Here is a 56843-nt window from a genome sequence, read left to right as displayed (position 1 = left end):
TCGGCACGTTCATGAAGAAGTTGATGTTCGGCACCACGTCGCGCTTGCTCATGCCATGCTTGGAAACCTCGATGACGAAATTGTCCCGGCAGGCATGCAGGTACTTGGTATAGTGGCCGAAGCGGACCGTGTTGCTCTCGCAGGAGCAGGCGCCGGCAGAGGTATCGTGCCGGCCGCAGCTGTCAGCGGTGACCGTCAGCATCACCCGGCCTTCGTTGGAGATCACCTTGGTGCCGGTCGAGATATAGGCAGCCCCCTGCTCGCGCATGGTGTCCTGGCTCGAATAACGCTCGGAGAAATCATCGGCGTTGTAGAAGAGCGTATCGACGGCCTGCTGGCCATAGGTGTCCTCGATGCGCACCACCTGACCCTTTTTGATGAAGGTCGAGAAGGGCGCTTCGGCAGCGATATAGTAATCCTGCGCGGTGTTCGAGAGCGTGCGGGCGGGAGAGGTCTGGATGAAAGTGGTCATGGTCGCCTCTCCTCTCACAGCGCCGCAAAAGCGTTGTTTTCAAAGCCACGGATGGCTTCTGCAGTCGCGGTCCGGCACAGATCATCCGCCGCCGGCTCGGTGGCGGCGATCCTGAGGATGCTGACGGGATTGGGGGCATAGACCGGGTTTGGATCGAGCGGATGCGGGCAGTTGGAGAAGCCGACGATCATGTCCATCTCGGCCCGCAGATCGACATAGTCGCCCTCGGAAACGAGATCCGGTTTCCATTCGAATTTGCCATCGGCATCGACACGGACGGGTGCGAAAAGGGCAAGCGCTGCCGGAATGTCGCGCTTGTCGAGGCCTGATTTGGTGGCGATCAGCACGAAGTTGTCGCGGGTGTTGCGCAGCGCCGGACCGTTCTGGCCGGCATATTTCTTCGCGTTCGAGGAAGCTGTCGAGCCTCCCATCAGAACGTCGTGGGCGCCGGAGCTATCCTCGGTGATCGAGAACATCACCTTGCCCATGTCGGAGAAGATGACACGCCCCTTTCCAAGCCCGGTGGTCCACTGCACCTTGACGGTATCAGGCAGGTTCATGCGCTCGGTCGGGTCCTCGGCATTCCAGGCGACGACCGAAACGGTCGACAAACCTTCGTCGAGCGCGATGCGCAGCGTCTCGTCGGCCTTGACGCGGGTCCACCAGTACCAGCCGCCGGGCAGCTTTTCCTGGTGCACGATCTTGTCGGCAGCGATTGCGGGTGCAGGTTTTGCGCTCTTGCCCGGAAGCGCCTTCGGCGCGAATTCCAGCCCCTTCTTCTGATGCTCCTCGTAACGCGCCCGGTTGGCGGCGATCTCTTCGGGGGAACGTCGGATATGCATTGTCATCTCCAGTGGTTTCGTTGGCCGGGTCGTCCCGGCTATTGACCCTTTGAAGAGACCGGGCCGTCCCGGTCGGGGCGAATGAGGGAGGCCTCGCCCGCCTTGCGGGGCGGCCAGATGGCGATGTCACGGGTGATCGTCGCACCGTAGCGCAGCTTTTCCTCCGGGCGGTCGCGCGGACGTTCGAAGGCAACGACGCGGGTCGCAAGCGTGAAGGCCTCGCGCATGTCATGGGTAACCATGACCACGGTCATCGGCGCCTCGTGCCAGAGCGTCTTCATCAGCGTATGGATCTCCGCGCGGATCCCAGGATCGAGCGCGCCGAAGGGTTCGTCGAGCAGCAGCACCTTTGGCCGCATGATCAGCGCCTGGGCGAGCGCCAGCCGCTGCTGCATGCCGCCGGATAGCTGGGCCGGATACTTGTCCTCGGAGCCGGCAAGCCCGACCGCCGCGATCATGGCGCGGGCCTCGTCCTCAACCTGTCTCTTCGCGGCGCCGAACAGGCGGATGGCGAAGCGGGAGGCCTTCAGCTCCTTGCCGAGCATGACATTGCCCAGCACGGTCAGATGCGGGAAGACCGAGTAGCGCTGGAAGACGACGCCGCGGTCCGGGCCCGGCTCCTTCGGTAGGGCCAGACCGTCGAGCAGGATCTCACCCTTGGTCTGGCGCTCCTGACCGAGCAGCAGGCGCAGGAAGGTGGACTTGCCGCAACCGGAAGGGCCGACCAACGCGACGAAGGCTCTGGATTCGATCTCGATCGAGACATTCTCCAGCACGATCTGGTCGCCATATTCCTTCCAGAGGTTTTTGATCGACAGCGCGCTCATTTGCCCTTCTCCAGTTCGGACCAGGGGAAGACCGCGATTCGCAGGCGATCGAGCAGGATGTCGGTGAGGATCGCGAGAAGCGTGATCCAGAGCACATAGGGGAAGATGACGTCCATCGAGAGATAGCGGCGGACGAGGAAGATGCGGTAGCCGAGGCCGCTGTCGGAGGAGATCGCTTCGGCGGCGATCAGAAAGAGCCAGGCGGGGCCAAGTTGCAGCCGAAGCGTGGTGATCAGGCGGGGCAGGATCTGCGGCAGCACCACACGCAATGCGATCTGCCACGAGGAGGCCGACAGGGTCTCCGCCTTCACAATCATCTCGCGCGGCAGGGATGTCGCCGTCAGGGCCAGATCGCGGATCATGATTGGTGCAACACCGATGACGATCAGCGCAATCTTCGACGCCTCACCGAGGCCCATGACGATGAAAAGAATCGGCAGGAGCGCCAGCGGCGGTACCATGGAGATGGCGCCGACGAAGGGAGACAGAGTTGCCCGCGCATAGGGCAGGATGCCGATGACGAGGCCGAGCAGAAGTGCGATCGCTGTGGCAATCCCCAGCCCGACGGAGAGCCGCCAGAGGCTCGCCCAGGTGTCGGACCAGAGAAGATATTCGCCAGTTCGCACATCCGGCGTGAACGCCATCCGATTGATCCCGTCCCACAGGGCCGCGAAACCGGGCAGCAGCTTGTCGTTCGGGTTGTCAGCCAGCCGTTCGGCCGAGCCGATCATGTAGGCGCCGAGCACCAGCACGAAGGGCAAGAGCACGAGCGTCAGGCGCGCGCCATTTCCGGGATGAGCATTGATCCAGCGCATCGACCACTCCAGGAGTTCAGGGAGGCAGGCGCCGCCCGGAGGACATCATCCTCCGGGCAGCGATCATGGCCTCAGAGCGCACCCTTGGCGGCAGCGTCCATGTAGGTGGTGGTGAAGCGGAACTTGACGTTCTCCTTGTCACCGAGAACAGACCCATCCGGCATCTCGATACCGATGACGTCTGCAGAGGGAGCGCCACTCCCGAGAAGGCCCTTTTCGAAAAGGAAGTTGCGAACGAGGTCCGTGGTCTTCGGAAGTTCCGGGGACGCTGTGAAGGCCACGGCATCGGCCGGCTTATCGAAGAGCTTGGTGGCGGCCATCTGTGCCTCGAAGCCGGCGAGGTCTGTTCCCGATGCCGCACCCATCGCGGTGCGGGCTGCCTTGCCCTCTTCGGTATCGGCGGTCATGACGGCCATGGTGTCGTACCAGATGCCAGCCAGCGCCTTGCCGAAGTCCGGATTGTCCTTCAGCACATCGGTATTGGCGACCATCAGGTCGATGATCTCGCCCGGGATCTGCGAGCTGTCGAAGACCTTTTTCGCGGAGGCGTCTCCCAGGATCGTTGAGACCAGCGGGTTCCAGGTCACGACAGCGGTCACGTCAGGCGTCTGATAGGCTGCGACCATGTCAGCATCCGAGGTGTTGACCACCTTCACATCCCGCTCGGAGGAACCGATGCTCTCGAGCGCGCGGGCCAGCAGATAGTGGGAGACCGAGAACTCGACGAGGTTGACGTTCTGGCCCTTCACATCCTCCAGCTTGTCCTTACCCTTAAGGATGAGGGCGTCGTTGCCATTCGAGAAGTCGCCGACGATGACGGCGGTCGTGTCGACGCCACCAGCGGCCGGGATCGAGAGGCCATCCATGTTGGTGAGGGTCACCGCGTCGAAGGCTCCGGCGGTATACTGGTTCATCGATTCCACGTAGTCGTTGAACTGCGTGACCTCGATGTTGATGCCGTATTTGTCGGCCCACTTCTTCACGATGCCAGTGTCATTGGCATAGCCCCAGGGCATCCAGCCGACATAGATCGACCAGGCGACCTTGAAGTCCTTCTTCGGCGCCGCTTCGGCCGGTGTCATCTGGCTGAGGGCGAGCGCGCCGGCGAGTGCGGTGATGGACAGGAGTGTCTTGACAGTCTGCATGTAGAAATTCCCCTTTTGCATCTTCAAAAAGGGATCGGCATGGACCATCGCTCCGCCAATCCCTTGGCTTACGAGGTCTCCCGGGCTTTTGTCCCGCCGTGCACCCGATGGGATGTCTCTCCATCGGGAGCCGCTCTCGGACCAGCCACGCCTGATGGCGCCGGAACCCTAGCGGCTAACTCGACTGGGAAAATGCAAATGGCGTGCCAAATGTAAAAAACGGACAAATGGGCAGCGCTGCCGCCAGCATGCGCGTATTGGTGCATACATTTGGAGCAAAACTGCCCGGAAAATGGGCGTCGGCATTACCTAAAGGGTTTGTGCTGACCGCCGGCACGGTCATGACCTTATCTTTGCGCTGCGACCATAGGCGAGCAGCATGCCGATGATCACTGCGCCGTAGATGATCTGTCGGCCGGCCTCGGGCATCTGCATGATGGACAGCACCGAGTTCAATAGGACAATCAACACCACGCCAACAAGCGTGCCGGTGTAGCGACCCTGTCCGCCGAGAATGCGCGTCCCGCCCAAGACGACCGCTGCGATCGCCGGCAGGAGATAAGGCATCCCCATGCCCTGATAGGCCTTGGCCGAATACCCGGCCAGAAGCACGCCGGCGACCGCTGCGCAGAGGCCGGAGATCATGAAGGCACCGACGATGATACGGCGGGTGCGAATGCCGGACAGATAGGCCGCGCCTTCCCGGTTGCCTGTTGCATAGATCGAGCGTCCGAAGCTCGTGCGGGTCAGGATACCGGCGATGCAAATCGAAACGGAGGCCCAGACGAAAATTGCCACCGGAATGCCCAGAATGTGGTCGGCCGCGAGAAAGCGCATCAACGGCGTCGCCTGATCCTGGGGCGCGAATCCGCCCGTATGGGCAACCATGAGGCCACGCAGGACCGAATCGACGCCGAGTGTGAAGATCATCGAGGGAATGCGCAGATAGGCCACCCCCAACCCGTTGACGAGACCGACCATCAGCCCGACTGCGAGGCCGGTTGGCAGGGCCATATCTCCCCCGACGCTTGCCGCCATCATGGCAGAGGCGGTCAACGTCCAGGGAACAGAAAGGTCGATATGCCCGAGCAGAATGACCATCATCATCCCTGCGGCGACGATGCCGAGGAACGACCCGGTCTGCAATTGCTGCAACAGGTAATTGGGCGACAGAAGCGGCGCCGTGCCCTGCACACTCAGCGTGTAGCCCGTACCGATCAGCAGGATCACCAGAATAAAGAGCGACGAGATGACGATCGGTCTGTTTTCGGGGCGAATGTTGAAAAAGAAATTGGTCATCCCATCACCTAACGAAAGAGGTCCAGGTTGTTCTTGACCCGCAGCGTGCGGAGCGCCCCCAGACTGACGGCAGCAAGAAGCACGACCCCTTCGATCAGCGGCTGCAGGAGCGGATCAATGGAAACGATGCGGAAATAGAAGGAAATGACACGCAGGATGCAGGCACCGACCAGCGAGGCTATGGCACCGCCGACGCCCCCCAGCAGCGATGTACCGCCAAGCACGACGGCGGCGATGGAATTGAGCGTGTAAGCACCGGCCTGCATAACATCAGCATTGCCGGATGAGGTTTGGACTGCGAGATAAAGCCCACCGCAAGCGGCAAAGAAGCCTGCGAGAGCAAAGGCAGCAATCTTGGCCCGGTTGATCGGCAGGCCGGACATGTAGGCCGCCCCCTCCGCCGAGCCGATGGCATAGACAGTCCGCCCGGTGACGGACTTGCGAAACGGTATCCACACGAGGCAGGCCATCGAAATCAGCAAGACGAATGGCGTTGGTATCCATCCGAAGGGGACAAACCATGCAGCGTCCGGATCAAACAGCTGATAGGTGTCGACCAGGTCCCAGAGACTGTTGGTGACTGCCCAGTTCAAGTCGGGATCGATCTCGCCGCCGGGTTTGGGACGGATGAAAAGGGCGAGCCCGATGGCAACGGCGCCGGTCGCCAGCGTCACGATGATCGGCTGCAGCCGACCATAGACGACGATGACACCGTTCATCAAACCGAAGGCCGTGCCGGCGAGCAGCGTGGTGGCCACGCCGAAGAGGATTTCGGCGGGCGACCCGTTGACCAGTTCGGATGCAATGCAGGCGGTCAGCGTCATCACCGCACCGACGCTCAGATCCAAACCGCCAAGAAGGACGGGCACGGTCTGCGCCATGGCGAGAAACGCAATGGCGACGGTTTCGTTGGCATTCTGAACCAGCACGGCCGATGAAAATCCGCGCGGATGAAGACCATGATAGATCAGATAAATGACCAGCAGCAACGCAAGCGCGCCGTAGAAGGCACGGTTTTGGCGGAAGCTGACAGCAAGGGTCCTTGCGACATTTCCCATGGCTTGCCTCATGCCGCCACGTGCGTGCTGATATTGAGCGACGCCGCAATGATCGCTTCTTCGTTGATGGCCTCGCCGCTGAGTTCTGTCGTGATTGCGCCGTCATACATGATGGCGATACGATCGCAGCAACCGATCAATTCGGCATAATCCGTTGAATAGAACAAGATCGCCCTGCCCTCATCGGCCAGTTCGCGCATCAGTTTGTAGATCTCTTGTTTTGTCCCGACATCGATGCCTCGGGTTGGGTCGTTCAAAAGAATGACGTCCGGTTCGGTCATCAGCCATTTGGCGATGACGACCTTCTGCTGATTGCCGCCCGAGAGCGTCGCTACGGCGTCGGCTGGCGTGTTGATCTTGATTTGAAGCTTGCGGATGCCATCTGCGACGGCCGCCTGTTCTTTGCCGTGGTCGATGAAAGGACCCCGGCAAACCTTGTCGAATGAAGCCGCAAGCAAATTGTCGGCTATGGACATCGGCAGCATCAGTCCCTCCGTCTTACGGTCTTCAGGGACGAGGGCTATTCGAGTTTTTCCGGTTTTGGCATCATGCGGCGAAGAGGGTGAGATGGTCGCGCCATCGGCCTTCACATGCCCGCCGACACCTCTCAAAACACCAAAGAGCGCCAGCAGCAGTTCCTTCTGCCCCTGTCCGTCCAGGCCACCAAGCCCAACGATTTCCCCCTTGCCTATCCTCAGCGTGACGCCCTTCAGCCGGTTTTCCCATGACAGGTTGTCGATCTCGAAAAAGGGGGCCGCCCGGCGCGCTTCCGGCTTTGGCGGGAAATGCGCCTCAACGTCACGCCCGATCATCATCCGCACGATCTCGGCGGAGGAGCGCTCTCCCTTTGCGAAGGTATCGACGTGACTGCCATTCCTGAAAACAGAGAGCTTGTCACAGAGCCTATCGACCTCATGCATGCGGTGAGAGATGAACAGCGATGCGACGTTTTCGGTCTTCAAGTCACCGAGCAATCCGTAAACGGTCTCCACATCGCGGCTCGTCAGCGCCGACGTGGCTTCGTCCAGGATCAGCACCTTGGGTTTCATGCCCAGTGCCTTGGCGATTTCCACCATCTGGCGCCGTGAAAGAGAAAGCTCGCGCACGAGCGCGTCCGGGTCGACATCCTCGCATCTGATGCGCGCAAGAAGCGCTTCGGCACGGCGCCTTTGCTCGCGTCCGTCGATCAGGCCAAACCGGCGCGGCGGAGCGGAGATTGAGATATTGTCCGCTACGGTCAGGTCCGGCATCAGGGAAAGCTCCTGAAAGATGCAGACAATCCCGGACTCTGCCGCCTGTGCGGGCGAGCGAAACCGGACCTCCTGGCCGTTCAGATAGATTGCGCCTCTGTCGGGCTGGAGCACCCCGGACATGATCTTGATCAATGTCGACTTGCCGGCACCGTTCTCGCCGAGGATGGCATGGGTGCTTCCGCTGCGGCAGGAAAAATCGACATTGTCGAGAGCTCTGGCGCCCGAGAAGGACTTTGATATGCCGCGCAGCTCGATAATCGGGCCGCCGCTACGGGTCGTGTCATTCACGATTTCTGCTCCTCCCGGTCCGCCTTGCGATAAATCGATCCTCCGGCGATCCCGCGGGTCGACGAGAAATCCGGATCAAACCATGCCGGGCGGTGCCGGCATGGTTCATATCGTTTCGGGAATTATTTCGTGTCGGACTCGTCCTGCGCCATGATCGCGGGACCCGAGATGTTCACGCCGCAGGGCGGGAACTCGTTGACGGTAAAGAAATTGTCCGGGAGATTGGACCAGTAGTTCTCGCCGTCCTTCAGTTCCTTGTAGGTCGCGACCGGCAGCGGCACCGAGATCAGCTGCGGCATGACGTTACCCTCAAGCGCCGAAATCGCCGCCTTCATGGCGATTGCCACGAGGCCAGGAGACTGGCCGATGGAAATGCCCTTCAGGCCATCTGCGGAGTGCTCGGCAATCGCTTTGCGGAAACCATTCTCGGATTCGCCGGCAACAGGCACCCAGGGATGCCCAGCATCCTTGAGCGCCTGGATGACGCCGTTGGACCCGCCTTGACCGACGACCGCGTCAAACTGGCCGTGAACGGCAATCGCATCTGCGACAACCTTCTGGGTTGTGCCGTCGTCCCAGTTGCCGACAACGGAGACCATTTCCCACTTGCCACCGTCCTTCGTGAAGACCTCGTTGATACCGATCGAACGGTCACGATCCACCGAGTTTCCCGGCAAACCACGGACCTCGAGAATCTTGCCTTCCTTCACGCCCTTGGCGTGAAGCTCATCGAGGGCGAACTGTCCCCACATCTGGCCCATCTTGAGCTGGTCTTCGTTGACCTGCATGACCTTGTCGGTATCGAGAACATTGTCGAAGGGAACCAGCACGACATTGTTCTTGTCGGCAAGCCGAATCACACGGTCAAAACCGTCGGGTGCAACCGCGATGGTGACGATGGCATCGTAGCCCTGGTTGATGAAGTCCTCGATGGCGCCCAACTGGGCCGGCGCGTCCGTTCCGGTGGACACGACCTTGAACTCGGCAATCTTGTCCTTCACTGCCGGATCCTCGGCATAGGCCTTGGCCGTCTTGATCATCTGGATACGCCATGTGTTGCCGACGAATCCGTTGACGATGGCGACCTTGTAGGGGCCATCCTTCTTTGGCCACTGCATGTATTTTGTGTCCGCACTCCAAGGTGCAAAACACCCTGGTTCAGCGCCTGGACCCGACACGACTTCGGGGCCGGCGAACGACATGGTCGCGCTCAGCAGCATGGACGCTGTCGTTGCAAAAAATAACGCCTTTGGTTGCATGTTCCTCCTCCTCCTCGGCGCCTTCCCGGCACCTGTTTTGGCAGACGCCACCCAATGTGCGTCTCACGTCACCGCCGCCGGGCCTCCTCCCTTTGGCAGCACCCCGGTCCGCGACGCCTCAAACTGCGGGAAACCCGCCTGAAGGTGGGGCCAAGATCAGGTTCGAGCCGACCAGGCCGTCGGTCTCGAAGATAGAAAGTCGTCCAGCGGCACCGCGAAGACCGGTGCTCTCCCGCATCGCCGGTCCAGCAGGCGGCGACGACGGCGACCGGTTTCGAGCTTCCTTCACGAATCGGCATGGCGACAGGATTTCTCGACCGATGGCCGCGAGGCCCCGCGTGAATTTTGGTCTCTTCGCCGGATACCGGGTTGCCCAATAAGGCTTGGACTTCATTTTCCGCCATTAACAACGGAGGCCTTCTGCGAGTCAATAATAATATTACTAATGAATAGAAAATATTATTATCAGCACGCCATACGCCCCTTAGGTACTCCACAAGTGAAGCCGCTCGCGGGCCGACATATCCCCGCACACAATCAACATCACAGCGCGCGGCGCCCCTCCTCGGGCACGCTGATGACCAGCGCGGGTTTCCAAGACTCATCGAGAGATCCGCACAAGTAAGCCGCCCATGAGTTGACAATCAGAGGAACGGCTGATTGATATGATGTCAGACCAATTTGAGACGACGATGAAATCTACCCTCGCCCCCCTTCCCCCCGCCGATCGCGGTCGCCAGGTGACCGAGTCGCTTGCGGCCTACATCCAGCAGTCGGCCCTGGTGGCAGGTGATCGGCTGCCCGCAGAACGGGAGCTGATGGCGGCGCTCGGCGTCGGGCGCTCGACGATCCGTGAAGTGATCCGACAATTCCAGGCTCTCGGCGTGATGGAAACCCGCAAGGGCAGCGGCACCTATCTTTTGAAGCCGATCACCTCGGCCACGATCCACATGCCGCTTTCGGTCAATATGGGCAGCCTGCGCGACGCGCTGCTACAGACCCTGGAAGTTCGCCGCGGCATCGAATGCGAGGCCTGCATGGCCGCCGCCCGCCGTCGCACGAAAGAGGACCTTCGTCGCATCAGCGAAGCCCTGGTCGAGATGGAGCGGGTGCATCTGGAAAAAGGCACCGCCGGCAAGGAAGACCTTGTCTTTCACCTCGCCATCTACGATGCCACGCACAATCCACTCTTCCGCCAGCTGCTCGAGCAGATGCGCGAGGCTTTCGAGAGTTTCTGGGACACGCCCTTTGACCGGCCGGACTTCGCCCGCCGGTCCTTCCCCTATCACCGTACGCTGTTCAACGCGATCGTCGCCCAGGACACCGAGGCGGCACGGCGCGAGACCATCAAGATCCTCGACATCGTCGAGGAAGACATCAAGGAAATGTCCAAATGATCAACGGTTCCGATCCGTTTGAGCTTGCCTCCCTTATCGTCGCCCATGACGAGACAAACGCCTTCGAGGCGGTCGTTCCTCCGATCGTTCAGACCTCGCTCTTCACGTTTGAGACTTATGACGAGATGGTCGCCACCTATCGCGGCGAGCGCCATCGCCCGGTTTACTCCCGTGGCCTCAACCCGACGGTACGTCACTTCGAGGAGATGCTGGCCAAGCTCGAAGGCGGCGAGGATGCGCTCGGTTTCGGCAGCGGCATGGCCGCGATCTCGTCCGCCGTCATCACCTTCGTCGAGCCTGGCGATCGCATCGTCGCGGTCCGCCATCTCTATCCCGATGCTTTCCGTTTGTTCGGCACGCTTTTGAAGCGGATGAAGGTGGAGGTGACCTATGTCGACGGGACCGATCTCGATGCGGTGGACGCGGCCATGGCCGGCGCCAAGCTGCTCTATCTCGAGAGCCCGACAAGCTGGATCATGGAGCCGCATGACGTGGCGGCCCTTGCGGCCATTGCCAGGAAACACGGCGCCGTCAGCGTGATCGACAACAGCTGGGCAAGCCCGATTTTCCAGCGTCCGCTATCCCTCGGCGTCGATATCGTCCTGCATTCTGCCTCGAAATATCTCGGCGGCCACAGCGATGTCGTGGCCGGCGTTGTTACCGGCTCAAAGACCTTGATCGACCGCATCCGCGGCGAGGCCCTGCCCTATCTCGGCGGCAAGATGTCGCCCTTCGATGCCTGGCTGCTGATCCGGGGTTTGCGCACCCTGCCGATCCGGATGAAGGCGCATGAGGCCTCGGCGCTCGACATTGCCCGGCGGCTGAAGGCGCTCGACGTAGTCGAGCAAGTCAACCATCCGGGTCTCGCGAACCAATTGCCGCCGGGCCTTTCCGGCACGTCCGGCCTCTTCTCCTTCGTCTTCCGCGAAGGCGTCGATATCAGGGGCTTCTGTGACCAGCTGCAACTCTTCAAGCTCGGTGTGAGCTGGGGCGGTCACGAAAGTCTCGTGGTGCCAGGCGAAGTGGTGCTGCAGCAGAAAGCCCAACCGAATTCCGCGCATGCCTTCGGCATGAACCCGCGGTCCGTGCGCCTCCATGTCGGCCTCGAGGGAACCGAGGTCTTGTGGAGGGATCTGGAGACGGCCATCGCCGCCGCCAAACAGCCCTGAGCCCTGTCGAACCAACCCAAAAAGCAGTGGAGGAACTGTATAATGAAAACCCTTTTGACAGCAGCCTTAATGAGCGCCCTGATGGCGGGGACGGCCCTGGCCGACACAACGCTCAAGCTCGTGGAAGTCATCACGAGCCCGGAACGCACTGAAACCCTGAAATCGATCGTCTCCAAGTTCGAAACGGAAAATCCGGGAACCAAGGTGGAGATCATCTCGCTGCCCTGGGGCGAAGCTTTCCAGAAATTCGCCACCATGGTCTCGGCTGGCGAAATTCCTGACGTCATGGAAATGCCCGATACCTGGCTGTCGCTCTACGCCAACAATGGCATTGTCGAGAGCCTCGAGCCCTATCTGAAGACCTGGGACCAGACGGCTGATCTCTCTGACCGCGCGCTCGAGCTCGGCCGCGACGTCAAGGACACAGCCTATATGCTGCCTTACGGCTTCTATCTCCGGGCGATGTTCTACAACAAGAAACTGCTCGCTGAAGCCGGCGTTTCCGAACCACCGAAGACCATGGAAGACTTTGCCGAGGCCTCCAAGAAGGTTTCGGCCCTGCCCGGCAAATATGGCTACTGCCTGCGTGGCGGACCGGGTGGGTTGAACGGCTGGGTGATGTTCGGCGCCTCGATGGCCGGTTCGAACGCCTTCTTCACCGAAGACGGCACCTCGACCTTCAATTCCGAAGGCTGGGTAAAGGGCCTCACCTGGCTGATCGACCTTTACAAGAATGGCTACGCGCCGAAGGACTCGGTCAACTGGGGCTTCAACGAGATCGTTGCCGGCTTCTACAGCGGCACCTGCGCCTTCCTCGACCAGGATCCGGATGCCCTGATCGCGATTGCCGAACACATGGGCGAAGACGACTACGGCGTCATGACCATGCCGAAGGGCCCTGATGGCAAGACCTTCCCGACCATCGGTTATGCCGGCTGGTCGATGATGTCGGCAAGCGCCAACAAGGATCTCGCCTGGAAGCTGATCGCCACGCTCGAAGGCAAGGAAGGCAATATCGCCTGGAACAAGCGGACCGGTGCGCTTCCGGCGCTGAAGTCCGCCGAAAACGACCCCTTCTATGCGAGCCCACAGTTCAAGGGCTGGTTTGAAGAGCTTTCCGACAAGGATGCCGTTCCGACCGTGATGCCGACGCATCTCGAGGAGTTTGCCTTCTTCAAGGATTCGCTTGTCATCAAGACCTCGCAGCAGGCGCTACTCGGCGACATCACGCCTCAGGAACTGGCCGACCAGTGGGCCGACTATCTGACCAAGGCCCAGCAGAAGCACCTGGCCAAGAAGTAAGCCGTCGACCACCGGGCGGAGGCCAGTGCCTTCGCCCGATCGGTTGCAGCCTAACCGCAGGAAAACCTGAACGATGACATCGACCCTAGCGCGGGGCGATCGGCGGCCGCTACTCAAGCGGATGGCCGATGCGTCGGATCCCTATCTCTACAGTGCCCCGGCGCTGATCCTGATCATCGCGGTCATGCTGGTGCCGCTGGTGCTCGGCATCTCCTATGCCTTCCGCGACATCCAACTGCTGAACCCCTTTTCCGGTGGCTTCATCGGCCTCGACCATTTTCGAGCGCTGGGCCAAGACGCGGATTTCTATCGGGCGCTGAAGAACACGCTTTGGTGGACGGGGGCATCGGTTGCGCTGCAATTCACCTTCGGGCTCATCCTCGCCCTTCTGCTCGACAAGCCCTTCTATGGCCGGGGTCTCGCCCAGGCTCTCGTCTTCCTGCCTTGGGCCGTGCCGAGTTTCCTCGCCGGCCTCAACTGGGCATGGCTCTTCAACCCCGTCATCGGCCCCTTGCCCCACTGGCTCTTTGCCATGGGCATCCTGTCCGAACCCAACAACATCCTGTCAGATCCGGACCTTGCCATGTGGGGGCCGATCGTCGCCAATGTCTGGTGGGGCATCCCCTTCTTCGCCATCACGCTGCTCGCAGCGCTCCAGGCCATTCCGCGCGATCTCTATGAAGCAGCCGCGATCGATGGCGCAGGCCCCGTACAGCGTTTCTGGTCGATCACCCTTCCCTTTCTAGCCCCGACCATCGCCATCACCGTTCTGCTGCGCACCGTTTGGATCTCGAACTTCGCTGATTTGATTATTGTCATGACCAATGGCGGTCCGGCCGACCGGACACAGATCGTCGCCTCCTACATCTTCACCCAGGCCTTCAAGCGGCTCGATTTCGGCTATGCATCGGCGATTGCGCTGGTGCTGCTCGTCCTGCTGCTCGCCTATTCCATGCTGATCGTGCTGCTCCGGCAGTCGCTGTTGAACAAGGACTGAGCGCATGAGGCACTCCCGCATCGCCCTGACCGCCGCGCACCGACTGGCGATCCTCGCCTATATCGTCGTCGCCCTCTTCCCGCTCTACTGGCTGCTGAAAGTCGCCGTCACGCCCAACGATCTGCTCTATAGCGAAGGTGTCCGGATGTGGCCGTCGCGCACGACGTTCGAGCATTTCACTTACGTGATTTCCCACAGCGCGTTCCCGACCTTTTTCAAGAACAGCCTCATCGTCGCCGGCTCGACCGCCTTCGTCGTCACGATCATCGCCTCGCTCTCGGGTTATGCCCTGTCACGCTTCAATTTCCGCGCCAAATACTGGATCGTGGCGCTGATGCTCCTGACCCAGATGTTTCCGCTGGTCATGCTGGTGGCCCCGATCTTCAAGATCCTCTCGCCGCTTGGCCTGACCAACAGCCTGACGGGTCTGGTCGTCGTCTATTCCGCCTTCAACGTGCCCTTCGCCACCTTCCTGATGCAGTCCTTCTTTGATGGTATTCCGAAGGATCTCGAAGAAGCGGCGATGATCGATGGCGCCACGCAGTTCGTCGCCTTCCGCCAGATCATCCTGCCGCTAACCCTGCCGGGGATCGCCGCCACGCTCGGCTTCGTGTTTACCGCCGCGTGGTCGGAACTGCTCTTCGCCCTGATGCTGATATCGGGCAATGACGCGGCCACCTTCCCGGTCGGGCTCTTGTCTTTCGTGTCGAAATTCTCGGTCAATTTCGGGCAGATGATGGCAGCCGGCGTGCTGGCCCTCATCCCGGCCTGCCTCTTCTTCCTCCTCATCCAGCGCTATCTCGTGCAGGGCCTGACGGCCGGCGCGGTCAAAGGCTGAAAGGTCTTACCCTATGGCTTCCATCGATATCTCCGCCATCCGCAAGAGCTACGGCCATTTCCCGGTGCTGCATGGCGTCGACCTCACCATTCGCGACGGCGAGTTCATTGTCCTGGTTGGCCCCTCCGGCTGCGGCAAGTCCACGCTCCTGCGCATGATCGCCGGCCTCGAAGACGTGACATCGGGCGAAATTTCGATTGAGGGTCGGCGGGTCAATGACCTGCCACCGAAGGATCGCGACATCGCCATGGTGTTCCAGTCCTACGCGCTCTATCCGCATATGACGGTGGCCGACAACATGAGCTACAGCCTGCGGCTCCGGAAAACGAAGAAGGAGATGATTACCGACATCGTCGCCGGCGCCTCCTCGAAACTCGGGCTCGACGCCCTCTTGCAGCGCCGCCCCAAGGCCCTTTCCGGCGGTCAGCGCCAGCGCGTCGCCATGGGCCGCGCGATCGTCCGCCAGCCGAAGGCCTTCCTTTTCGACGAGCCGTTGTCCAACCTGGACGCGCGCCTGCGCGAACAGATGCGGGCCGAGATCAAGAAGCTGCACAAGGAACTTGGTGCGACTTCGATCTATGTGACGCACGACCAGATCGAGGCGATGACACTCGCCGACCGGATCGTCGCCATGCATGGCGGCGTGGTCCAGCAGGTCGGCGCACCGCTCGACCTCTACGACCGGCCCGCCAACCTCTTCGTCGCCGGCTTCATCGGCTCGCCCGGCATGAATTTTCTCGAGGGCCATTATGTCGTTGAGAACGATGCCGCGGCCGTACGTTTTGCCAATGGGACGTCCGTCGCAGTTCAAACCCGGGCGAATCTGGCAGCAGGCACCAAGGTCACCCTCGGCATTCGCCCGGAACATGTGACGATCTCCCCGACAGGTGCAATCGAAGCAGGCGTCGATCTGGTCGAACCCACGGGCTTCGGGATCATCATGCACCTCTCGGTCCATGGTCTACCGTTCAAGATCTTCACCCTCGACCGCGGCGTACTCGATGCCCAAAAGGCTATCCGGGTCGATTTCCCGATCAATCGGCTCCATCTCTTCGACAGTGAAGGGCGAAGGGTGGACTGACCCCTCCATAGCGGCCAGGTCATTTTCCTGCGGTCTGCAAGGCATGCGCCTTCATTGCATGCGTGCGGATCGTTCCCAGCACGCTTTCCGCATGCGATTTCAGCGCACCGGCTTCGCCGTCCTTGGCGTAGGCATCGATCAGCGCGATTGCGTTTTCGTGAGCCGTGATCTGCGTAGAAAAATAGGCTTGATCGAAGTTCGCTTCGTCCGCCGTCTGCAGGGCTTCCAGCTGCTTACGATGTTCATCGCTCATCTTGGGAACGAGTTCGATCTTGTCGACCTTTGCCGCCTCGGCAAGGCCAGCGGATGCCTTCTCGTGATCCCTCACCATCTGTCGCGCAAAATCGAGAGCCTTCGGATCTTTGCCCCGCGCGACGACCAGACGAGCCGCCTCGATTTCGAACAGGTCGGAACTCGCCATCTCCTCAGCGAACTGCGTCGCAGACGGCGCCTGCCGTGAAAGCGATTGCTGTTGGGCAAATGCAGGCGTGGGGCTGACCATAGGTATCTGGATCAGCACGGCCAGCAAGACGGTTGTCAACGGTTTGCGCATGTCGGTCACTCCTTGCGATGTTTCCTGCCCGTCCAACAAGAGCGGATCGCCAAGGTTCCCGCGCCACTAGCCCCCGACGGCTGCGGTGAGCGGGGCAAGTCGCAGCTCAACGCCCGCGCTTTGGAGTGCATCGGCGACATCGTTGGGCGGGAGGCGGTCGGTCACGAGTTCCGTCACGGCATCGAAACCACACACACGCACCAGACCGTCGCGGCCAAATTTCGATCCGTCGGTGACCACCAGCGCGCGCGCGCCGCGGCTGAGAACCACGCGGGCGAATTCCGCCTCTTCGAGATCGTAGTCCATCACCCCTTCCGCATTGAGGGCCCCCGCAGAGATGACCGCATGGGTGACGGAGAAGCGACTGACGAAATCGATCGCCGTCGAGCCGAAGGCGGCCCCATTGTCGCTGCGCAGTTCACCGCCGGCCATGTAGACCTTGTTGTCGTTGATGGTCGCGAGTGTGCGGGCGATGTCCGAGGAATTCGTAACCACCGTCAGGCGGCGATGCTTCAGAAGCTCGCGCGCGAGAAAACTTGTTGTCGTGCCGGTATCCAGCATGACCGAATCCCCGTCACGGATCGTGGACGCCACCATGGCTGCAATCGCACGCTTGGCATCGGCATTCGCCCGCATGCGCTTCTCAAACGGCGCCTCGCCCATGATCGAGGGCAGGCTGACCGCGCCGTGCATCTTGATCAACGCACCTTCACGGTCGAGTGGCTTCAGATCACGCCTGATTGTTTCAAGGGAAACGCCGAGTGCCGCCGCAAGATCGGCAATGGTGATCGTGCCCTCGCGCTCGACGAGACGCAGGATGTCGCGATGTCGTTTTGATGGCGCCATATCCTCGACTCCCCGTTTCACAACCCCACCTGTCAAAGCGGCATATTCGGTCATAAAAACACAAAACACCACAAACGAACATTGACAATTCGCTGCACCGCGTCTGAAATTGCAACGTGCACCGGCGGTACAAGATGGGAAAACCACAGGGAACGTCGCCGCGGCCGAAACCGCGCCTGAAAAGGCGAACACAGGTTCACTGGGAGACGTCGCATGCGTGAGGCAGAACCGCCTGTTGGAACTGCGCAGCTCAGGGTCACCGGAGACGTGGAGCGCTCGAGGTTTGCGCCATGACCTCAATCGACAGCCACACCGAGGACCGTATTCATCGCCTCCCCTGCTGGAATGGGTCGATCTCGATAGAACCCCTGCATGGGGGCCTGAGCAATGCAAGTTATCTGATCGGCGACGCGTCCGGTCGCCACGTGGTGCGGATCGGGATCGATTATCCCTTCCATCACGTTTCGCGAGACCGCGAAACGATGACCGCAAGAGCGGCACATGCCGCAGGCTTCGCGCCGAGGGTGGAGCATGCCGAACCCGGAATCATGGTGACGCAGTTCTTGACGGCGAAGACATTGGCCGGCACCGATGTCGGCACGCGCAGCGATCAGATCGCCGGGCTTCTCAAGCGCTTCCACGAGGAGATGCCGCATCACGTCGCCGGCCCCGGATTCATGTTCTGGCCATTCCATGTCATCCGCGACTATGCCCGCACCCTTAGTGCCGGCAACAGCCGGATGCGCGCCGAACTGCCCCGCTATCTGTCGCTTGCCGTTGATCTGGAATCAGCCCAGGTGCCGCTTCCCATCGTCTTCGGTCACAACGATCTTCTGCCGTCGAACATCCTCGATGACGGAGAGCGCCTCTGGTTGATCGATTTCGAATATGCCGGTTTTTCGACCGCCATGTTCGATCTCGCCGGAGCGACCTCCAATGCAGGCCTGTCGCCAGAACAATCGGAGACGTTTTTCAGAGCGTATTTGGGGACGGAGCCATCGGCCGACCTCCGTCGCTCCATGGCCGCCATGCAATGCGCCTCGCTCTTGCGCGAGGCCATGTGGAGCATGGTGTCCGAGCTTTATCTCGACGCACCCGGAGCCGATTATGTCGGCTACACGGCCGACAATCTGACGCGTCTCGACGAGGCGCTTGATCGCTATCATTCCATTTACGGGAAACAAACATCATGACGCTGCCCACCCACGCCCAGATCGTCGTCATCGGCGGCGGCATCATCGGCTGCTCGACGGCCTATCACCTCGCCCGCGATCACAAGGCCGATGTGATCCTGCTGGAACAGGGAAGCCTCACCTCCGGCTCCACCTGGCACGCCGCCGGTCTTGTCGGACAGCTACGCTCGTCGGCTTCGATCACCCGCGTTCTCAAATATTCGGTCGACCTCTACAAGGGGCTGGAAGCGGAGACAGGGCTCGCAACCGGCTGGAAGATGACGGGGTGCCTGAGGCTTGCCACCAACCAGGATCGCTGGACGGAATTCAAGCGGCTTGCAACGACCGCCGGCAGCTTCGGCATGGAGATGCACCTTGTCTCGCCGGAGGAAGTCAAACGCATGTGGCCGTTGATGAATGTCGACGATCTCGTCGGCGCCAGCTGGCTGCCGACGGATGGCCAGGCGAGCCCCTCCGACATCACCCAGTCGCTGGCAAAGGGCGCCCGGATGCATGGCGCGAAGATTGTCGAGAATGTCCGGGTCACCGGCTTCGACATGAAGGACGGGCGGATCCTCAAGGTGAAGACCACCCTCGGCGACATCGCCTGCGAGAAAGTGGTCAATTGCGGGGGCCAGTGGGCTCGCCAGATCGGCGCGATGGCGGGCATCAACGTGCCGCTGCAGCCGGTCAAACATCAGTACATCATCACCGAGAAGATCGAGGGCCTGTCGACGGATGCCCCGACCATCCGCGACCCCGATCGTCGGACCTATTTCAAGGAAGAGGTCGGCGGCCTCGTCATGGGCGGTTACGAGCCCAACCCACAAGCCTGGACCACCGGCGACGTTCCTGACGAATGGGGCTTCCGGCTGTTCGACGACGACTTCGACCATTTCGAACAGCACATGATGCAGGCGATCGAGCGCATTCCGGCGCTGGAAAAGGCCGGCGTCAAGCAGATGATCAACGGACCGGAGAGCTTCACGCCTGACGGCAACTTCATCCTGGGCGCCGCCCCCGAATGCAAGAACATGTTCGTGGGGGCCGGCTTCAACGCCTTCGGCATCGCCTCGGGCGGCGGTGCCGGCTGGGTGCTGGCGCAATGGGTGGTCGATGGGGAAGCCCCGCTTGACCTCTGGGTGGTCGATATCAGACGCTTTGCCGACATGCATCGTGACCGGCAATGGGTGCTCGACCGAACACTCGAGGCCTATGGCAAACACTACACCATCGCCTTCCCGCATGAGGAATATGAAAGCGGCAGGCCGCGTCTGGTGTCGCCGCTCTACGACCGGCTCAAAAGTCACGGCGCCGTCTTCGGCTCGAAACTCGGTTGGGAGCGACCCAACTGGTTTGCCCCTGCCGGTGTCGAGCCGAAGGATGTCTATTCCATGGGCCGGCAAAACTGGTTCGCACCCGTGGGCGACGAGCATGTCCATGTGCGGGAAGCCGTGGGGATCTTCGACCAGTCCTCCTTCGCAAAATTCGAGCTGTCGGGACCTGATGCGCAAAAGGCGCTCGACTGGATCTGTGCCAACGACGTGTCAAAACCGGTCGGGCGGCTCACCTATACCCAGCTTCTCAACACGCGCGGTGGCATCGAGGCTGATCTCACCGTCGCGCGCCTCGCCGAAGACCGCTTCTACATCGTCACCGGCACCGGCTTCCGCACCCATGATTTCGGATGGATCACCGATCACATCCCGACCGGCCTGGATTGCCGCTTGACGGATATCACGGAAGACTGGGGGACGTTGTCGCTGATGGGGCCGAAGGCACGCGCCGTGCTTGAAGCCGTGACAGAAAACGATGTCTCGAATGCGGCCTTTCCCTTTGGACATGTGAGCGAGATCCGCATCGCCGGCGTTGTGCTGAGGGCCCTGCGCGTCACCTATGTCGGCGAACTCGGCTGGGAACTGCATGTGCCGATCACCGCCCTCGGCGACGTCTTTGACGCTCTGATGCGAGCCGGAAAGGCGCATGATATTCGGCCGATCGGCTACCGTGCGCTGGAATCGCTGCGACTCGAAAAGGGTTATCGCGCCTGGGGTTCCGATATCGCGCCGAACGACACACCCTTTGAGGCGGGACTCGGCTGGGCGGTGAAGCTGGCCAAGGACACCGATTTTCTTGGCAAGGCAGCTCTTCAAAAGCAGAAAGGCGCGCCGCTGAAGAAGAGGCTGATGGGTTTCACCGTGGCCGACAAGGATATCGTGCTGGTCGGTCGCGAAACGATCCTGCGCGACGGCGTGCCTGTCGGATATCTCACCAGCGGGGGTTATGGCTACACGATCGGCCAGAATGTCGGGTACGGCTATGTTCGAAATGCCGACGGTGTTTCAGACGACTTCCTGCGAAGTGGCCGCTATGAACTGGTGGTCGCATCAGACCGAACTCCGGCCGAAATCGCGTTCGGCCCGCTGATCGATCCTGCCATGACCCGAATTAAGGCCTGATCTTCGCGATTCGATGCGCGCCTCAGGCCGCATCCCTTTGAAGCCGGCGCCGAGATTTGGAAAATTTCGGTCGCACAGCCAGTAAATATTTTCTTGAGATTTCCTCGTCAGGCTTCCATAAGCTGATGGCGAGGAGATGTCGTGCCATGGTCACAATCAAGGAAATCGCCAAGGCGGTGGGCGTGTCGTCGGGCACTGTGTCGCGCGTGTTGAACTACGACCAGACGCTGTCGATCTCCGAGCCCAAGCGGCAAGCCATCATCGAAACCGCGGAAGCGTTGAACTATGCAACGCCAAGGGCCCGCCGCAGTGCCCAGCTGCAGCCCCTGCAGATTGCCATGGCGAGCCATGCGGACGTGACGGCCCGGATCGCGGTCATTCACTTCCTTGCCCCGAACGAGGAGTTGGTCGATCCCTATTATGTCGGCGTTCGACTGGCGATCGAAGCGCGATGCCGGGAGTACAAGATCGAAATCGCCAAGGTGTTCAATCCCGATGTGCCGGTCGATCTCTCGCTGCTGGCGGGACTGTCGGCTGCGATCATCGTCGGCCATCACCCGCGCGCAGAAATCGAAGCGATGGCAAGGATCTGTCCGCACCTGATCATGGCCGACTACAATCCACGCATGCCGCAATTCGACTGTGTCCGAGCCGATCTTGGCGAAGCGACCGTCAATATCCTCGATAGTCTCGACCAGGCAGGCTACCGCCGGATCGGTTTCGTCGGCGGTTACGAGCTGATGGACAATGACGCGCTGATGCACGGCGAGCAGCGCTGCAAAGCCTTCATCGAATGGCACGAGGCGCGCGGCCGCTATCGGCCGGAACTGCTGGCGCTGGGGCAGAGCGAGCGTTTCGGGCAGAACCTTCGGCTGGAAACGGGGTATCAGCAGGCACGCACGCTCTTGTCGCTCGCGGAGCGCCCCGATGCCATCGTTGCAGCGAATGACAACATGGCCATCGGCACCTATCGTGCCATCCAGGAAGCGGGACTCGCGATCCCGAACGACATCGCAGTCATTGCCTTTAACGACATTCCGGTTGCGCAATTCCTGGTACCGCCGCTCTCCACCATGCGCATTCCCGGGGAACTGATCGGCGAGGTCGCGGTGGATCTGATGGTGGAGCGTCTGAACGGACGTGACTATTCCAAACATGTCACCATCCCGACCCAAATGGTTTGGCGCGGAAGTACACGCAAACCGTGATCTGCGTCTCTGATCGAAATTTCAGAGGCTTACCGCAGCGCACAAAATATTTAGTAAAAATTTTCTTGGCTGCGTTCCGATTTTCGGGAATAGTGCCTGTGAGGCAGGGGATGAGGCTGCCGTTCAAGTCACAATGGGAGGAACACATGGATTACTCACGCGTGCTCAAGCGCTCCGTTTCGGCGGCCATGACCGGTGCTGCACTTCTGTGCAGCACGGCGGCCTTTGCCGGTGAAGTCACCGTCTGGTGCTGGGACCCGAACTTCAATGTCGCGATCATGAAGGAGGCCGCCGCGCGCTACACCGCGAAGCACCCCGACACGACCTTCAACATCGTCGATTTCGCCAAGGCCGATGTCGAGCAGAAGCTGCAGACGGGTCTTGCCTCCGGCATGACGGATACGCTGCCGGATATCGTTTTGATCGAGGACTACGGCGCACAGAAATACCTGCAGTCCTTCCCGGGCTCCTTTGCCGCGCTGACCGACAAGATCGATTATTCCGGCTTTGCCAAATACAAGGTCGACCTGATGACGCTCGAGGGCCAGGTCTATGGCGTGCCCTTCGATTCCGGCGTCACCGGCCTCTACTATCGCACGGATTATCTCGAACAGGCCGGCTACAAGCCCTCCGACATGGAGAACCTGACCTGGGACCGGTTCATCGAGATCGGCAAGGACGTCAAGGCCAAGACCGGTCATGAAATGATGGCGCTTGATTCGAATGACGGCGGTCTGATCCGTATCATGATGCAGTCGGGCGGCAAGTGGTATTTCAACGATGACGGCAGCCTCAACATCACGGGCAATGCCGCCCTGAAAGCGGCGCTCGAAACCCAGGCCCGCATCGTCAACGAAGGCGTGGCCAAGCCGACCAGCGGTTGGAATGACGGCATCAATGCGCTGACCTCCGGCGATGTCGCCTCGGTCCTGATGGGTGTCTGGATCACCGGCACCGTCAAGTCGCAGGCTGACCAAGCGGGCAAGTGGGCGCTAACCGCCATTCCGAAGCTCAACATCGAGGGCGCGACCGCTGCCTCGAACCTTGGCGGTTCGAGCTGGTATGTTCTCGACGCCTCGGCCGAGAAGGACGAAGCGATCGATTTCCTCAATGAAGTCTACGCCAAGGATCTCGATTTCTATCAGAAGATCCTGACCGAACGTGGCGCTGTCGGCTCGCTGCTTGCGGCCCGTACCGGCGAAGCCTACCAGAAGCCGGACGACTTCTTCGGCGGCGACAAGGTCTGGCAGAAGTTCTCCGACTGGCTCGTCCAGGTGCCGGCCGTCAACTACGGCATCTTCACCAACGAACTCGATACGGCGGTGACGGCAAACTTCCCGGCGCTGCTGAAGGGAACCCCGGTCGACGACGTGCTGAAGGCCATCGAAGATCAGGCCGCCGGCCAGATCCAATAATCCGATCCCACAGGGGCTCGGCCTTCGTGCCAGGCCCCTGTCCTCCCGGAGACGTGCGGTGGAAACGCCGCGCGGCTTCCCTTCGCATAACCAGGTCCAGTGACCACTGATCGGGTTCGGGGACACCGCATGGCCACCACATCCAGATCCAGCTTGAAACGCTACTACGACGTGAACGGATGGCTGTTCGTGGCGCCCGCCGTCGTGTTGATCTCCGTCTTCATGCTCTATCCGATCGTCCGCTCGCTCATCCTGTCCTTCTATTCGGGCCGCGGGATGATGATGAAGTTTTCCGGCAGCGGAAATCTCGTACGGCTCTGGAACGATCCCGTCTTCTGGAAGGCGCTGGAAAACACCGTCATTTTTTTCGTCGTGCAGGTGCCGATCATGATCACCATGGCGCTGATCCTGGCAGCCATGCTGAACAATCCGAAGCTGCGCTATTCCGGCCTGTTCCGGACGATGATCTTCCTGCCCTGCGTTTCCTCGCTGGTCGCCTATTCCATCCTGTTCAAGAGCATGTTCTCGCTCGACGGCGTCGTGAACAATGTCCTGCTGGGTATCGGCATCATTGGGCAACCGATCGGCTGGCTCACCGATCCCTTCTGGGCCAAGGTTCTGATCATCATCGCCATTACCTGGCGCTGGACCGGCTACAACATGATCTTCTATCTGGCGGCACTCCAGAACATCGACCGCTCGATCTATGAGGCGGCGAAGATCGACGGCGTGCCGTCCTGGGGGCGTTTCGCGTTTCTCACCATCCCGATGCTGAAGCCGGTGATCCTGTTCACCACGATCACCTCGACGATCGGAACGCTGCAGCTCTTCGACGAGGTCTACAACTTCACCGAAGGCAAAGGTGGTCCTGCGGATTCGACGCTGACGTTGTCGCTCTACATCTACAACCTGACCTTCCGCTTCATGCCGAGCTTCGGTTATGCGGCAACCGTTTCCTACGTCATCGTGCTGATGGTGGCTGTGCTGTCCTTCCTGCAATTCTATGCCGTGAGGGAACGCACATGATCACGACGCTTCGCCGCCGCCTGCCCGATATCGTGCAATACAGCGTTTTGTCGCTCGCCGCTTTCCTCTCGGTCTTTCCCTTTATTTGGATGGTGATCGGGGCGACCAATTCGACGAGCCAGATCATCCGCGGCAAAGTCACCTTCGGCACGGCGCTGTTCGACAACATCGCCTCCTTCTTCGCACAGGTGGATGTGCCGCTGGTGTTCTGGAACTCGGTGAAGATCGCGCTTGTCGGCACGGCGCTCACGCTGCTCGTCTCGTCGCTGGCCGGATATGGCTTCGAGATGTTCCGCTCGAAGCTCCGCGAGCGGGTCTATACCGTGATCCTGCTGACGCTGATGGTGCCGTTTGCAGCGCTGATGATCCCGCTCTTCATGCTGATGGGGCAGGCGGGACTGCTCAACACGCATATCGCGATCATGCTGCCGATGATCGCGTCGGCTTTCATCATCTTCTATTTCCGCCAGGCCTCAAAAGCCTTTCCGACCGAGCTTCGCGATGCGGCCAAGGTGGACGGGCTGAAGGAGTGGCAGATCTTCTTCTACATCTACGTGCCGGTGATGCGCTCCACCTATGCGGCGGCCTTCGTCATCGTCTTCATGCTGAACTGGAACAACTATCTCTGGCCGCTGATCGTGCTGCAGTCGAATGACACCAAGACGATCACGCTGGTCGTGTCCTCGCTCGCATCCGCCTATTCGCCCGAATACGGCACCGTGATGATCGGCACGATCCTCGCCACCCTTCCCACTCTTCTCGTCTTCTTCGCCATGCAGCGGCAATTCGTGCAGGGCATGCTCGGCTCCGTGAAATAGGACTTTGAAATGCGCATTATCGAGAATTTCAACCGAGACTGGACCTTCCGCGCTGGGTTTGAGCCGGCGTTAGCTTCGGCCCCCCAGCCGGGCGAGACGGTCCAGCTTCCCCATACGGCGGTCGAGCTGCCCTATAACTATTTCGACGAAAAGAGCTATCAGAAAGCCTTTACCTATCAGAAGGTCATCGCCTGGGATCCTCGGTTCGAGGGTCGCGAAGTCTCGCTGGTATTCGATGCTGCCATGGCTGACAGCGTGGTCTATCTGAACGGTGCTGAAGTCACCGCCCACAAGGATGGCTACACACCGTTCGAGGCGCGACTCACGCCGCATCTGAAGGCTGGCGATAACCTGCTGACGGTGAAGATCGACGGCTCTGAAAACCCCGAGATACCGCCCTTCGGCGGCGTCATCGACTATCTCACCTATGCCGGCATCTATCGCGACGTCTGGCTCAAGATTACCGCGCCGGTTTCGATCAAGAACGTCAAGATCGAGACGCCGGATGTTCTGGCCCATGCCAAGCAGGTGACGGCGAAGGTCTGGATTTCCAATCCGACGGATCAGGCGGTTTCCGGCAGGGTCATAGCTGTTCTGAAAGATGGTGCAGGTCAGGAGATCGCGCGCACCGAGGTGACCGTATCAGGCGCAGAGGTTTCGCTTAGCCTTTCCGGGCTTCAGGGCATCACGCTTTGGGATGTCGACAATCCCGCTCTCTATCACCTCACGGTGATGCTCGAGACGACCGCCGGCACCGACGCCGTCACGAGCCGTTTCGGCTTCCGCTCTGCCGAATACACGATCGAGGGCTTCAAGCTGAATGGCCGTGTGGTCAAGCTGCGGGGCCTCAACCGTCACCAAGCCTGGCCGCATCTCGGTTACGCCATGGGTCGGCGCGGTCAGGAGAAGGATGCCGACATCCTGAAGTTCGACCTCGCCTGCAACATCGCCCGCACCTCGCATTATCCGCAGTCGAAATACTTCCTCGACCGTTGCGACGAAATCGGCCTGCTGGTCTTCGAAGAGATCCCCGGCTGGCAGCATATCGGCGGCGATGCCTGGAAGGCGGAAAGCGTTCAGAACGTGCGCCGCATGATCGAGCGCGACTGGAACCATCCCTCGATCATCATCTGGGGCGTCCGCATCAACGAGAGCCAGGATTCACACGACTTCTATGTCGAGACGAACGCCATGGCGCGGTCGCTCGATACGACCCGCCAAACGGGTGGCGTGCGCTACATCACCGACAGCGAACTGCTCGAAGACGTCTATACGATGAACGACTTCATCCTCGGCATGGAGGAACTGCCGGGCCACAATCGCGAGCGACTGGTGTTGCGCGACCAGCGCGAGGTCACCGGGCTCGACCGCAAGGTGCCCTATATGATCACCGAATATGGTGGTCACATGTACCCGACCAAGCGCTTCGACCAGGAGCAGCGCCAGGCCGAACATGTCAGCCGGCATCTGGCGATCCTGAATGCGGCCGCCGGCGATCCCTCGATCTCGGGGTCCACCGGCTGGTGCATGTTCGACTACAACACCCATAAGGATTTCGGTTCCGGCGACCGCATCTGCTATCACGGCGTCACCGACATGTATCGTGAGCCGAAATTTGCGGCTTACGCCTATGCCTCGCAGGGCGACCCGAAGGACAAGATCGTCATGCAGCCGGTCAGCTTCTGGGCGCGTGGCGAGCGCAATATCGGCGGTGTGCTGCCGCTGATCGTGCTCACCAATTGCGACTATGTCGAAATCCGCATGGGCCATATCGTCAAGCGGATCGAACCCGATACCAAGACCTATCCGCATCTGCCGCATCCGCCCTGCATTCTCGATCACAGCATGGTCACGCCGGAGGAATTCGGCGAATGGGGCATGACCTGGCGGGATGGCGAACTCGTCGGTTTCCTCGACGGCAAGGAAGTCGCCCGCCGTCATCTGCCGGCCGATCCCTTGCCGACGACCCTCGATATCGCCGCTGACGATACCGAGCTCAGGGCTGGCGAGAAGGACACGGTGCGCGTCATCCTGCGGGCGCTCGATCAGGGCGGCAATGTCATGGGCTTCTTCGATGATCCGGTCGAAGTCAGCCTCGAAGGTCCCGGCCGCATCGTCGGCCCCACGCTTCTGTCGTTCAAGGGCGGCGCCGTCGGTGTCTTTGTCGAAGCCGGAAACGAGGTCGGGCGCTTGACGCTGACGGCCAAGTGCCGTCCCTTCGGCATCAAGCGCATCACCTTCAACGTCACCTGAGCGAGGCTTACATGGCAGAGGTCCGGCTCACCGATATCCGCAAGTCCTACGGCTCGCTCGAGGTCATCAAGGGGGTTAATCTCGAGGTTTCCTCAGGGGAATTCGTCGTCTTCGTCGGTCCTTCCGGCTGCGGCAAGTCCACGCTGCTCCGGATGATCGCGGGGCTGGAGGACATCACGTCCGGTGAGCTGACCATCGGCGGCACCGTGATGAACGATGTCGACCCGTCGAAGCGTGGCATCGCCATGGTGTTCCAGACTTATGCCCTCTATCCGCACATGACCGTGCGCGAGAACATGGGATTTGCCCTGCGCTTTGCCGGCATGGCAAAGGATGAGATCGAGCGCCGCGTCAACGCCGCGGCGAAGATCCTCGAACTCGGACCGCTGATGGACCGCAAGCCAAAAGCGCTGTCCGGGGGACAGCGTCAGCGTGTTGCCATCGGCCGCGCCATTGTGCGCCAACCGGATGTCTTCCTGTTCGACGAGCCGCTCTCCAACCTTGATGCGGAACTGCGCGTGCACATGCGCGTCGAGATCGCGCGGCTTCACAAAGAACTGAATGCCACGATAATCTACGTCACCCATGACCAGGTCGAGGCGATGACGCTCGCAGACAAGATCGTCGTCCTGCGCGGCGGAATTGTCGAGCAGGTCGGCGCGCCGCTCGCGCTTTACGATGACCCTGATAACATGTTCGTCGCGGGGTTCATCGGCTCGCCGAAGATGAACTTCCTTCCTGCCAAGGTGACCGCCACGGCTGCAGGCACCGTCACAATCGGCCTGACCGCGCAACCTGAGACGGTCTTGACACTTCCCGTCGCGCGCCACTGCACGATCGGGGAGCCGGTTCAGCTCGGTGTACGGCCTGAACATTTCCTCGCCGAAGGTCAAGGCGACGCACAGCTGATCGCTCAGGTCGACGTCATCGAGCACCTCGGCAATACCAGCTATGTGTATTCCCATATCACCCCCGGTGAACAGATCATCATCGAGAGAGAAGAACGGCGTGGCGTCGACCGACGTACGGACCGCATCACCGTGGGATTGTCGGCCGCGCATTGCCTGCTGTTCGACGAACAGGGACAGCGGATACGCTGAGACGGCTTGCGCCGCCTCGGCCAGACATTGATGAAGGGGCCGAACCCGGCCATCGGTTTACTCGCGAACATGATCGTGTTTTGATGGTGGACCCGCTTGACAAAGGTCGCCTGAGCAGATTTTAATCAAGCTCATAAAGTAAGCACTTTTGCTTCCATCTGACATTCGGCGCTCAGCGCCACCGGGCAACAAAGCCCACAACGCCCCGCCATCGGGATCTGCGTTGTGGGCTTTTTCGTATTTGGAAAACGCATGCAGCAGACGGCGAAAATCGGTGTCCTCTATTCGACCACCGGCCCTTACGGGGCCATGGGACGGGATGCCCATGGTGGTGTCGCGTTCGCCTTCCACGAATACCATGCCCGTGGCGGAGACAAGATCGAGCCGGTCTTCTACGATCCTCAGGGTGATCTCTCGGCCTATCTCGAAGGTGCCCGCAGCCTGATCCGTGACCACGGTTGCCGCCACATCATCGGCACCATCACGTCTGCCGCCCGCAAGGAAGTCCTGCCGCTGGTCGAAAAACACGACAGCCTCCTGTGGTATGCCTGCCCTTATGAGGGTTTCGAGGCCAATGAGAATGCACTTTATATCGGCGGTTGCCCGAACCAGCACCTGATCCCGCTCTTCGAGCACCTGATCCCTCGCTACGGCGCCCGCCCCTATCTCGTCGGCGCGAACTATGTGTGGGGCTGGGAAATGAACCGGCTGGCGCGTGAGCTGATCGCCAATGCCGGTGGCTCGGTTCTCGGCGAACGGTACCTGCCGCTCGAGGAGACTGCCGTTGAGCGGATCATCGCCGACATCGCCGAGAAGCGACCGAGCTTCATTCTCAACAACCTGATCGGCCCGTCGAGCTACGCCTTCCTGGAGGCCATGAAGGAACTCGGAAGCCGCGATCCGGCCTTCCTGCCGGAAAATTGCCCGGTTGCGAGCTGCGACTTGCAGGAGTCCGAACTCAATGAAGTGGCCGATGGAGCCGCGATCGGCCAGCTCTGTGCGGCGGCGTATTTCAATACATTCAACAGTGCCGAGAACCGCGAATTTCATGCCCGACTGCGCGACTTCGATCCCACGATCGGCGGCGTCTCCAGCATTTTTGCCAGCGCCTACACCGCAGCCTCGCTGTGCATCGCGGCGATCGAGGCGACAGAGGCGGACGAGCCGTCCGGCGTGCGCGAGCACATCCTGTCCCGCACCTGGCCAGGCCTGTTCGGCGACATGATCTTCGACCGCCAGACCAATCACGCGAGCCTGCCTTTTCTGCTCGGTCGGGTGAATGGAAACCGCGGCTTCGATGTGATCGCCTCGCGCCTGCCGCTCGCCGCCGACCCTTATCTCACCGCGACGACCAGCCGCGCGCAACCTTGGCTCAGGGTGGCGAAATGATCTCCAAGACCCCCAACTTCACTGGCTGGAAAGCGGTGATCCTTGCCGAAGAAGACGGCAATGTCGAAAGGTTGCGCCGCCAGCTCTCGTTGCTTGGTGTGACCTCCTCGGTGCAGTGGTTGCCGCTTTCCGGCAGCGACCTGCCGGATCTCGTGATCGTCGATGCCGACCGGGGGTGGGACGAATTGCTGCCCTGGCCATACCAGCGTCCAGCCCGCCCCGTCGCGGCCCTGCTCGGCTCGGAAGCACCGGGCCGTATCGCCTGGGCGATCGGGTGTGGTGCAGGGTCCATCATCCCGAAGCCGGTGACGTCGGCTTCCGTCTATCCGGCGCTCGTTCTCGCGGTCAGCAGCCATGAGCAGCGCCAGCATGAAGAAGCCCGCATCGCCCATCTCGAAGAGCGGCTTCGCCTTCGGCCGGTGGTTTTTGCGGCTATTGAACGCCTCAAGGTCAGCAAATCCATCGACGAGGAAGCCGCCTATGCCCTTTTGCGGGACCATGCCATGCGGCAACGCATGCCGATCGAGCGGCTCGCCGCTCTTTTTCTCGGCGGGGCCGATGTCATGCGGGAGGTTGGCTGATGCGCGTCCTGCGTGAAATCCTCCGTCAGCCGATGGCCCTGTTCGGCTTTGCCATCATCCTCATCGTCGTGATCGGCGCGCTCGGCGCACCGCTCTTCGCACCCTTCAATCCGGACGAACAGATGTTCGACGGATTGACGCTGGAAGGGGCCCCCATGCCCCCGGGTGGCCCCTTCCTGCTCGGCACCGACACGCTCGGCCGCGATCTGCTCTCACGCATGTTGTTCGGCGCGCGCACCTCGCTCCTGATCGGCCTGGTTGCCAATGGCGTCGCGGTCGCGATCGGCCTCGTCGTCGGCATCACCGCCGGCTACATGCGTGGTTTCGCCGGTAGCGTATTGATGCGCTTCACCGATCTGATGATGGCTTTCCCCGCGCTTCTGCTCGCCATTGTTCTGGCGGCCTTACTCAAGCCCAGCCTATGGATCGTCGCCATGGTGATTGCGCTGGTGAACTGGGTGCAGGTGGCACGCATCGTCTATACGGAAACGCGCGGACTGGTGGAGCGCGACTTCATCCTCGCCGAGAAATCGCTCGGCGCCGGCCACGGGCGCATTCTCTTTCTGCATATCCTGCCGCATCTGGTCCCGACGGCCATCGTCTGGGGAACGCTCGGGATCGCAACCACAGTGCTGCTCGAGGCGACGCTGTCCTTTCTTGGCATCGGCGTCCAGCCCCCCAATCCATCCTGGGGCAATATCATCTTCGAGAGCCAGAGCTATTTCCAGGCGGCCCCCTGGCTGGTCTTCTTCCCCGGCGCGGTGATCTTGCTGACCGCCCTCGCCTTTAACCTGGTGGGCGACGCCTTGCGTGATCTGCTCGATCCGACACAGCGCGGGAGGGGCTGATGATCCAGCTTCTTGCCAAACGCCTTGTGCAGGCGGTCCTGATCCTGTTCGGTGTCTCCGCCATCACCTTCGTGCTGCTCTATGCCCTGCCGGCCGATCCCGCCCGCATGCTTGCCGGTCGCAGCGCGACGGCCAAGACGGTTGAAAACATCCGCCACGAACTCGGCCTCGACAAACCGCTCGTCGTGCAGTTCGGACATTATGTCGGTGGCCTGGTCCAGGGAGATTTCGGCCGTTCCTATGCACAAAAAACGGAAGTCTCGACGTTGATTGCCGCCCGCCTCCCCGCAACGCTGACCCTGATGGCGGCCGGCATTGCGCTGGAAGTGCTGTTCGGTTTGGTCCTCGGCGTGATTGCCGCGCTCAACCGCGGCAAGCTCGTCGATCGGGTGATCATGATGTCGTCCTTCGTCGGCGTGTCTGCTCCCCAGTTCGTCGTCGCACTGCTGCTGCTTTACGTGTTTGCCGCAACGCTTGGCTGGTTTCCGATGTCGGGATACGGAACGGCGGCCCATGTGGTCCTGCCCGCGGCCACCCTCGGCTTGCTTGGCGCCGGCTGGTATGCCCGCATGGTCCGCTCGGCGATGATCGATGTCCTGAACCAGGACTACGTGCGCACCGCCCGCGCCAAGGGACTGTCGCGCGCCCGCGTCGTCCTGCGCCATGCGCTGCCCAATGCGACACTTCCGATCATCGCCATGATCGGGATCGACATTGGCCAGTTCATGGGCGGCGTCGTCGTGGTCGAGGCTGTTTACGGCTGGCCAGGTATCGGCCAGCTCGCCTGGCAGGCGATCCAGCAGGTCGACATCCCCATCATCATGGGCGTCACGCTCACTTCGGCACTTGCCATCATCCTCGGCAATCTTCTCGCCGATCTCATCGCGCCGGCGATTGACCCGCGCATCCGTTCACACTGAAGCCTGACAACAAAAAGGGGAACCCGCATGTTCAGACGCTTGCTTCTCAACTCCACCGCTGCGGCCATGATGGCAATCCTGCCGTCGATGGCTGGAGCGCAGGATACACCGGCCAAGGGTGGTGACATTGTCGTCACCTACAAGGATGACATCACCACACTCGATCCCGCGATCGGCTACGACTGGGTCAACTGGTCGATGATCAAGAGCCTCTATTCCCGCCTGATGGACTATGAGCCGGGTACCGCCAACCTCGTGCCCTCGCTCGCCGAAAGCTTCGATGTCTCAGCCGACGGCCTCACCTATACCTTCAAGCTGCGCCCGGGCGTGAAATTCTCGAATGGGCGCACCGTGGTTGCCTCTGACGTCAAATATTCGATCGAACGTGCCGTCAATCCGAAAACGCAAGGGCCCGGCGCCGGCTTCTTCGGCGCCATCGCCGGCTTCGATGCCGTCTCCGGCGGCACCTCGGAAACGCTTTCGGGCATCGAAACGCCTAACGATCAGACCGTGATCTTCAAACTCTCGCGCCCGGACGCCACCTTCCTGCACGTTCTCGCGATCAACTTCGCCTCCGTGGTGCCGAAGGAAGCCGTGGAAGCAGCCAATGGCGATTTCGGCAAGCAGCCCGTCGGCTCCGGCACCTTCATCCTGAAGGACTGGACGATCGGCCAGAAGCTGGTCTTCGATCGCAACCCAGACTATTTCAACAAGGACCTGCCTTATATCGACAAGGTCACCGTCGAAGTGGGCCAGGAGCCGCTGGTGGCACTTCTGCGCTTGCAGAAGGGCGAGGTCGACATCGCCGGCGACGGCATCCCGCCGGCCAAATTCCTTGAGATCAAGAACTCGCCCGAAGGCGCGCAGATGATCGTCGATGGCGAACAGCTGCATACCGGCTACCTGACCCTCAATACCAAGATCAAGCCGCTCGACGACGTCAAGATTCGTCAGGCGATCAACATGGCCGTCAACAAGGAGCGCATCACCCGCATCCTGAACGGCCGCGCAACGCCGGCCAACCAGCCCCTGCCGCCGCTGATGCCGGGCTATGACAAGAGCTTCACCGGCTACGCCTATGACGTCGAGAAAGCCAAGGCCTTGCTCGCCGAGGCCGGTTATCCCGACGGTTTCGAGACCGTGCTCTTCTCGACCAACACTGATCCGCAGCCCCGCATTGCGCAGGCGATCCAGCAGGATCTCGCGGCGATCGGCATCAAGGCCGAAGTTCGCGCCCTTGCCCAGGGCAATGTGATTGCGGCCGGCGGCACCGAAGGCGAAGCGCCGATGGTCTGGTCGGGCGGCATGGCCTGGATCGCCGACTTCCCGGATCCGTCCAACTTCTACGGCCCGATCCTCGGCTGCGCCGGTGCGGTTCAAGGCGGCTGGAACTGGTCCTGGTATTGCAACGAAGCGCTCGACAAGCGGGCCGTTGAGGCTGATTCGATGTCGGACCCAGCCAAGGTTGCCGAGCGTCAGGCCGCATGGGGCAAGATCTTCACCGACATCATGGCAGATGCGCCCTGGGTACCCGTCATCAACGAACGCCGCGTCGTTGCAAAGTCCACGCGCATGGGCGGCCCTGACAACATCTATATCGATCCGACCCGCGTCATCAATTACGACGCCATCTTCGTGAAGCAGTAAGCCTCTCGACGCTTTTCCGTCCCCCGGTGTTTTCGGGGGACGGTTCATCCAACAAAAACAAGCTGGACATCCGGAGCCATCCCATGTGCGTCGCCTGCAACCACACCATCCACAGCGCTCAACACAATTTCGGTTGGAACCGCGATTTTCCGCCGGCCCTGACAGCAAAGCCCGGTGAAACGATCCTGTTCGAATGCATGGATTCCTCCGGCGGCCAGATCGGCCGCGACGCGACGCTTGAAACGCTCGCCAATCTTGATTTCGGCAAGATCAATCCGGTTTCCGGACCAGTCTTCGTTGAAGGAGCCGAGCCGGGCGACGCGCTGAAGGTCACGATCCGCAAGTTTCATCCGTCCGGCCATGGCTGGACCGCCAACATTCCAGGCTTCGGCTTGCTTGCCGACCAGTTCAAGGATCCGGCGCTGCATGTCTGGTCCTATGACACGACCAGCATGGCGCCGGCTGCCTATGGCCCAGGCGGCAAGGTGCCGCTGAAACCCTTTACCGGCACGATCGGCGTGGCGCCGGCTGAGCCCGGTCTGCATTCCGTCGTCCCGCCGCGGCGCGTCGGCGGCAATATGGACATCAGAGACCTCACCGCTGGCGTCACGCTTTACCTGCCGATCGAAGTCGAGGGCGCGCTCTTTTCCGTCGGCGACACGCATGCAGCCCAAGGTGACGGCGAAGTCTGCGGCACGGCCATCGAGAGCCAGATGAACGTCGAGCTGACGCTCGACCTGATCAAGGGTGCGAACCTGAAGACACCGCGCTTCACGACCACCGAACCTGTCACCCGCCATCTCGACGGCGCAGGTTATGAAGTCACCACCGGCATCGGTCCGGACCTGATGACGGGCGCGCAGGAAGCCGTCATGCGGATGATCGATCTGCTGACCGCCGAGCACGGCATGAACCCGGTTGATGCCTATATGCTCTGCTCCGTCTGCGGCGACCTGAGGATCAGCGAGATCGTCGACATGCCGAACTGGGTCGTCTCCTTCTACTTCCCGCGGATCGTGCTCCTGTGACGTCTACGTCTCGTCCATCGGTACTCTCTGTCCGCAACCTCTCCGTCGACGCCCGGACGCCGGCGGGCCTGAAACGCATCCTGAATGATGTCAGTTTCGAGATTGCGGCCGGAGAGACCCTCTGCCTGGCAGGTGAATCCGGCTCCGGCAAGTCGGTGACCTCGCTCGCCATCATGGGCCTCTTGCCAAAAGCCGCACTGCGGGTCGCCTCGGGCGAGATCACGCTTGGGGGGAAGCGCCTGCTCGGCCTCTCCGAAAGCGCCATGCGCCGCATCCGCGGTCGTGACGTCGCGATGATCTTCCAAGAACCGATGACCTCGCTCAATCCGGTCATGACGATCGGTGCGCAGATGGTGGAGGCCATTCGCGAGCATCGGGAAGGCAGTTCGGAAAGCCCCGAGACCATTGCCCGCCAAATGCTCGATGCGGTCCACATGACGGAAGCGGCCCGGCGCCTCACACAGTATCCGCATGAACTCTCAGGCGGTATGCGCCAGCGGGTTATGATCGCGATGGCGCTCTCCTGCCGCCCGAAGGTGTTGATCGCCGACGAGCCGACCACAGCCCTTGATGTGACCGTTCAGGCGCAGATCCTGACTCTGATCCGGGAGCTGCGCCAAGAGTTCCAGACCTCGATCCTGATGATCACCCATGACATGGGGGTCGTTGCCGAAATGGCCGATCGGGTCGCGGTCATGCAGCAAGGGCTCGTCGTCGAGCAAGGGGACGCCCTCGACATTTTCGAACGACCGGCCGCTGCCTATACGCAGCAACTGCTTGCTGCCGTTCCGCGTCTCGGCGCCCTCGCCGGGACATCAGAGCCACCAAAGGTGACGTCCCACCCGCCTTTGCCGGCATCTCCCGCGCCCGTCCTGGAGGTGACAGACCTCAGCGTGACCTATGGAGCCAAGACGGGCTGGTTTTCACGCGGCAAGGCAGCTCAGCCCACGGTGAAGAAGATCGGTTTCGAGCTGAAAGCCGGCCAGACGCTGGGGCTTGTCGGAGAAAGTGGTTCCGGCAAGTCGACGACCGGCAAGGCAGTGCTCGGCCTCATTCCGTTTGATGGCAGCGTGCGGATTGCCGGACGCGAAGTCTTCCCGTCCTCTCCTTCGATCATGCTGCCGATCCGTCGCAGCGCGCAGATGATCTTCCAGGACCCGTACGCGTCGCTGGACCCGCGCATGAGCGTGGGGGCGGCTATCGCCGAACCGCTGCTCATCCACGGCATCGCCAATGCGTCCGAACGCAAGGATCGGGTGGCCGCCCTGTTGAAACGCGTTGATCTCCCGCCGGAAGCGGCAGACCGCTATCCGCATGAATTCTCCGGCGGGCAGCGCCAGCGCATCTGCATCGCACGCGCGCTGGCCCTCCAGCCGCAACTGATCGTCGCTGACGAAAGCGTGGCCGCTCTCGATGTCTCGGTTCGCGGCCGCGTGCTCGATCTGATGCTGGAACTGCAGGAGGAAATGGGGCTGGCCTACCTCTTCATTTCCCACGATATGGCGGTGATCGAGAAGATGTCGCACACGGTCGCGGTCATGCGCGCGGGAGAAATCGTGGAGATCGGCCCCCGTGCCGAGGTTTTTGAGGATCCTCGTGACCCTTACACCCGAGCCCTGATGGCCGCAGTCCCCATCCCCGATCCGCGCCACTATCGCCAAACACAGCGGATGGCCTGAGAGGGAAGCGCGGCTCTGCCAGCCTTGGTCCTTAGAAACTGCGAGGCATGCGCAACAACCATGGCGCATGCCTTCGGATAAGACGTGCTCTAGATCGGCTTGCTGAAGCTATCGGTGAACCGCACCGAACCGTGGTGCTCGCCTGCCTCGCACAGCACGACATCCATGGCATCGGACATCACATTCACGACGGCAAAGCCGCCCATGAACCCGGCCTTCGGCTTGAAGATGTCGATACCGTCTCGATTGTAGATCATGGCCGTTTCATGCTGATGGCCATGAAAGAGACCGATGACGTTATAGGGTCGAAGCAGATCTACCATTTTTGAACGGTCGTCGGCGCTCCACCAGTGTGGCGGCCCCTTGCCTTCTCCATCGAAGGTCTGTTTGTCGGCATCCCACATCTCGGTCGAGAACGGGTCCCAGCCATAATGCTGAAACAGGATGACGGGTTTCCGGTTGGCTGCATACGTTGCCAGATCATCGGCGAGCCACTCGAGACCGGAAATCGCGCCCTTGGTGGTGTCGCCGGCAAAACGCTGCGTCTGCACGAGATGGACATGGGGCCAATCCCAGGAATAGCAGTCGGACTCGACATGGTAGTTTGTGACCGGAACCGGGGGCTTGAAGAACACGGTCGAGCGGTGATTCAGTTCGACATAATCTCGAAGTTCGCGCCGATACCAATCGACATGTGGTGCCGGGCCGTCCTGATCGAGGTCGTGATTGCCGAGGCCGAGATAGACCGGGAAATGCACGCGGTCCGGTCCGACGCCTTCCTGATATCTCTGGCTGAATTGCCGCAGCTGATATCCCTCGCCGGGGATAGCGCCTTGACCGCCCCCGTCATCCGTCAGATCCCCACCGATCACGACACCTTTCGGAATACCGATCTTCCGGCCCGCACCGACCAGAGGGGTCGGCTTTCCGGATATCGTCGTGGGCCAGGACAGTTCCGGGACCCGGTTGATAGCGGCGACATGGCGCAGGAGGTTCTCGTCGGTCTTGCCTTCTTCGGCGCAGTTGGGCGCGAGACCGTTCGCCATACGGCAGGCATGGATGTCATTCGTGAACACGAATGTCGTGCTGTGATTCTGCTGCGATGCCGCAAAGCCGGAACGGTAGAACAGGCCCGTGGAAACCGCCGCCGTAGCGGTCCGGAGAAAATCGCGTCTCTTCATGATGGGGCGCATGTCTTTTGCATTCTCCGGATTGGTCAGGCGACGCAGGCGGTCAGGGCACGAAGCACATGAGGTTTAAATTCGGCAGCCTCTCTCGTCCAGAGTCGGCCACCTCATCGTCATGCGAATTCGAGCACCGCCTCGAATCTGGTCTCGCCGTCCGAGGGGATGTAAGAGCGGAGCTTCAATTTCCCGTTCATCTGCGTCATCAGACGGTGAACGATCGCGAGCCCCAGACCCGATCCCGGCTGGTTCGTGCGACCGCGACGATACCGTTGCCGATACTGTTCCACATCCTCTTCGATACCTCCGGGCACTACGTTGACGACAGCGATGTGTCGGTCCTTGGCCAGATGAATTTCAATCGGGCGAGCGTCATCTCCATATTTGGCAGCATTTTCGAGCAGGTTCTTGAAGGCGATGCCGAAGGCATCGGGATCGATCGGCAGCAGCTGGGGTTGTTCCGGAAATTCCCGCGTCACCTGCACCGCCACTGCCGGGTGCGCGCGGACGAAATCGTCGAGCACGAGATCGAACAACACCGAGAGATCCGTTCTCTCGGTTGCCGTCCCGATCCCCGCATCGGCGCGGGCGAGCTGCAGCAGCTTCTCCACCATGGAAGAAAGCCGTCGCAAAGCCGCATGAACCTGCGAGGCACGCCTTCGCGGCGGGCCGTCGTCGAGTTCATCCATCAGAAGCTCGATCTGGGCCAAGGCACCAGCGAGGGGCGTTCGCAGCTCGTGCGCGCTGTTGGCCGAAAGATCGCGTTCCGCCTGCAAGGTCGCGGTCAGGCGCTCCAGGAGCCGGTTGATCGAACCGGGTATCGCGGCGAGTTCGGCCGGCAGATCCGCGATCTCGATCGGCGTCAGGTTGGCGCCGTCGCGCTCGGAAATGGCGTCCCCCAGCCGCGCGACAGGCGCCGTCGCCCGCGAGACGATCCACCAGACAGCCAGCATGCCGAGCGGCAGAAGAATCATGATCGGCAGCAAAAGTGCGAGTGCGCTTTCCAAGGTCGCCTCGCGACGGTGGTCAAGCGAATCCGCCATCTGTACAAAGAGACTGTCACTCACCGTCGCGACGGTAAAGATCCTGCGGTCGCCGTCATCGGCAAAACCCGGTACGAGGGGAGCGCCATACGGTTCGGCCGAGACATTGTTCGAATGCAGGAGAACACGTCCGGAGGCATCGCGTACCTGGTAGGTCAGATATTCGTCGCGAATGTCGCCTTTCGGGTCAACGACGCGATAAGGCTCTTCTCGCGCTTCGCGACGAAACAGGTCGTCCACCACCAGCGGCACCAGCCGCTCTGTCGTTTCCTGCAAAGCACTGTCGAAGACTTCGTCGTACTCGTCCCGCATAATCGTGATGCCGAGCAGGACGGCGACCGTCCAGAAGCCGAAGAGGAGAACGGCAAGCGAGACGATCAAGGTCCGGGACAAGCTGGCCGGTTTCTCTGACATATCAGGCGATCCTGTATCCGAGACCACGCATCGTCTCGATCACGTCTTTGCCGAGCTTGCGGCGCAGACGACTGACATAGACTTCGACCGTATTGCTCTCCACCTCGGCTCCGAATTCGTACAGCGCCTCTTCGATCTGCCCCTTGGAGACGATCGCGTGGCGGCGCGCGATCAGCCGGTCGAGAACCGCCCATTCGCGCGACGACAGACTGATCTCGACGCCGTCTTGCGACACCACTCTCCGTTCGGCAACGAAGACCTTCAGCGCGCCCAAAGTCACTTCCGGCAGGGGCTGAGTGCCATAGCGGCGCGCAACCGCCTGCATTCGCGCCTCCAGTTCGCCCATATCCACGGGCTTGACCAGATAGTCGTCCGCCCCTGCATTCAGACCCGCAATGCGGTCCGAAACCTGATCATGCGCGGTCATGATGATAACGGGCGTGACATCTCGTCGAGCCCGAATCCGTGTCAAGATGTCGATACCCTTCCCATCGGGCAGCCGCAGATCGAGGAGAACCAGATCATAGGGGGCGGCGGTCAGGCTTGCCTCGGCAGTCTCCACCGTCACGGCCCAATCGACGGCATGGCCCTGCCGGCGGACGTGCGTGCGAACCGCATCCCCCAGCAACTCGTCATCTTCCACCAAAAGCACGCGCATGCATTCACCCTACGAATGCCTCGAAACAGGCGGGTAGTTGGTAACCGCCTCGCCCGAAAGGTCAAGCTGGCCTGTGGTAAGCGAGAAAAGGGAGATTGGTGATCAGCGAGCCCGGATACAGATCTGGCGGAACCACAACCCCGTGGCACGAGTTGTCCAAAGGCTTGCAACACAGGAAGGAAAAACAATGGATCACCGCAACCACGTCCGTCTCGCTCCCACTGAACTCACACCTTCAGTCCTGCAAGGGGCGACGGTTTACGGGGCTGACGATCACAAGGTCGGCAAGGTCGATCACGTTCACGGTGTCGGCGCCATGAGCCATGCCGTCATCGATGTCGGCGGCTTCCTCGGGATCGGCGCCAAGCCGGTTTCCGTTCCCCTCAGCGACCTGGATTTCATGCGTGACGAGGATGGCGATGTACATGCCGTGACGGCGTGGACGAAGGACCAGCTGAAGGACATGCCGGAACACAAGCATTGACGCCCGGCGTCAGATTTGACGTTATCGCCATAGCTTAATGGCACCGATGCCATGACACTTGCCCATCGCCCAGGCGGGGCTGCCCGGGCGATGGTTTCGGAACGTTGCGGGCGCGACGACCTCTTGGCGGAAATGCCGTCTCGATGCGCCCATGGGTTCCGAAACGCCTAGTGCAACAGGCCCTTAAAGGCGTCTGCCTGGCTTTCGATCCAAGGCTCGAATGCCTGAGGCTCAAGACCAGTGAGCGTCTTGTAGTCAGAGGTCACCTGGGCCAGGCCCCCGACACCGATCATGGTATCAATCGATGCGAAGACGCGTGCGACCGGCTCCGGCAGGCCCGCACCGATCATGCCCTGGACGAGCCCTTCGAGCGGTACTTCGACCACGGTGATCTCCTTGCCGGCGGCGGCACCGATCAAGGCAGCAATATCCGCGTGGCTGAAGGTGTCAGCGCCAGTGAGAGTATAGATCGTCTTCGCGTCGGTCGGAGCGATCAAGGCAGCCGCCGTGGCACGGCCGATGTCGTCCCGGGCGATGTGCGCAATGCGCCCACCGGCTGCAGCGGAGTACCAATGGCCGGAGGCGAGTGCCGCGCCCGCCGAAAGGAAGACATTCTCGAAGTACCAGTTGTTGCGCAGGATGGTCCAACCCGGAATGGAACTGGCCTTGATAGCAGCCTCCGTGCCCTCATGATCGGGCGCAAACAGCAGGGGCGAATTGGCGGGTTCCGGCATCGAGGTATAAAGCAGGTGTCGGACGCCTGCCTTTTCGGCCGCGGCTATCGCTGCCTTGTGCTGAACGAGCCGGTGCCCAGGCCGATCGAGGCTGTCCGTGCTGATGATGAGGACACGGCCGACGCCGGCAAAGGCTTTTTCCATCGATGCGGCATCGTCGAAATCGACTGCCCGAGTTTCAACGCCTTTAGCTGCCCAGGCAGCCAGAGCTTCAGGCTTGCGGCTCGCCGCGACGATATCGGCCGGCGCAACCTTGTAGGTTTCCGTCAGGTGGTGAAGGACGCTCTGGCCGAGTTTGCCGGAAGCGCCGGTGACGAGGTACTTTGCAGTCATGGATCATGCATCCTTGCAGCGATTAGGTGGGCTCAAAAACAGGGCTGGTCTGTTTTTCAGAGTTGCTGTAGATTGCAGATCCATGAGATGCCGTAAAGTAGGCAGTTTTTTAGAACCATGTCGGATGGAGAATACCGGTGACGGCGCATGTGAAGCCAATCCCCGATGTCGAGCAGGCGATCGGTGCAATCAAGGCTCTGCTGGCCGAACCACTGGGTGGCCCATTCGATCCGAAGAATTGCCCTGTTCGGGACGTGTTCTCCCACATAGGAGACAAATGGGCCTCACTGATCCTGCAGGTGTTGTGCACGCGCAATCACCGCTTCGGAGAGTTGCGCCGCGCCATCCCCGACATCTCCCAGGCGATGCTGACCAGCACTCTGAGAACGCTGCAGCGCGACGGCCTTGTGCACCGCGAAGTCTTCCCGACCCAGCCACCGAGCGTCGAATACAGCCTGACGGAGTTGGGTCAGTCGCTGATCGGACCGATCGCCGGCCTCGTTCTCTGGTCAGTTGAACATCACGGCCGCATCCAGCAGTCCCGCCGCCAGTATGACGGCGATAATCCTCCTGCCCGCAAACTGCGATAATTTGAGACGCGTGCATCCAGATCTCGTAAACCATATGGTTGAACCGTTTCTAGATAAAAGGCGGATTAAATAGCCCCCAAAAGGGGGTGCATATGATCCGCAGATATTTGTTCGACAGGTCCGGTAATTTTGGCCTGATGACGGCATTGTTGATGGTGCCGCTGGCAGGCGCGGCAGGGTTTGCCCTCGATCTCAGCAATGCACTTCTGGTACGGTCCGATCTACAGGCCAAAGCCGATGCGGCTGCGCTTGCAGCCGTTGGCCAGGTGTCGACCGGGGTCGCCGAAGCCATGAAGATGGGCGGAGATGGCGAGATCTCCGGTGCTGTTGCGGATGCCAAGAGTGTCTTTCTCGCCCAGTCCACATCAAGTGACTACAAGCTCGTCAGTGCAGATGCCGACGTCGTCAAGTCCGGCAACCAGTTGAAAGCTGTGATCTCCTACAAGGCCGAAGTTCCGACCACGCTGTCGCGCATCCTCGGCAAGAATGCCGTGACGGTTTCCGGGACCGCAGAGGCTGTCTTCCAGACGGAGACATTTCGCGATTTCTATCTTTTGCTCGACAACACGCCGTCGATGGGGGTGGGCGCGACGCCCGCCGATGTCGATACGATGGTGGCCAATACCGGCGACAAATGCGCCTTCGCCTGCCACATCGTTAAAGACGGCGTTGTGGACAAGAACAGTTATTACTACCTCGCCAAGAAGCTCGGTGTCACGATCCGCATCGACGTCGTCGCGGCGGCGACCTCGGCCCTGATGGAGACTGCCAAGACCTCTCGCAAGAGTTCCAACCAGTACAGGATGGCGGTTTATACTTTTGGGGAAAAGGCCGAAGACACAAAGCTTCTCGAAGTCGCTTCCCTGACCAGCGACCTCGATTCCGTCAAGACGAAGGCATCGAAGATCGGTCTGATGTCGATCCCCTATCAGGGATACGACAACGACCAGCAGACCGATTTCGATCGGGCCCTGTCGAACGTCGGCAAGCTCATGGGAACCTCCGGTACCGGTAGCAACGCCTCGAACCCGGAAAAGATCGTCTTCTTCGTATCCGATGGCGTGGGCGATGCCTACAAGCCCACGACCTGCACGAAAAAGCTCAATGGCGGCCGTTGCCAGGAACCGATCGACACGACCCAGTGCACCGCTCTGAAGGCGAAGGGATACCGCATCGCCGTCCTTTACACGACCTATCTGCCGCTTCCGACAAACCAATGGTACAAGGATTGGATCAAGCCGTTCCAGAGCGAGATTCCGACCCGCATGCAGGCCTGCGCGTCACCCGGGCTCTACTTCGAAGTCAGCCCAAGCCAAGGTATCGCGGAAGCTATGTCAGCCATGTTCCTAAAGATCGTGAACACCCCTCGCCTTGCCAGCTAGCCCCGTCTCGGACTGCCGGCGGGGCTCAGAATGGGCGCTGTGAGGCTGGATCCTGGAAGCAGACCTTGTTGCCTTCGCCGAAGCTCAGTCCGTGTTCTTCGAACGCCCGGCGGATCGCATTGATCGAAGCCGGGCGCGTCGACCGTTCACCTTCGGCCTCAATGCGGCGGATCGAGGAGACGGAGATGCCCGACAGCGCGGAAAGGTCGCCCAACGTCCACTGCAGCATCGCCCGCGCTGCCCGGATCTGCATGGGTGTGAGATCATGCCAATCGTCGTTGGACGGAAGACCATGGTTGGTCAGGTCATCGTGCAACATGATGATCCCGAGCCATTCATGCGAGCGGCCGCCTTTCTTGACGATCGGCACAGCGCGGCAGTGAAACCACTCGTATTCGCCTGTCATCCGCCGCAGACGCAAATTGACCAAATAGGGCGACAGTGTCCGTACCGCCTGGCCCCAGGCAGCCGCGACGCGCTGCCGATCTTCCGGGTGGACGGCCTCTAACCAGGCACCACTGGCGACATGGATTTCCAACTGGCCGGTCAAAGCCGTCCAGCCTTGGGAATAGATCGGCACGCCATCTGCCGAGGCGCGCCATTCCATGGTCGCAAGCGAGTTAACGAGGGCACGGTACCGCGCGAGCGTATCTTCGATGGTCTCACGGCTCTCATGCTGCGCTGTGATGTCGATGACGATGCCGACAGAACGGGTTGGCTGCTGGTTGTCATCGAGAACCACCTCTGAGCGGAAATCGATCCAACGGACGGTCCTGTCCGCGCGCACGATGCGAAACCTGCGCTCGACAGGAACGCCGCTTCTGATCATCAGCCAGATGTTTTCCGCCTGTGAACGGTCTTCCGGGTGGGCGAAATCACTGATTTCCGCAATTCGGAAATTTGCCGTCGGACCGAGCCCTAGCAAACGCAACAAACCAGAACTGGGACAGCACATACCGCTCATGCTGTCACAGGACCAAAATCCCATCGTGCCGCGATCTTCAGCCAACTTCAGGTAATGAGTCACGACCGCGTCGCGGGCAAGCGTGACGCTGTTCCTCACATCCGGCTGTCCGCTGTCTTTCGAGGTACCCGAGCCAGATGCGAATTGGAAAAGCATTTCGAAAGGGTTGGCATTCATGTTTCAATTCCCCGTCCAAGGGACAAAGGATCTATGCAGGATTTGCGGCTAAAACGCTAGCGCGGCCCAATCGTGGCGGCAAGCCCTTTGCCACCGGGATCAGGGTGCATTTCATGCAACACAGATATTCTGCGGTGGCCATAGACAGGATTGCGTGAGCTTCTTGTTTTCGGGGTGTGATGCGACACTTGTCGCGAAGCCTTCCTCATGGCAGGACTGCGGCAGTCGCCGGCACTGATGCCCGCGTCGCCTTTGAGAGATAAATGAATGTCGAACGTCATCAAGTTCGAGCGCCCGCCGGAACCCAAAGCGCCGAAGCCGAAGAAGACACTTTCCCCAACGCTTCGCAAAGCGATGATCTGGGGAGGCATCGTGCTCGCCTTCGTGGCCGCCTGGGGCTATTTCACCCTTTTCGGCGGTACAATGGGGGGCTGATCACCCCTCGTGCCCCTGCACCGCCTGGAGGACGAGCGCGCCGCGTGCGCCGATCACTTTTCCGGCCAACAAAGCGCCGGCCTGCGCCGCCTCGCGCATGGATGCTCCTGTGAGTTCGGCCGCGAGGTAACCCGCGTTGAAGCTGTCACCCGCTGCAGTCGTGTCGACCACCGCCGCGGCAGCCGGCACCGGAACTGTCGCCACCGCGCCGATGGTTTCGACGGTCGTGACATCACCGGGGCCGTTCTTGACGACCACCCGCGCCGCGCCCTGACTTCGGTAGCGTTCGGCCGTCTCGACAGGCGAGGCATCTCCGAAATGCGTTGCTTCGTCATCGAACGAGGGAAGGCAAAGACCACTGACCGCTGCTGCACGGTGGATCCAGCCGCGCATGGTGTCAGCGCTTTCCCACAGCCGGGGGCGAAGATTGGGATCGAACACCACTTTTCCACCGCGGCCGGCGAATTGAGAAAGGACCTCAAGGAGGGCCGCGCGATCGGTCGGAGACAAGATCGCAAGCGTGATGCCAGACCAGTAGGCGACATCTGCGCCCTCAAGCGCCTTGGCAATGGCGGCGGGATCGCTGGCGAGCCGCCTTGCGGCGCTGTCGTTGCGCCAGTAGGTGAAGCTGCGTTCCCCGTCCTTCAGGCTGATGTAGTAGAGACCAATGGTCTTGTCGGAGAGCCGCCGAACGTGCCCGGTCCCGATCCCCTCCCCCGATAGAAAACCCAGAAGACGATCGGAGAGCATATCCGTCCCGATGGCCGTCAGATAGTCGACATCCCAGTCCATGCCGAGGCTGCGCCGCAGGTACCATGCCGTGTTCAACGTATCACCGGCAAACCCCATTGAGAGCACGCCGGGCTCCCCCGTCTCCGACAGTTCCCCCATGCATTCGCCAATCGCGACGATCCGTGCCATGCTGTTGCTCCTCCCACGCATTGCGTCTGGTGATAAAGCGCCCGGCGCTCGCCGTCGACCGCAATTTGCGCCACACATGCGTCTGACCCGCCGCCGTTGGGGCAGGCGTCAGAGGGCGAAGAACTCGTCGAAGAACGGGAGAGGCGCTTCCGAGACGATGCGCCTGATCGTCGGCGGTGCCGCAAGATCGTCCTCCAAAGCCTCGACTTCGGACGAGAGCGGCCGATCGGAGCGATAGAAGGCTGAATGCCTGCGTGTGACCTCCTGCAGAAAGCCGGCGATGCCCTCGGGCTGATCCCCGAGAATATCGTTGCCCTGAGCCGCAAAAAGGGCCTCAAGGGCTGCCATGCGCTTGAGAGCCTCCACCTGTCGCTCGAAACGTTCGACGATCAGAGGCAGGAACGCCGCTTCGTCTTCGATGCCGCCTGCGACCACCAACGACTGTGGAGACAAGGCGGCGGTCATGGAGGTGACGCGCATGTAGAGATCTCCGACCAGTTTCAGCGCCGGGCCGAAACCCGTTGCGACCGCGCCGCCCGGCACGAGATTGACGGGCAGGTCGCGTCGGCCGCCATTGGCCAGCAGGACGCAACGGTTGAACACGTTGCGCGCAACGTGAGCGATCACCAGTTGGCCCGCCTGCATGGCAATGGCCACCTCAAGGGGCAGCGAACCACCGGATGTCAGAACCTCTCCCTCAACGACGACGGGATTATCGTCACTGCGACCGGTCGCCTTGAGGATCACGGCGCCGATGCGCGAGATTTCCGCGACCGCGACACCAAATATCTGCGGCAGCATACGCAGGCTGAGGGGATCCTGCACATGCGAGGCGTCGTTCCAGCGCCAATCGGCCGAGGTTCGTGTCAGCCAGCTTCCAATCTGGGACTGGGTGTTGCAGCCGACGGTTATGGCGGAACGCCATGGCGCGCGAGCGGCCCCCAGCGTCGCGGACGACATCAGCGCGGTCGCCATCATCACACGCAGCACGCGGGCGGCATCGCGCACGGCGACGGCGCTCGCCGCGTAGCCGACGCCATTGACAGAAAGCGAGGCGAGCGCGTCGCGGGGCGCGAGCTTGATCGGCACCATGCCAAGTTCGGTAAAGACATCGGCCGTCTTGCGGCGCAGGCCACGGTAGTAGACCTCACCAACACCGGTCAGCACGGATCCGATCTGTCCCATCAGGCCGATATCGGCGCAACCGATAGAGCCGGTGCGGCGCACCACCGGAATGACATCCCGGTCCAGCAAAGCCGCGAAGGCTCCGACCAGTTCGGGCGAACAGCCGGAGTAACCGGTTAACGCCGTATTGATGCGGATGGCGATGGCCTTGCGCACAGTCGGTATCGGGAAAGGCGCACCCGTGCCGAAATGGTGGGCGTGGACAAGACCGAGATTGAACTGCTCCAACTCGTCATCGCTCCAGTCCGTGTCCTTCATCGCCCCGACGCCGGTATTGGCGCCGTATATTGTCTCTCCCCTGGCGATGGCCGCTTCCAGACCGCTCCGGCCCGCGCGGACACGGCTCATGCCTTCGGGACTAAGGGTGACGGCGACAGTGCCGGTGCCGATGGCATCGAGAGCAGCAAAATCGAGAGGCTTGGCATCAAGGACAACGGTTTTCACGGGATGGAGTGTCTCTTGCAGGAGGGTAGCGATCGGAGAAGGGCTTTACAGCATCATGCTACAGGGACCTTGCGCCGCGCAGGCGGCAAAAATCGCAGTATCCCGCTCCGCATGCGACGCCGTGCGGGCGACAGCCATTTCCCGAGACAGCTTGCATCCGTTCCAGCAGATCCTACTTCTCCGCGCAGATGGCGTAGCGATGCTGGGTCGCGCGCTCCAGTCCCTTCAACAGGGAAAAATTTCGCCGCTGGGTGCGATGAATCGCCGACATATTCCGGTCGATCGTGACTTTGGTGAAACCGGCCTCCATCAGCAGAGCCGCAACCGCGTCCGCCCGCGCCCCTTTGGAAAAATAGACGGACGATAGGATCCGGTTGTGGGTTTCCGCCATCTCCGCGTTCAACGGCCCATGGACGGCGTCCCGGGCGAGACCGAGGCGTGCTGCGAACTCAGTCAGCTGTTTCAGCAGCCGCGTGAGCGGCGACGGGTTCACGAAGTCGCCATCGACGACGAGGACCTTGCCGCCGGGCTTGAGCACACGGTGCCATTCGCGGAAACACGAAAGCGGATCGACCAACGTCCAGACGAGGTGACGGTTGGTGATCACATCATAGGAGGCGTCCGGCTCCATCGTGCGCTCCGCATCGCCCATCAGGAAGCGGATCTTGCGTCCCCGCGCAGCGGCCTTCGCCCGCGCGCGCTCGAGCATCGGCTCGGACCAGTCGAGTCCCGTCACCTGAAATTCGAGATCGTCGAGCAGGTGCGACACGACGGCTGTGCCGCAGGCGAGATCAAGGGCCGTCCTGCCGTCGCCGTTGCCCAGATGCTTCCGCAGCAGATCGTGCCATGCGCGACGCTCGTCTTCGGAAAAGATCTCATGGCCAGGTTGCGTATCGAATGTCTCGGCACGACGTGACCAATAGGCTTTGATCTCGTCGCGAAGGTCGTGATTGGAAAGCGAGCTAACGGCTTGCATCATATGAGTCTTTCAAAGGCGAAACTGAGGTTGGAACACTTCTAAAAGATATTTCTTGACTATGAAAGTCATAAAAACGTAGATCACCGCACAATCGCAAACAGGAGATAGAACCGTGTTCAAGATGGAGAAGGTGGCCTCCGCCGCCGCGATTTCGCTCGCCCTTTTTTCCGGCGTCGCTTTCGCCGGTGAGACAGTAAAGATCAAGGATATCACCGGCCGTGAGGTCGAGGTGAGCGTTCCGGTCGAACGCGTCATCCTCGGCGAGGGCCGGCAGATCTACTTCACCGCAGCGCTCGACACGGAAAAGCCCTTCGGGCGCGTCGTCGGCTGGCGCGACGATTTCAAGAAGGCCGATCTCGACGGATACAACATCTACCTCCAGAAGTTCCCGGAGATGGAGAAGATCCCCACCTTTGGCGGCATGAAGGACGGCACCTTCGACATCGAGCAGGCCGTGGCTCTGAAGCCGGACGTCATCATCATGAACACGGAAGCCAAGGCGGCAACCGAAGAAAGCGGCTATATCGAAAAGCTTGCCGCCGTCGGTATCCCGCTGGTCTATATCGATTTCCGTGAAAAGCCCATGGAGCACACCGATGATTCCATGCGCATCATCGGCAAGCTGTTCGGCAAGGAAGAGCGTGCCGAAGAATTCGTGAAGTTCCATGACGAGCAGATCGCCCGCGTCACCGATGTGCTGGCGAAGCAGTCGGACCTCAAGAAGCCCGTTGTCTTCATGGAACGCGCCGGTGGTTATTCCGACGATTGCTGCATGTCCTTCGGCAACGAAAACTTCGGCAAGATGGTCGAGCTTGCTGGCGGCGTGAACATGGCCAAGGATATCATCCCGGGCACGTTCGGAACGGTCAATCCGGAACAGATCATCGCCTCCAATCCCGACCAGGTGATCGTGACGGGCTCTAACTGGGAGCTTTATGTCCCCGGCGGCAAGTGGATCGGCGTCGGACCGGGTGCCGACAAGGCAGAGGCTGAGCGCAAGCTCGCCGATCTGATGACGCGTCCGGCCTTTACCGACATTAAGGCGGTCAAGGACGGCAATGTCCACGCCATCTGGCACCAGTTCTACAACAGCCCGTACCAGTTCGTCGCCGTTCAGCAGATTGCCAAGTGGCTGCACCCTGACCTGTTCAAGGACCTCGACGCCGACAAGACCTTCCAGGAACTGCACACCCGCTTCCTGCCGGTCGAGTACAAGCCGGGTTACTTCGCCTCGCTGAAGGCCGGATCGTAAGTTCGAACGTGGCCGGCGGGCGACCGCCGGCCTTCTGCCTCCGTGGCAACATACTTTATAGCAGGACCCATCCCATGGCCTCGACATTCGAAACGGCCCTCCCCGCTTCGAGAGACACCTATCGCAGCCTGACGGCAAAGCGCCTGGCGATCCTGACGGGGCTATGCCTCTGTCTCGTCGTCTCCATTGCCGTTGATATGGCCTATGGTCCGGCGCGCTACAGCCTGTCCGAGGTCATCTCGACGATCTGGAACCCAGAGTCCGCCGGCAACCAGCTGCGCGTGGTCATCTGGGACATTCGCATGCCCATCGCACTGATGGCGGTGACTGTCGGCGCATGCCTTTCCCTTGCGGGTGCCCAGATGCAAACGATTCTTGCCAACCCGCTGGCAAGCCCCTTCACGCTTGGCATATCGGCTGCCGCCGGTTTCGGCGCAGCGCTCGGGCTCGTCGCCGGGGTGGCGGTCTTTCCGACGGCCGTGCAGTACATGGTGCCGATCAACGCCTTCCTGATGGCGATGCTCGCCTCGCTTTTCATCTACAGCGTCTCGACGCTCCGGGGCGTGACGGTCGAGACGATCGTTCTGCTCGGGATTGCGCTCGTCTTCACCTTCAACGCCCTTTTGTCGCTACTCGAATATCTTGCCTCCGAACAGGCGCTCGCTGCCGTTGTTTTCTGGACGATGGGATCGCTGACCAAGGCGACCTGGGCCAAGGTGGCGGTCACCTTCGGTGTGCTGGTCGTGTGTGTGCCCCTGTTTGCCCGCCGCGCCTGGGCGCTCACGGCCCTTCGGCTCGGAGACGACAAGGCTTCTTCCTTCGGTGTCAACGTCAAGGGCTTGCGGCTAGAGACCATGATGCTGGTGAGCCTGCTGGCGGCCATCCCGGTCTCCTTTGTCGGCACCATTGGCTTTGTCGGACTGGTGGGCCCTCATATCGCCCGCATGCTGGTCGGCGAAGACCAGCGCTTCTTCCTGCCCGGATCGGTGATCTGCGGGGCGCTGCTGCTCTCCGTCACCTCGGTTGTTTCGAAGATGCTGATTCCCGGCGCCATCCTGCCGATCGGCGTGATCACAGCGCTTGTCGGCGTGCCCTTCTTCTTCTCTCTGATTTTCACCAACAGGAGGCGCGCATGGTAGCCCTGAGGCTCGAGGACGTCGGCGCCCAATATGGTCGCCACCGCGTCTTCTCGGAAATCACCACATCCGACATCATAGGCGGAGCGTTGACTGCCGTGATCGGTCCAAATGCAGCCGGCAAGTCCACCCTTTTCAAGCGCATCGCCGGTCTGTTGAAGGGCGACGGCGTCGTTCATGTGAGCGGCGAAGAAAGCCTGCGACCGATCTGCTACATGCCGCAGGATACCGGTGCCAACGCCGTGCTCACCGTCTACGAGAGCATACTGCTTGCCTCCAAGCAGGGATCCGGTTGGAAGGTCGCCGACAACGAGCTGGTTGAGATTGACCGGGTTCTCCACGCTCTGCGCATCAACGACCTCGCGTTTCGCGATCTCGGGGAATTGTCCGGTGGCCAGCGTCAGTTGGTGGCAATTGCCCAGGCCTTGGTCCGCAAGCCGGAAATCCTGCTGATGGACGAGCCCACTTCGGCACTTGATCTCTTCCGGCAGATCGAGGTTCTGCAGTTCATGCATACCCTGGCTCGCGACTCCGGCATCGCCGTGTTGATCGCGCTGCACGACCTGAACCACGCCATGCGCTATTGCGACCATGTTTTGGTGGTTGCCAATGGCCGCCTGATGGTCAGCGGTGCCACACTGGACGTGATCACCCCTGCCCTACTGCGCGACGTCTACCGGGTCGAGGCAAGGATCGAAAACTGCACCCAGGGAAGACCGATGGTCGTGGTGGACGCGGCGCTGGCCTGAGGGATCCATCCATCGGAGGCCGGTGAAGCGGATCGGCGCCCGCCCGGGTGCGTGAGCTGCATCACACAGCAGACAACGGTTCCTGTTTGCTCGCTAGACAAAGAACAAATCAGCTCCCTATGCTCCGTGCGATCATATTCGACTGCACGGAGCCAAGTCATGCTGACGCGCATTTTGATTTGCATTTCGTCAATTCTATTCACCGCCACAGCAACGCTTCCGAAAGACGTGGCCGGTGGCGAGGACTATCCCTTGATCGGCCGGTACGAGGGGTCGACGATGACCCTCTTCAAGCAAAGCGATTATGAAGAGCAACGCATCCTGACCAAACCGATCACCTCGGCCGACCGGCGGGAAACCGGCAAACGGGTCAATGACAAGAACAGTATCCCGGCTGCGGGCAAATCGATCCGTATCCGGTACGAGGGGCCGAGCGGGCGTTCGCCGCTCGAAGTCGCGCGAAACTTCCAGAGCGAGATCACGGCCAAGGGTTTCGAGATCCTGTTCGAGTGCAAGGGCGCCGACTGCTCTGATCTCGGCGGGTCCGAACTCTACTTCGCGCTGCACGACGAGAGTCCGCTCGGCAATGGCGACATTCACTCAAACCCTCCGTCGCAGATCTTTACCTCCGCAAAACTGACGAGACCGGAGGGCGACGTTTACGCCACCATTTATGTCGGGGACTTCAAAAAGGCCCCGGAAGTGCTGGTTGATGTCGTCGAAACCGCGCCCATGGACACGGACAAGATCGTTTTCGTCGACGCAGCACAGATGCAGAAGGACATCAGCGCCTATGGGCGGGTCGCGCTATACGGAATTCTCTTTGATTTCGACAAGGCGAGCATCCGTCCGGACTCGCAGCCGACACTGGATGAAATTGCAAAGTTTCTGAGCTCCAACACTCAGGTAAAGCTCATCGTCGCCGGGCATACCGACTGGAAAGGTGGCTTCGACTATAACCTCGATCTGTCGAAACGGCGCGCCGAAGCTGTCGTAAAGGCCTTGATGGACATGGGGGTCGCCGGATCCAGGTTGCGTTCCTTCGGCGTTGGCCCGGCAGCGCCCGTCGCCAGCAACGAAAGCGAGGCTGGTCGGGCGAAGAACCGTCGTGTTGAACTGGTAGCGGCCGAATAGATAACGGTCAGCTCAGCCCCATGTAGCGCCCGGGCTTGTGGTTGATCGCCAATATGAGATTGGCGATCGCCGCGCCGAGAACAGAGAGGGCCAGCCGGTCGGCGGGCAGGATGAAATAGGCGGCGGCCAGGATCGAGAGATCGACTCCGAGCTGGAAATAGCCGGCGCGCAGCCCGATCTTTTCCTGCAGATACATAGCCAGGATGTTGATGCCGCCGAGGCCTGTGCGGTGACGGAAGAGCATCAACAGGCCCGTGCCGATCAGACCGCCGCCGATAATCGTCGCATAGAGCGGATCGAGATGCGAGAAGTCGATCCACTGGCCGTTGAGCTTCGACAGGATGGACACCAAGGCCACGGCCGTGAAGGTGCGGAGCGTGAAAGCCCAGCCCATGCGCTTGACCGCAAGTATGTAGAAAGGGAGGTTGATCAGGAAGAAGATCAGACCAAAACCCCAGCCACTCGTATAGGAGAGGAGCAGGGCGAGGCCGGCGCTTGAGCCGACAGTCAGCATGGTCTTTGTGTAGATCAGCGTGCCCAGCGAAACGAACATGGTGCCCGAAATCATCGCGAGCACGTCTTCGTAAAGGCGGTGCCGCTCGGCACGCGCCTCGTTTGATGCGGTCGTGGTGGTCATTGGGTTATCCGAGCAGCGGTTTCAGGACAGCCGCGACACGCTCGATGTCAGCGCTCTTCAGACCGGCAATGTTGATGCGGCCGGAGGTCGGCATGTAGATGCCGTGCTCCTTGCGCAGGGCCAGGACGTCGGCCTCCTTCAGCGGCAGTAGCGAGAACATACCTTGCTGTTCGGCAATCTGCGGCGCCAGCTGCCAACCATCGGCAAGGGCATCGGCCAATTGCTGGCGAAGACCGTGCAGACGGGCGCGCATGGAGTTTAACTCCTCCATCCAGTCCTTGCGCAGGATATCGGACGACAGGATCGTCCGCACCACGGCCGCGCCATGGTCCGGCGGCATGGAGTAGCTGGTACGGGCCATCGTCACCAGGTTCGATCGCGCCGTGTCGGCTGCGGCCTGGGTTTCCGCGACCGCAAAGATGGCGCCTGTTCTTTCCCGATAGATGCCGAAGGATTTCGAGCAGGACACGGCAACCAGCGCCTCGGGAGCCGCGGCAATCACGGTCCGCAGACCGGCCACGTCTTCGGAGATACCGGCGCCGAAGCCCTGATAGGCGGAATCGATCAAGGGTATCAGCCGCCGCTCGGCGATGACTGTGGCCAGTTCCTCCCATTGCGAAGGCTTGAGCCCTGCCCCCGTCGGGTTGTGGCAGCTGGCATGGATCAAAACGGCATCGCCACGCTGGGCACCGGTAAGCGCCTTCATCACGCTGGAGAAGCGCACATCCTGTGTGGGCACATCGAAATATGCATGCGTTTCGACATTGAGACCCGTGGCCCCGAATATCCCGGCATGGTTTGGCCAACTCGGCAGACCGAGATGAAGGCGACCGGTGCCCGCGCGCGCGATCAGGTCGGATGCAAGACGAAGTGCACCGGAACCGCCGGGTGTCTGGACACCAGCAGCGAACTTGCCGCTTTCAGCTCCGCCAACCAGATCCCAGAGCAAATCGAGGAAAACTCGGTCGCCCTCGGGCGCCACATAGGATTTGCTAGACTGTGTCTCCAACAAGAGCTTCTCGGCCGCCTTGACCGATCGCAGGACCGGAGTCTGACCGTGGTCATCACGATATACCCCCACGCCGAGATCGATTTTGTCCGTGCGACCATCGCCATTGTAGAGCCCGATCAGGGCGAGCAACGGATCGTTCGGCTGGGAAGCGAGCTTGTCAAACATGACGGACCTTAAGGTGGCATTGAATTGCAAGAGAGATAGCAAGTTTCCCGCGCAAAGTCTCTGCGGATTTCTTGTCCGCAGCGAAGGCTTCTTGCATCAGATTGCGCAATTTCCCAATTGTGCGATACATCGTTGCGCATAGTTGCAGGGATGCATAAAATGATCGAAGGTCAACCTCTGGAACTCGACAGGATCGATCGCAGGATCATCGCCTGCCTGATCGAGAATGCCGACCTCAGCAACGCTGACCTTGCCGAAAGGGTCGGGCTGACGGCGGCTCCCTTATCGCGGCGGCTTGCGCGCCTCTATACCGCGGGTGTCATCCGTCAGGCCGTCATCATCGACCCTGCGCGGGTCGGTCTTGGTCTTCAGGCCTTTGTCGAGATCACTCTCGACCGAACCACGCCCCAAGTGGGCGAACGTTTCATCGAGCATGTCGGCAAGCTTGCGGCCGTCGTAGAAATCCACGCCGTCGCCGGCGATTTCGACTTCCTGCTGAAAATCTCAGTGCGCGACATGGCGGACTTCAAGCGGCTGATCTGGCAGGAATTCGACCGATTGGCCGAGATCAAGACAATCCGCTCCACCATGGTCTTCGACAGCCCGAAACTCACCCACGGTTATCTGCCGGAATGAGAGAGGGCGCTGACCGCGCCCCCTCCCCTACTCGTTCGGATGCAGGACGATCTCAGCCGGCCAGAGCCGAGATCTTGCCGCGCCTCGCCATGCGGGCGCGGATCGATTCCACGTCGGCACGCGGCGTCGCGGCAAAGAGCGTGCGGGTATACGCATGCTGCGGATCGGCGAAGACCGCATCGCGCGTGCCGTATTCGACCGCCTCACCGTAATACATCACCATCACCTCGTCGGCGATGTAGCGCACGACCGAGAGATCGTGGCTGATGAAAACATATGTCAGGCCGAACTCTTCCTGCAGGTCGGCGAGCAGGTTCAGCACCTGAGCCTGGACCGAGAGGTCGAGTGCCGATACCGGCTCGTCGAGCACCAGCAGCTTCGGATTGAGCATCAGCGCGCGGGCAATTGCGATACGCTGGCGCTGGCCGCCGGAGAACATGTGCGGGTAGCGGTTATAGTGCTCCGGACCAAGGCCGACCTTGACCAACATGTCGGTGGCGCGTTCCCGTCGTTCGGCGGCGCTCATCTTCGTGTTGATGAGCAGCGGTTCACCGAGCACGTCGCCGATCTTCTGGCGCGGGTTGAGCGAGCCATAGGGGTTCTGGAAGACGATCTGCACCTTCTGGCGCATGTCGGCGGTGAGGTGCCCCGGACGCGTATCGACCTTCTGGCCATCGATCAGGAGCTCGCCTGCTGTCGGCTCATCGATGAAGGTCAGGATGCGGGCGAGCGTGGATTTGCCGCAACCGCTTTCGCCGACGATGGCGAGCGTCTTGCCCTTATCGAGCTTGAAGGAGACGCCTTTCACGGCATGGACGATCTTGTCCTGCTTGAACACGCCCTGTGGCACACGATAGTCGCGCTTGATGTCTCGGATCTCGAGCATCGGGGTTTGTTTTGCTTCGGTCATGCTGCACCTTCCGTTTCAGCGGCGGCCAGGAAGTCGGAAACCGTCGTCAGGCGGTCACCAGTGGCATTTTCCGGAAGGGCGGACAGGAGCGCCCGGGTATAGGCGCTCTTGGGGTTCTCGAAGAGCGAGAGCACGTCGGCTTCCTCCATCTTCTTGCCCTTGTACTGGACGATGACGCGGTCGGCAGTTTCGGCGACCACACCCATGTCGTGGGTGATCATGATGAGGCCCATGCCGGTTTCGGCCTGAAGCTTCATCAGGAGATCGAGGATCTGCTTCTGGATGGTCACGTCGAGCGCCG

At 61.0% G+C, this 56843-nt stretch carries 53 protein-coding genes, 1 pseudogene and 1 riboswitch (2 of these 55 running past the window's edge); of the genes and pseudogenes, 30 read left to right on the top strand and 24 right to left on the bottom strand.

Going from position 1 to position 56843, the window contains the following annotated elements:
* The 10 genes and pseudogenes from ACT53S_RS20900 to ACT53S_RS20855 all read right to left on the bottom strand — a co-directional run.
* Nucleotides 1-472 carry the 5' portion of an urea amidolyase associated protein UAAP2 gene (locus ACT53S_RS20900; RefSeq protein ID WP_476068411.1) on the bottom strand. 182 nt of this gene lie to the left of the window's left edge, so only the first 472 of its 654 coding nucleotides appear in the window; the start codon lies at nucleotides 470-472; its stop codon lies beyond the left edge, outside the window.
* Between the two features lie 14 nt (nucleotides 473-486).
* On the bottom strand, nucleotides 487-1314 hold the full coding sequence (locus ACT53S_RS20895) for an urea amidolyase associated protein UAAP1 (protein WP_476068410.1): 828 nt from the start codon (nucleotides 1312-1314) through the stop codon (nucleotides 487-489).
* Between the two features lie 4 nt (nucleotides 1315-1318).
* Nucleotides 1319-2141, bottom strand: a pseudogene (locus ACT53S_RS20890) (ABC transporter ATP-binding protein); the annotation flags it as partial.
* Entirely contained in the window at nucleotides 2138-2956 is an 819-nt protein-coding gene (locus tag ACT53S_RS20885; protein WP_476068409.1) for an ABC transporter permease, read from the bottom strand. The gene ACT53S_RS20885 and the pseudogene ACT53S_RS20890, both read right to left, overlap by 4 nt.
* A 71-nt stretch (nucleotides 2957-3027) precedes the next feature.
* Nucleotides 3028-4101, bottom strand: a complete 1074-nt coding sequence (locus ACT53S_RS20880) for a putative urea ABC transporter substrate-binding protein (protein WP_476068408.1) — start codon at nucleotides 4099-4101, stop codon at nucleotides 3028-3030.
* Between the two features lie 75 nt (nucleotides 4102-4176).
* Nucleotides 4177-4284, bottom strand: a riboswitch (guanidine-I (ykkC/yxkD leader).
* On the bottom strand, nucleotides 4277-4444 hold the full coding sequence (locus ACT53S_RS20875) for a hypothetical protein (RefSeq protein ID WP_476068407.1): 168 nt from the start codon (nucleotides 4442-4444) through the stop codon (nucleotides 4277-4279). Its footprint overlaps the riboswitch before it by 8 nt.
* Complete coding sequence (locus ACT53S_RS20870) at nucleotides 4441-5400, bottom strand: ABC transporter permease (protein ID WP_476068406.1); 960 nt, start codon at nucleotides 5398-5400, stop codon at nucleotides 4441-4443. Before ACT53S_RS20870 ends, ACT53S_RS20875 begins: the two co-directional genes overlap by 4 nt.
* 8 nt (nucleotides 5401-5408) lie before the next feature.
* A complete protein-coding gene (locus tag ACT53S_RS20865; RefSeq protein WP_476068405.1) occupies nucleotides 5409-6458 on the bottom strand; it encodes an ABC transporter permease in 1050 nt (349 codons plus the stop codon).
* Between the two features lie 8 nt (nucleotides 6459-6466).
* A complete protein-coding gene (locus ACT53S_RS20860; protein ID WP_476068404.1) occupies nucleotides 6467-7999 on the bottom strand; it encodes a sugar ABC transporter ATP-binding protein in 1533 nt (510 codons plus the stop codon).
* 122 nt (nucleotides 8000-8121) lie between these two features.
* Nucleotides 8122-9258 carry a sugar ABC transporter substrate-binding protein gene (locus ACT53S_RS20855; RefSeq protein WP_476068403.1) on the bottom strand — a complete coding sequence of 379 codons (1137 nt, stop codon included), beginning with the start codon at nucleotides 9256-9258 and terminating at the stop codon, nucleotides 8122-8124.
* Between the two features lie 692 nt (nucleotides 9259-9950).
* Between ACT53S_RS20855 and ACT53S_RS20850 the strand changes: the two genes are divergently transcribed.
* The 6 genes from ACT53S_RS20850 to ACT53S_RS20825 all read left to right on the top strand — a co-directional run bounded on the left by ACT53S_RS20850 (nucleotide 9951) and on the right by ACT53S_RS20825 (nucleotide 16042).
* Entirely contained in the window at nucleotides 9951-10655 is a 705-nt protein-coding gene (locus ACT53S_RS20850; RefSeq protein ID WP_476068402.1) for a FadR/GntR family transcriptional regulator, read from the top strand.
* Nucleotides 10652-11824 (top strand): PLP-dependent transferase, encoded by a 1173-nt coding sequence (locus ACT53S_RS20845; RefSeq protein WP_476068401.1) that lies wholly within the window; start codon nucleotides 10652-10654, stop codon nucleotides 11822-11824. Before ACT53S_RS20850 ends, ACT53S_RS20845 begins: the two co-directional genes overlap by 4 nt.
* Before the next feature lie 42 nt (nucleotides 11825-11866).
* Nucleotides 11867-13126, top strand: coding sequence for an ABC transporter substrate-binding protein (locus ACT53S_RS20840; protein ID WP_476068400.1), 1260 nt, complete (start codon nucleotides 11867-11869; stop codon nucleotides 13124-13126).
* Nucleotides 13127-13199: 73 nt separating this feature from the next.
* On the top strand, nucleotides 13200-14123 hold the full coding sequence (locus ACT53S_RS20835) for a carbohydrate ABC transporter permease (RefSeq protein WP_476068399.1): 924 nt from the start codon (nucleotides 13200-13202) through the stop codon (nucleotides 14121-14123).
* Nucleotides 14124-14127: 4 nt separating this feature from the next.
* The gene (locus ACT53S_RS20830) at nucleotides 14128-14961 is read left to right on the top strand and encodes a carbohydrate ABC transporter permease (RefSeq protein ID WP_476068398.1); all 834 of its coding nucleotides are present in this window, start codon (nucleotides 14128-14130) and stop codon (nucleotides 14959-14961) included.
* A 13-nt stretch (nucleotides 14962-14974) separates the two neighbouring features.
* On the top strand, nucleotides 14975-16042 hold the full coding sequence (locus tag ACT53S_RS20825) for an ABC transporter ATP-binding protein (RefSeq protein WP_476068397.1): 1068 nt from the start codon (nucleotides 14975-14977) through the stop codon (nucleotides 16040-16042).
* Nucleotides 16043-16061: 19 nt separating this feature from the next.
* Here ACT53S_RS20825 and ACT53S_RS20820 read toward each other — a convergent pair whose 3' ends face one another.
* The gene (locus tag ACT53S_RS20820; RefSeq protein WP_476068396.1) at nucleotides 16062-16595 is read right to left on the bottom strand and encodes a DUF4142 domain-containing protein; all 534 of its coding nucleotides are present in this window, start codon (nucleotides 16593-16595) and stop codon (nucleotides 16062-16064) included.
* A gap of 66 nt (nucleotides 16596-16661) precedes the next feature.
* Nucleotides 16662-17441 (bottom strand): DeoR/GlpR family DNA-binding transcription regulator, encoded by a 780-nt coding sequence (locus ACT53S_RS20815; protein ID WP_476068395.1) that lies wholly within the window; start codon nucleotides 17439-17441, stop codon nucleotides 16662-16664.
* 290 nt (nucleotides 17442-17731) lie between these two features.
* Here ACT53S_RS20815 and ACT53S_RS20810 point away from each other — a divergent pair, with 290 nt between their 5' ends.
* The 15 genes from ACT53S_RS20810 (at nucleotide 17732) to ACT53S_RS20740 (ending at nucleotide 36984) form a co-directional block, all read left to right on the top strand.
* Nucleotides 17732-18634 carry a phosphotransferase gene (locus ACT53S_RS20810; RefSeq protein WP_476068394.1) on the top strand — a complete coding sequence of 301 codons (903 nt, stop codon included), beginning with the start codon at nucleotides 17732-17734 and terminating at the stop codon, nucleotides 18632-18634.
* Nucleotides 18631-21072, top strand: a complete 2442-nt coding sequence (locus tag ACT53S_RS20805; protein ID WP_476068393.1) for a GcvT family protein — start codon at nucleotides 18631-18633, stop codon at nucleotides 21070-21072. The genes ACT53S_RS20810 and ACT53S_RS20805 overlap by 4 nt, the downstream gene beginning before the upstream one ends.
* Before the next feature lie 146 nt (nucleotides 21073-21218).
* Complete coding sequence (locus ACT53S_RS20800; RefSeq protein ID WP_113376879.1) at nucleotides 21219-22280, top strand: LacI family DNA-binding transcriptional regulator; 1062 nt, start codon at nucleotides 21219-21221, stop codon at nucleotides 22278-22280.
* A 146-nt stretch (nucleotides 22281-22426) separates the two neighbouring features.
* Nucleotides 22427-23695 carry an ABC transporter substrate-binding protein gene (locus tag ACT53S_RS20795; protein ID WP_476068392.1) on the top strand — a complete coding sequence of 423 codons (1269 nt, stop codon included), beginning with the start codon at nucleotides 22427-22429 and terminating at the stop codon, nucleotides 23693-23695.
* Between the two features lie 129 nt (nucleotides 23696-23824).
* A complete protein-coding gene (locus ACT53S_RS20790) occupies nucleotides 23825-24721 on the top strand; it encodes a carbohydrate ABC transporter permease (protein ID WP_476068391.1) in 897 nt (298 codons plus the stop codon).
* On the top strand, nucleotides 24718-25539 hold the full coding sequence (locus ACT53S_RS20785) for a carbohydrate ABC transporter permease (RefSeq protein ID WP_476068390.1): 822 nt from the start codon (nucleotides 24718-24720) through the stop codon (nucleotides 25537-25539). Before ACT53S_RS20790 ends, ACT53S_RS20785 begins: the two co-directional genes overlap by 4 nt.
* 9 nt (nucleotides 25540-25548) lie before the next feature.
* Entirely contained in the window at nucleotides 25549-27792 is a 2244-nt protein-coding gene (locus ACT53S_RS20780; RefSeq protein WP_476068389.1) for a glycoside hydrolase family 2 protein, read from the top strand.
* A gap of 11 nt (nucleotides 27793-27803) precedes the next feature.
* On the top strand, nucleotides 27804-28892 hold the full coding sequence (locus ACT53S_RS20775; protein ID WP_113376884.1) for a sn-glycerol-3-phosphate ABC transporter ATP-binding protein UgpC: 1089 nt from the start codon (nucleotides 27804-27806) through the stop codon (nucleotides 28890-28892).
* Between the two features lie 252 nt (nucleotides 28893-29144).
* Entirely contained in the window at nucleotides 29145-30281 is a 1137-nt protein-coding gene (locus tag ACT53S_RS20770) for a transporter substrate-binding protein (protein ID WP_476068388.1), read from the top strand.
* On the top strand, nucleotides 30281-30862 hold the full coding sequence (locus ACT53S_RS20765; RefSeq protein ID WP_113376951.1) for an ANTAR domain-containing protein: 582 nt from the start codon (nucleotides 30281-30283) through the stop codon (nucleotides 30860-30862). The genes ACT53S_RS20770 and ACT53S_RS20765 overlap by 1 nt, the downstream gene beginning before the upstream one ends.
* Nucleotides 30862-31710 carry an ABC transporter permease gene (locus tag ACT53S_RS20760; RefSeq protein ID WP_476068387.1) on the top strand — a complete coding sequence of 283 codons (849 nt, stop codon included), beginning with the start codon at nucleotides 30862-30864 and terminating at the stop codon, nucleotides 31708-31710. The genes ACT53S_RS20765 and ACT53S_RS20760 overlap by 1 nt, the downstream gene beginning before the upstream one ends.
* A complete protein-coding gene (locus ACT53S_RS20755; protein WP_476068386.1) occupies nucleotides 31710-32630 on the top strand; it encodes an ABC transporter permease in 921 nt (306 codons plus the stop codon). The genes ACT53S_RS20760 and ACT53S_RS20755 overlap by 1 nt, the downstream gene beginning before the upstream one ends.
* A gap of 27 nt (nucleotides 32631-32657) precedes the next feature.
* On the top strand, nucleotides 32658-34277 hold the full coding sequence (locus tag ACT53S_RS20750) for an ABC transporter substrate-binding protein (RefSeq protein ID WP_476068385.1): 1620 nt from the start codon (nucleotides 32658-32660) through the stop codon (nucleotides 34275-34277).
* Between the two features lie 83 nt (nucleotides 34278-34360).
* Complete coding sequence (locus ACT53S_RS20745; RefSeq protein WP_113376888.1) at nucleotides 34361-35305, top strand: acetamidase/formamidase family protein; 945 nt, start codon at nucleotides 34361-34363, stop codon at nucleotides 35303-35305.
* Nucleotides 35302-36984 (top strand): ABC transporter ATP-binding protein, encoded by a 1683-nt coding sequence (locus tag ACT53S_RS20740; protein WP_476068384.1) that lies wholly within the window; start codon nucleotides 35302-35304, stop codon nucleotides 36982-36984. The genes ACT53S_RS20745 and ACT53S_RS20740 overlap by 4 nt, the downstream gene beginning before the upstream one ends.
* 89 nt (nucleotides 36985-37073) lie before the next feature.
* Here the strand turns inward: ACT53S_RS20740 and ACT53S_RS20735 are convergent, their stop codons facing one another.
* The 3 genes from ACT53S_RS20735 to ACT53S_RS20725 all read right to left on the bottom strand — a co-directional run bounded on the left by ACT53S_RS20735 (nucleotide 37074) and on the right by ACT53S_RS20725 (nucleotide 40283).
* A complete protein-coding gene (locus ACT53S_RS20735) occupies nucleotides 37074-38177 on the bottom strand; it encodes a metallophosphoesterase (RefSeq protein ID WP_476068383.1) in 1104 nt (367 codons plus the stop codon).
* Between the two features lie 107 nt (nucleotides 38178-38284).
* The gene (locus ACT53S_RS20730; protein ID WP_476068382.1) at nucleotides 38285-39625 is read right to left on the bottom strand and encodes a histidine kinase dimerization/phospho-acceptor domain-containing protein; all 1341 of its coding nucleotides are present in this window, start codon (nucleotides 39623-39625) and stop codon (nucleotides 38285-38287) included.
* A gap of 1 nt (nucleotide 39626) precedes the next feature.
* Nucleotides 39627-40283, bottom strand: coding sequence for a response regulator transcription factor (locus ACT53S_RS20725; protein ID WP_476068381.1), 657 nt, complete (start codon nucleotides 40281-40283; stop codon nucleotides 39627-39629).
* 187 nt (nucleotides 40284-40470) lie between these two features.
* Here ACT53S_RS20725 and ACT53S_RS20720 point away from each other — a divergent pair, with 187 nt between their 5' ends.
* Nucleotides 40471-40767: a PRC-barrel domain-containing protein gene (locus tag ACT53S_RS20720; protein ID WP_113376893.1), complete on the top strand. Its 297-nt coding sequence runs from the start codon at nucleotides 40471-40473 to the stop codon at nucleotides 40765-40767.
* A 167-nt stretch (nucleotides 40768-40934) separates the two neighbouring features.
* Here the strand turns inward: ACT53S_RS20720 and ACT53S_RS20715 are convergent, their stop codons facing one another.
* Complete coding sequence (locus ACT53S_RS20715; protein ID WP_476068380.1) at nucleotides 40935-41834, bottom strand: NmrA family NAD(P)-binding protein; 900 nt, start codon at nucleotides 41832-41834, stop codon at nucleotides 40935-40937.
* 179 nt (nucleotides 41835-42013) lie between these two features.
* Here ACT53S_RS20715 and ACT53S_RS20710 point away from each other — a divergent pair, with 179 nt between their 5' ends.
* Nucleotides 42014-42424 (top strand): winged helix-turn-helix transcriptional regulator, encoded by a 411-nt coding sequence (locus ACT53S_RS20710; protein ID WP_476068476.1) that lies wholly within the window; start codon nucleotides 42014-42016, stop codon nucleotides 42422-42424.
* Nucleotides 42425-42516: 92 nt separating this feature from the next.
* On the top strand, nucleotides 42517-43806 hold the full coding sequence (locus ACT53S_RS20705) for a vWA domain-containing protein (protein WP_476068379.1): 1290 nt from the start codon (nucleotides 42517-42519) through the stop codon (nucleotides 43804-43806).
* Between the two features lie 25 nt (nucleotides 43807-43831).
* On the opposite strand, the gene ACT53S_RS20700 is transcribed toward ACT53S_RS20705, so the two are convergent.
* Nucleotides 43832-44947 (bottom strand): PAS domain-containing protein, encoded by a 1116-nt coding sequence (locus ACT53S_RS20700; protein ID WP_476068378.1) that lies wholly within the window; start codon nucleotides 44945-44947, stop codon nucleotides 43832-43834.
* A gap of 267 nt (nucleotides 44948-45214) precedes the next feature.
* Here ACT53S_RS20700 and ACT53S_RS20695 point away from each other — a divergent pair, with 267 nt between their 5' ends.
* Nucleotides 45215-45382: a hypothetical protein gene (locus ACT53S_RS20695; RefSeq protein ID WP_174238567.1), complete on the top strand. Its 168-nt coding sequence runs from the start codon at nucleotides 45215-45217 to the stop codon at nucleotides 45380-45382.
* Here the strand turns inward: ACT53S_RS20695 and ACT53S_RS20690 are convergent, their stop codons facing one another.
* The 3 genes from ACT53S_RS20690 to ACT53S_RS20680 form a co-directional block, all read right to left on the bottom strand.
* Nucleotides 45383-46303 carry a sugar kinase gene (locus ACT53S_RS20690; RefSeq protein ID WP_476068377.1) on the bottom strand — a complete coding sequence of 307 codons (921 nt, stop codon included), beginning with the start codon at nucleotides 46301-46303 and terminating at the stop codon, nucleotides 45383-45385.
* A gap of 108 nt (nucleotides 46304-46411) precedes the next feature.
* Nucleotides 46412-47932, bottom strand: a complete 1521-nt coding sequence (locus ACT53S_RS20685; protein WP_476068376.1) for an aromatic amino acid ammonia-lyase — start codon at nucleotides 47930-47932, stop codon at nucleotides 46412-46414.
* 172 nt (nucleotides 47933-48104) lie between these two features.
* Nucleotides 48105-48908: a class I SAM-dependent methyltransferase gene (locus tag ACT53S_RS20680; protein ID WP_476068475.1), complete on the bottom strand. Its 804-nt coding sequence runs from the start codon at nucleotides 48906-48908 to the stop codon at nucleotides 48105-48107.
* Between the two features lie 124 nt (nucleotides 48909-49032).
* On the opposite strand from ACT53S_RS20680, the gene ACT53S_RS20675 reads away from it, so the two are divergent.
* The 4 genes from ACT53S_RS20675 to ACT53S_RS20660 all read left to right on the top strand — a co-directional run bounded on the left by ACT53S_RS20675 (nucleotide 49033) and on the right by ACT53S_RS20660 (nucleotide 53182).
* Nucleotides 49033-50163 (top strand): ABC transporter substrate-binding protein, encoded by a 1131-nt coding sequence (locus tag ACT53S_RS20675; RefSeq protein ID WP_174238571.1) that lies wholly within the window; start codon nucleotides 49033-49035, stop codon nucleotides 50161-50163.
* 74 nt (nucleotides 50164-50237) lie between these two features.
* The gene (locus ACT53S_RS20670; protein ID WP_113376900.1) at nucleotides 50238-51302 is read left to right on the top strand and encodes a FecCD family ABC transporter permease; all 1065 of its coding nucleotides are present in this window, start codon (nucleotides 50238-50240) and stop codon (nucleotides 51300-51302) included.
* Complete coding sequence (locus ACT53S_RS20665) at nucleotides 51296-52048, top strand: ABC transporter ATP-binding protein (protein ID WP_476068375.1); 753 nt, start codon at nucleotides 51296-51298, stop codon at nucleotides 52046-52048. Before ACT53S_RS20670 ends, ACT53S_RS20665 begins: the two co-directional genes overlap by 7 nt.
* A 159-nt stretch (nucleotides 52049-52207) precedes the next feature.
* Nucleotides 52208-53182 carry an OmpA family protein gene (locus tag ACT53S_RS20660; protein WP_476068374.1) on the top strand — a complete coding sequence of 325 codons (975 nt, stop codon included), beginning with the start codon at nucleotides 52208-52210 and terminating at the stop codon, nucleotides 53180-53182.
* Between the two features lie 7 nt (nucleotides 53183-53189).
* Here ACT53S_RS20660 and ACT53S_RS20655 read toward each other — a convergent pair whose 3' ends face one another.
* Nucleotides 53190-53819, bottom strand: coding sequence for a YitT family protein (locus tag ACT53S_RS20655; RefSeq protein WP_113376903.1), 630 nt, complete (start codon nucleotides 53817-53819; stop codon nucleotides 53190-53192).
* Nucleotides 53820-53823: 4 nt separating this feature from the next.
* Nucleotides 53824-54996 (bottom strand): amino acid aminotransferase, encoded by a 1173-nt coding sequence (locus tag ACT53S_RS20650; RefSeq protein ID WP_476068373.1) that lies wholly within the window; start codon nucleotides 54994-54996, stop codon nucleotides 53824-53826.
* A 159-nt stretch (nucleotides 54997-55155) separates the two neighbouring features.
* Here ACT53S_RS20650 and ACT53S_RS20645 point away from each other — a divergent pair, with 159 nt between their 5' ends.
* A complete protein-coding gene (locus ACT53S_RS20645; protein WP_113376905.1) occupies nucleotides 55156-55632 on the top strand; it encodes an Lrp/AsnC family transcriptional regulator in 477 nt (158 codons plus the stop codon).
* 52 nt (nucleotides 55633-55684) lie between these two features.
* Here the strand turns inward: ACT53S_RS20645 and ACT53S_RS20640 are convergent, their stop codons facing one another.
* On the bottom strand, nucleotides 55685-56542 hold the full coding sequence (locus ACT53S_RS20640) for a dipeptide ABC transporter ATP-binding protein (protein WP_476068372.1): 858 nt from the start codon (nucleotides 56540-56542) through the stop codon (nucleotides 55685-55687).
* Nucleotides 56539-56843, bottom strand: the end of a protein-coding gene (locus tag ACT53S_RS20635; RefSeq protein WP_113376907.1) for an ABC transporter ATP-binding protein. Its footprint extends 544 nt past the window's final position; the window shows 305 of its 849 coding nt (coding positions 545-849); its start codon lies beyond the right edge, outside the window; its stop codon occupies nucleotides 56539-56541. Before ACT53S_RS20635 ends, ACT53S_RS20640 begins: the two co-directional genes overlap by 4 nt.

This window comes from Allorhizobium sp. DMC15, assembly GCF_056314065.1.
Note: the sequence above shows the minus strand (reverse complement) of the source record. Positions and strands in the feature narration are given on the sequence as shown.

Bases quoted from the DNA above. Each gene is read 5' to 3' on its own strand.
- ACT53S_RS20895 (WP_476068410.1), bottom strand. From the start codon at position 1,314: ATGCATATCCGACGTTCCCCCGAAGAGATCGCCGCCAACCGGGCGCGT.
- ACT53S_RS20885 (WP_476068409.1), bottom strand. From the start codon at position 2,956: ATGCGCTGGATCAATGCTCATCCCGGAAATGGCGCGCGCCTGACGCTC.
- ACT53S_RS20880 (WP_476068408.1), bottom strand. From the start codon at position 4,101: ATGCAGACTGTCAAGACACTCCTGTCCATCACCGCACTCGCCGGCGCG.
- ACT53S_RS20875 (WP_476068407.1), bottom strand. From the start codon at position 4,444: ATGACCGTGCCGGCGGTCAGCACAAACCCTTTAGGTAATGCCGACGCC.
- ACT53S_RS20870 (WP_476068406.1), bottom strand. From the start codon at position 5,400: ATGACCAATTTCTTTTTCAACATTCGCCCCGAAAACAGACCGATCGTC.
- ACT53S_RS20865 (WP_476068405.1), bottom strand. From the start codon at position 6,458: ATGGGAAATGTCGCAAGGACCCTTGCTGTCAGCTTCCGCCAAAACCGT.
- ACT53S_RS20855 (WP_476068403.1), bottom strand. From the start codon at position 9,258: ATGCAACCAAAGGCGTTATTTTTTGCAACGACAGCGTCCATGCTGCTG.
- ACT53S_RS20850 (WP_476068402.1), top strand. From the start codon at position 9,951: ATGAAATCTACCCTCGCCCCCCTTCCCCCCGCCGATCGCGGTCGCCAG.
- ACT53S_RS20845 (WP_476068401.1), top strand. From the start codon at position 10,652: ATGATCAACGGTTCCGATCCGTTTGAGCTTGCCTCCCTTATCGTCGCC.
- ACT53S_RS20840 (WP_476068400.1), top strand. From the start codon at position 11,867: ATGAAAACCCTTTTGACAGCAGCCTTAATGAGCGCCCTGATGGCGGGG.
- ACT53S_RS20835 (WP_476068399.1), top strand. From the start codon at position 13,200: ATGACATCGACCCTAGCGCGGGGCGATCGGCGGCCGCTACTCAAGCGG.
- ACT53S_RS20830 (WP_476068398.1), top strand. From the start codon at position 14,128: ATGAGGCACTCCCGCATCGCCCTGACCGCCGCGCACCGACTGGCGATC.
- ACT53S_RS20825 (WP_476068397.1), top strand. From the start codon at position 14,975: ATGGCTTCCATCGATATCTCCGCCATCCGCAAGAGCTACGGCCATTTC.
- ACT53S_RS20820 (WP_476068396.1), bottom strand. From the start codon at position 16,595: ATGCGCAAACCGTTGACAACCGTCTTGCTGGCCGTGCTGATCCAGATA.
- ACT53S_RS20815 (WP_476068395.1), bottom strand. From the start codon at position 17,441: ATGGCGCCATCAAAACGACATCGCGACATCCTGCGTCTCGTCGAGCGC.
- ACT53S_RS20810 (WP_476068394.1), top strand. From the start codon at position 17,732: ATGACCTCAATCGACAGCCACACCGAGGACCGTATTCATCGCCTCCCC.
- ACT53S_RS20805 (WP_476068393.1), top strand. From the start codon at position 18,631: ATGACGCTGCCCACCCACGCCCAGATCGTCGTCATCGGCGGCGGCATC.
- ACT53S_RS20800 (WP_113376879.1), top strand. From the start codon at position 21,219: ATGGTCACAATCAAGGAAATCGCCAAGGCGGTGGGCGTGTCGTCGGGC.
- ACT53S_RS20795 (WP_476068392.1), top strand. From the start codon at position 22,427: ATGGATTACTCACGCGTGCTCAAGCGCTCCGTTTCGGCGGCCATGACC.
- ACT53S_RS20790 (WP_476068391.1), top strand. From the start codon at position 23,825: ATGGCCACCACATCCAGATCCAGCTTGAAACGCTACTACGACGTGAAC.
- ACT53S_RS20785 (WP_476068390.1), top strand. From the start codon at position 24,718: ATGATCACGACGCTTCGCCGCCGCCTGCCCGATATCGTGCAATACAGC.
- ACT53S_RS20780 (WP_476068389.1), top strand. From the start codon at position 25,549: ATGCGCATTATCGAGAATTTCAACCGAGACTGGACCTTCCGCGCTGGG.
- ACT53S_RS20775 (WP_113376884.1), top strand. From the start codon at position 27,804: ATGGCAGAGGTCCGGCTCACCGATATCCGCAAGTCCTACGGCTCGCTC.
- ACT53S_RS20770 (WP_476068388.1), top strand. From the start codon at position 29,145: ATGCAGCAGACGGCGAAAATCGGTGTCCTCTATTCGACCACCGGCCCT.
- ACT53S_RS20760 (WP_476068387.1), top strand. From the start codon at position 30,862: ATGCGCGTCCTGCGTGAAATCCTCCGTCAGCCGATGGCCCTGTTCGGC.
- ACT53S_RS20755 (WP_476068386.1), top strand. From the start codon at position 31,710: ATGATCCAGCTTCTTGCCAAACGCCTTGTGCAGGCGGTCCTGATCCTG.
- ACT53S_RS20750 (WP_476068385.1), top strand. From the start codon at position 32,658: ATGTTCAGACGCTTGCTTCTCAACTCCACCGCTGCGGCCATGATGGCA.
- ACT53S_RS20745 (WP_113376888.1), top strand. From the start codon at position 34,361: ATGTGCGTCGCCTGCAACCACACCATCCACAGCGCTCAACACAATTTC.
- ACT53S_RS20735 (WP_476068383.1), bottom strand. From the start codon at position 38,177: ATGCGCCCCATCATGAAGAGACGCGATTTTCTCCGGACCGCTACGGCG.
- ACT53S_RS20730 (WP_476068382.1), bottom strand. From the start codon at position 39,625: ATGTCAGAGAAACCGGCCAGCTTGTCCCGGACCTTGATCGTCTCGCTT.
- ACT53S_RS20725 (WP_476068381.1), bottom strand. From the start codon at position 40,283: ATGCGCGTGCTTTTGGTGGAAGATGACGAGTTGCTGGGGGATGCGGTT.
- ACT53S_RS20720 (WP_113376893.1), top strand. From the start codon at position 40,471: ATGGATCACCGCAACCACGTCCGTCTCGCTCCCACTGAACTCACACCT.
- ACT53S_RS20715 (WP_476068380.1), bottom strand. From the start codon at position 41,834: ATGACTGCAAAGTACCTCGTCACCGGCGCTTCCGGCAAACTCGGCCAG.
- ACT53S_RS20705 (WP_476068379.1), top strand. From the start codon at position 42,517: ATGATCCGCAGATATTTGTTCGACAGGTCCGGTAATTTTGGCCTGATG.
- ACT53S_RS20700 (WP_476068378.1), bottom strand. From the start codon at position 44,947: ATGAATGCCAACCCTTTCGAAATGCTTTTCCAATTCGCATCTGGCTCG.
- ACT53S_RS20695 (WP_174238567.1), top strand. From the start codon at position 45,215: ATGTCGAACGTCATCAAGTTCGAGCGCCCGCCGGAACCCAAAGCGCCG.
- ACT53S_RS20690 (WP_476068377.1), bottom strand. From the start codon at position 46,303: ATGGCACGGATCGTCGCGATTGGCGAATGCATGGGGGAACTGTCGGAG.
- ACT53S_RS20680 (WP_476068475.1), bottom strand. From the start codon at position 48,908: ATGCAAGCCGTTAGCTCGCTTTCCAATCACGACCTTCGCGACGAGATC.
- ACT53S_RS20675 (WP_174238571.1), top strand. From the start codon at position 49,033: ATGGAGAAGGTGGCCTCCGCCGCCGCGATTTCGCTCGCCCTTTTTTCC.
- ACT53S_RS20670 (WP_113376900.1), top strand. From the start codon at position 50,238: ATGGCCTCGACATTCGAAACGGCCCTCCCCGCTTCGAGAGACACCTAT.
- ACT53S_RS20665 (WP_476068375.1), top strand. From the start codon at position 51,296: ATGGTAGCCCTGAGGCTCGAGGACGTCGGCGCCCAATATGGTCGCCAC.
- ACT53S_RS20660 (WP_476068374.1), top strand. From the start codon at position 52,208: ATGCTGACGCGCATTTTGATTTGCATTTCGTCAATTCTATTCACCGCC.
- ACT53S_RS20655 (WP_113376903.1), bottom strand. From the start codon at position 53,819: ATGACCACCACGACCGCATCAAACGAGGCGCGTGCCGAGCGGCACCGC.
- ACT53S_RS20650 (WP_476068373.1), bottom strand. From the start codon at position 54,996: ATGTTTGACAAGCTCGCTTCCCAGCCGAACGATCCGTTGCTCGCCCTG.
- ACT53S_RS20645 (WP_113376905.1), top strand. From the start codon at position 55,156: ATGATCGAAGGTCAACCTCTGGAACTCGACAGGATCGATCGCAGGATC.
- ACT53S_RS20640 (WP_476068372.1), bottom strand. From the start codon at position 56,542: ATGACCGAAGCAAAACAAACCCCGATGCTCGAGATCCGAGACATCAAG.